Below are 56026 nucleotides of genomic sequence, written 5' to 3' on the forward strand. Positions count from 1 at the left end.
CCTGGTGCGACGCAGCGTGGACATCCTGTGCGCGGAACTGCCCTATGTGACGCTATTGCTGCGCGTGCGAGGCAACACCGACGTCGAGCGGCGCGCCCTCGCCCGTCGCCGCGAATTCGATTCTTTCGTCACCGGGCTCGTGGTCGCCGCCGCCGAGGAAGGCGACCTGCGTCCCGGTGTCGACCCGGCGCTGGCGTCGAAGCTGGTGTTCGGCACGGTCAACTCGCTCATCGAGTGGTACCGCCCGCGCACCGGTGGATCGGTCGAGGAATTGGCCGACGCGGTCGTGGCGCTGACCTTCGACGGGTTGCGTCGCACGTAGCCGGACAAGTCTTGACATCTCGGCGTTCGACGGCGATGGTAATTACCGACCGAACGTACGGTGAGATGGAGGCGTTGTGAGCAGACTTCTGGAAAGCTATGCCCAGGGAGCGTGGTATTCCGCGACCGACGAGGGAACGCCGCTGCTGAGCGCCGTCGACGGCAGCGAGATCGCCCGGGTGTCCTCCAGCGGTCTCGACGTTGCCGGCATGGTCGACTACGCCAGAACTGTCGGCGGCCCGGCCCTCGCCGCCTTGACGTTCCACGAGCGCGCGGCGCTGCTGAAACAGTTGGGCCTGACGCTGATGGCCGGCAAGGAGGAGTTCTATCAACTCTCCCGGCATACCGGAGCCACCGTCCGTGATTCCGGCGTCGACATCGACGGTGGATTCGGCACCGTGCTGAGCTACGCGAGCAAGGCTCGACGCGAGCTGCCCAACGACACTGTCTATCTCGACGGTGCGATCGAACAGCTCGGCAAGAAGGGTACCTTCCTCGGTCAGCACATCTACACCTCGCGGCGCGGTGTCGCCGTGCAGATCAACGCCTTCAACTTCCCCGTCTGGGGATTCCTGGAGAAGCTGGCACCCGCGTTCATCGCCGGCGTGCCGTCGATCATCAAGCCCGCCAGCCAAACTGCGTACCTCACCGAGCTGGTGTTCCGCCGGATCATCGAGTCGGGACTCCTGCCCGAGGGATCGGTACAGCTGCTGTGCGGTAGTGCCCGCGGCGTCCTCGATCACCTCGGCGGCCAGGACTCCGTCGCTTTCACCGGAAGTGCCGATACCGCAGCGACTCTGCGCTCGCACCCCAAGGTCGTCGGCGAGGGATTGCACTTCACGGCCGAGGCCGACTCTCTGAACGCGTCCATTCTGGCTTCCGATGTTGCGCAGGGCGATCCGGAGTTCGATCTGTTCGTCAAGGGCGTCTTTGTCGAGATGACATCCAAGGCGGGACAGAAGTGCACGGCCATCAGGCGCGTGTTGGTCCCGCAGGACTCGGTCGAGCCCGTCATCGAGGCGCTGAAGGCAAAGCTGGAGAAGGTCGTCGTCGGTGATCCGGCAGACGAGGGCGTCACCATGGGTGCGCTGGCGAGCATCGAACAACGCGACGAGGTACTCAAATCCATTCGTGGACTGACCAAGTCCGCTTCGGTGGTCTTCGGCGATCCGGAGACGGTGGATCAGCGAGCCGGCGCATTCATGGCACCGGTGCTGCTGAAGGCCGGAGACAAGACCGCGACCGAACCACACGACATCGAGGCCTTCGGGCCCGTCTCTACCGTCATCGGCTACGACAGCACCACAGACCTCCTCGATCTCGTCGCCCGCGGCAAGGGCTCGCTGGTTGCCTCTGTCGTGACCAAGGATTCGGCCATCGCACGCGAACTCGTACTCGGGTGCGCTCCGTACCACGGGCGCATCCTTGTGTTGAACGCCGAGGATGCGAAGGAATCGACCGGCCACGGATCGCCGCTGCCAGTTCTGGTGCACGGCGGACCCGGACGGGCCGGCGGCGGCGAAGAACTCGGCGGTATCCGCGGCGTACTGCATCACATGCAGCGCACAGCAATTCAAGGAACCCCGGATGTGCTGACTGCGGTGGGCAACAAGTGGGTGGCCGGTTCTGCGCGCATCACCGGCGATGTGCATCCGTTCCGCAAGAACCTGGGCGAGCTGAAGCTCGGCGACACCATCGTCGGTGGACCCCGGCAGGTCACCCGAGCAGACATCGATCACTTTGCCGAGTTCACCGGTGACACCTTCTACGCACACACTGATCCCGAAGCGGCAGCGGCCAACCCACTGTTCGGCGGTATCGTCGCGCACGGCTACCTGGTGGTGTCGTTGGCAGCCGGGCTGTTCGTCGATCCGGCACCGGGCCCCGTACTTGCGAACTTCGGCGTCGACAGCCTTCGTTTTCTCACGCCCGTCAAGGCCGAGGATTCACTGACTGTCACGTTGACGGCCAAGCTGATCACACCGCGCCAGAGTGCCGACTACGGCGAGGTACGTTGGGATGCAGTGGTTGTGAACCAGAACGACGAACCGGTCGCCACCTACGACGTGCTGACCCTGGTTGCGAAGCCCGAGGACGCAGCATGAGTATTCGCGTTGCCGTCTGTTACGGAATGCCCGAGGACCCTGCCGCATTCGATCGGCACTACGCCGACGTGCACGTGCCCCTCGCTCGCGCCGTTCCCGGCCTGGTCGACTTCACCTGGGGCACGCTCGACTCACTCGACGATTCACCGCCGCCCTACTATGCGATCGCCAGCCTGTACTTCGCGGACGAGGCGTCGCTGAAGGCCGGACTGTCCTCGCCCGAGATGAAGGCGGCAGGCAAGGATCTGCGCAACTTCGCGACCGGTGGGGCCGTGATGTTCACTCAGAACGAGCGATCGGTGTTGCAGCCGTGAATGATTCGATGATCGCCCGGGAGATGTTCGAGGTCGACGCCGCGTCCCGCAAGCTCGGCATCGAACTGATCGAATTGTCACCTGGGCACGCGAGAATGTCGATGGCCGTCACCGAGGACATGGTCAACGGCTATGCCATCACCCACGGCGGCTACGTCTTTCTGTTGGCGGACACGACGTTCGCGATGGCCTGCAATTCACACGAGGACTCGGCCGTCGCGGCACGATGCGACATCCGCTATCTCCGTCCGACGAAGGCCGGTGACGTCCTGGTCGCCGACGCCGTCGAGCGTGCAAGGTTCGGCCGCAACGGCCTGTACGACGTGTCGGTCACGTGCCGAGACGAGCTGATCGCCGAATTCCGAGGTGACAGTCGCACCGTAGCCCGGTAACGGCACCGCACATGGAAGTACTGTGAATCGGTGAGCACTGCGGATCTCTCGGCGCTGGCGGACGCAACCGCCACCGCGGTGGGCGGCGCTGTGTCGGTGATGGATCCACTCGGCTTCGTCATCGCCTACTCGTCCGTACCGGGCCAGCCGATCGACGACGTCCGTCGAGACGGGATCCTCGGGAAGCAGGTTCCGGCCGAGTACATGGTGCATCACCTCGACCCCGACTTCCGGCAGAGCTCGACGGTGCACGTGGTCGACGTTCCCGGAGTGCTCCCCCGACTCGCGGTGGCCGTCTCGGTGGACGGGGAGTACCTCGGCTCTATCTGGAGTATTGGTACTGGGGTTTCCCTACGTCCCCCCGACACCGGCGTGGTGGCGGCCATGACGCGTGCGGCAGCAGCCGCGGTGCCCCTACTGCTGGCCCGGCGTCATCCGGCCGGTGCCGACAATCCGAGGGTGCGTGCGCTCCTGACCGACCCAGAGACCGTCACACCGCCCGGCAGCCTCTACGTCGTGCTGGCAGGGAGGGGCGAGTTTGCGCAATCGGAGGCTCAGCTGGTGCAGTTGGCCGATCTGTTGGAGCTGACGTTCGGCACTGCGTCGGATTCGGGCTGTGTCATCGAGGATCACACCGTTTGGCTGGTCACGGCGGCCGAGGACGAACGCGGTGTCGCCGTTGCGGCCGAGGATGTTCGACGCAAGGCGGAGGCCGCGTTCGGTGTATCGGTCACCTTTGCGATCGGCGGTCCGGACTCCCGGCCCACAGTGGCACGCCGACATGCGCAGTGGGTACTCGACGCAGTCGGGGACGGTGTGACGACGACCTTTCGGCAGAGTCGGGTGTCGGTCACTCTACGTAGAGCGGCTGATGCACTGTATGACATCCCGTTGGCCATACCGGCCGTCGAGAAGATGCTCGCCTGCGACGCCGCGGAAGGTACCGAGTACTCCGCGACGGTGTTGGCGCTGTTGGCGCACGAGTCCAATGTTGCCGCCGCGTCGGCATCGTTGTATTTGCACCCCAACACCTTTCGCTATCGACTGCGGCGTACCAAGGAGCTGTTCGGTCTCGATCTCGACGACGCGGACACCCGACTGCTGGTGTGGATGGCGCTCCGGCTCACGTCCGGGCGGTGAGCACCTTTCCTGGGTTGAGCAGGTAGTGCGGGTCGAGCAATTCCTTGATGCCGCGCTGCAGTTCTGCTGCAACCGAATCGAGTTCGGTCTCGAGTAGGTCTCGCTTGAGCAGCCCGACTCCGTGCTCGCCCGTGATGGTTCCGCCGAGCGAGAGGGCGAATGCGGCGATCTCGTCGAACGCGCGGTGAGCGTCCGTCAACGACTGTGGGTCCGTCGGGTTCACGATGACCGTGGGATGGATGTTTCCGTCCCCCGCGTGGCCGACGACGCCGATGACGATCCCGATGCGCTCGGCGATGCGTCCGACCTCGTCGATCATCGCGGCGAGGTGCGAAATCGGAACGGACACATCGTCGACCAACGGAGAACCGAGACGCTCGAGTGCCGGGTACGCCAGTCGACGTGCTTGAACGAGTTGCTCCGACTCGACCTCGTCCTCGGCGACGGCCACGTCCACTGCGCCGGATTCGGTGCACAGTGCGGCGATGGCCTCGAGCTCCTGCACGGCACCGTCGCCGATGTCGGACTGCGCAATCAGCACGGCCGCGGCATCGGTACCGAAGTCCATCCGGGCGTAGGCGTCGATCGCGGCGATGGTGGTGCGGTCCAACAGCTCGAACAGGCTAGGGGTGATACCGGCGGCACGAATCCGCGTCACCGCCTCTCCGGCAGCGACGGTCGAGGGGAAGGTCGCGGCCATCGTCAGTGGTGCGGCAGCCGGAAAGTCGAGGCCGACGGTGGCCTCGGTGATGATGCCGAGTGTGCCCTCGGAGCCGACGAACAGATCGGAGAGGGACAGCCCGGCCACGCCCTTGACGGTGCGTCGGCCGACGAACGTCGCCCGGCCATCGGCGAGTACCACACGCAGACCGCGGACGAATCGTGCTGTGACGCCGTACTTCACGCAGCACAGGCCGCCGGCGTTGGTAGCGATGTTGCCGCCGATCGTCGACGCCTCCCAGCTGGACGGGTCGGGCAGGTACGTCAAACCTTGCTGCAGGGCAGCATCTTTGAGTTCCTTGTTCGTCACGCCGGGTTGCACGACGGCGGTGCGGTTGACGACGTCGAGCTCGATGATGTTGTTCATGCGGCGGGTGTTGAGGGCAATGGCTCCGACGCTGGTGTTCGCGGCTCCGGCCAAGCCGGTCAACGCTCCCTGCGGGACAACGGGAATGCGGTGCGCCGACGCAATGCTCATGATCGCCTGGACGTCCGATTCCGTGGTCGGCAGCACCGCGGCCAGCGGAAGCGCGGATTCGCACAGAGCGGCTGCGTCGTGACGGTAGCTCTCGAGGATATCGGGGTCGGTGATCACCGCGTCGGAACCCAGCGCACGCATCAGTTCGTCGATGATCGGAGAGCGCTGAACGAGAGTCGACGTCGGTGCAGACATGAGTTCGAGTATGACCTTCCGTCACTTCGGATGTCTGCGTCGTTTCGAACGAACCCGAGGGCTCGGATCGGTAGTTTCCGACGAACTGCGTCCACCGCCTTGTTATGTCCGCTACCACCTTGACAAACTGTGGTGGCGCCGGTCACAGTAATTACCGACCGAATGGACGGTGAGTTTCATCCGCTTCTGCGGTTGCAGGAATCACCGACCTTCACCCATCACAACCCCGCCCCACATCACTCCGAACTGCCGCTCGATGCCCGAGTGCCGGAGCCCGAACGAAACGAGACAAGTCGATGTCAACCCAGGTCGAGACGCCCACCGGGGTGTCGCGTGAGCATCGCCGCGCCGCCATGGCCAGCATGGTCGGCACCACCGTCGAGTGGTACGACTTCTTCATCTACGCGCAGGCGGCGTCGCTGATCTTCGCGCAACTGTTCTTCGCGCCCATGGGCTCGTCCGGACAGCTCGTCGCCTATGTCACGATCGGCATCAGCTTCATCTTCCGTCCACTCGGGGCCATCGTCGCCGGCTACTTCGGTGACAAGATCGGCCGCAAGAAAGTCCTCATCGCGACCCTGACATTGATGGGTGCGGCCACCGTGGGCATGGGACTGCTCCCCACCTACGCGACCATCGGCATCTGGGCCCCGATCATTCTGATCGTGCTGCGCATCCTGCAGGGATTCTCCACCGGTGGCGAATGGGGCGGCGCGGCACTGATGGCCGTCGAGCATGCACCGAAGGGCAAGCGCGGAATCTACGGCGCGGCAACCCAGATGGGCGTTCCGCTCGGCATGCTCATCGCAGTGGGGACGTTGGCGCTGTGCACCGGCCTGCTCAGTGAAGAGCAGTTCGAGGCCTGGGGCTGGCGCATCCCGTTCCTGATCAGCTTCGTGCTCATCCTCGTCGGCTTCTACATCCGACGTCGTGTCGAGGAGACTCCAGTGTTCAAGGAGCTCGCAGAACGCAAGGAGCGCAACCACACTCCGGTTCGCGCGCTGTGGCGCACCAACAAGAAGCAGGTCATGCTGGCCGCGCTGTCGTTCATCGGCACCAACGGCAACGGCTACATCATCGTCGGTGGCTTCATCGTCGCGTACTCGACGAGGGAACACGGACTGGCTCGCGTGGATGTGTTGGTGGCGAGCTTGTTCGCAGCCATCGTCTGGGGAGTGTTCACTCTGCTCGGCGCGCATCTGTCCGATCGCTACGCCCGGACCACGATCATGAACGTCGGAAACGCGGCAATGGTGTTGTGCGCCATCCCGTTCTTCCTGCTCGTCGACACCGGTGAATTGCACTGGATCTACGTGGCCCTCGGGCTCTTTGCCGTCGGACTCGGCCTCTCCTACGGACCGCAGCCGGCCCTGTACGCCGAGATGTTCCCCGCAGCAGTCCGATTCAGTGGAGCGTCCATCGGATATGCCATCGGAACCGTGCTCGGTGGAGCATTCGTCCCGACCATCTCCGAGGCACTGTTCAACGGAACCGGCACCTCGATGTCGATCTCGATCTACCTGATGATCCTGGCCGCGATCTCCTTCGTTGCGACCTCGCGCATCAAGAACCGTAAAGACGAGGATCTGAACGTCTGACGTCGCATTGACGAAGGCCCCGAGACCGATGCGGTTTCGGGGCCTTCTTTGTTTACTGGGCGGTCCACCGTGGTGCAGAACTGCTCTGATGCGATTCCTGATGAAGTAGCGACGTCGAATAATCGAGACAGCGGGACTTCGTGTCAGCTGTCGATGGTTGCGCCGACGTAACTCGCCCCGGTACTTTGAAGTTCTTGCCGCCCCATCGAGGTGGGGCTGGAAGTGAGCCACAGAATCACTCGCCGGATGACGAGGTCTGTGGCTTGCGTCGTTTCAGGGTCATAGGTGGTGGATTTCGACAGCATCGCTGATCTTGTCCAGATAGCTGCTGTTTCCCACGCGGTCTTGTACCACCGCTCCGCACACGGTGTCGGCCACCCAGAGCGCAGGTTCGATTCGACCGACGCTGTGATGCAGACGTAGACCTGAGGTAACCACTTTTTGTGCGCGGAACTTCTGAAGTAGATCGAGATCACTTCGGTCCTGGTTTCCTCCCGATTCCAGCGTAACGCGGGTTGCGGCGCTCGGGACTGCTTCCATGCCAGTGCACCTTGGGCTCGGTCACGAGGCGGACCTGTTCCATGGTGTTGCGCCATTCCGGCACATCACTTTCGTCGCACAGGGCCGCCGCCATCAGATAGGTGTGAGGATCTCGGCCGGGCTGAGACCCGCTCTCGTCACCCCACGCAGTCTGCATGGGCGGCGAGTTCACGGACCGGCACCGACCGAATCCTCACCTCGAAAAGGCCATGGCCCTGGGACCTGCCGTTCCCGCTCAGCTATGCGCGTGCAACGGCCGTCCCGACAGTGCCATCATCGCTTCACCGAGTGCCTCGTTCTGCGTGGGGTGCGCGTGCACGAAGGTCCCGACCTCCGACGGCAGTGCCTCCCACGCGACCGCGAGTTGCGCCTCACCGATCAGTTCGCCCACGCGGTCACCGACGATGTGGACGCCGACAACCGGGCCGTCGTCGCGTGCGCGAATCACCTTGACTCCGCCTGCGGTGGACAGAATGCGGCTTTTGCCATTGCCGCCGAGGTCGTAGACCACCGACGTCACGGTTCCGTACTTCTCCTCCGCGGCCTTCTCGGTGAGACCGACCGACGCAACCTCGGGATGCGAATAGGTCACGCGCGGAACGAGATCGCCGTCTATCCGTGCGGGTGCGAGACCGGCGATGTGTTCGGCAACGAACATGCCGTGCTGAAAACCGCGATGAGCCAGCTGATACCCCGCCACGATGTCGCCGACGGCATAGACACGGTCTGCGGTGGTGAGCAGGTTGTCGTCCACAGTGACGAAGCTACGTTCGGTGGCGATGCTCTGCTCGGCCAGACCCAAGCCGTCGGTGCGCGGTCCGCGACCGACGGATACGAGGACGAGATCGGCCGAAAGAGTATCCCCGGATGACAGGGCCACCGAAACGTCGTCGGAAGATTCGGTGACGGTCTCGACCTTGGTGCCGGTACGAATGTCGATGCCGCGTTTGCGCAATGCCTTGGTCAGCTGCTTCGAGGACCACCCGTCTTCACCGGGAACGATGCGATCGAGTGCCTCGACGACGGTGACCTTGGCACCGAAAGAGGCCCAGATGCTGGCGAACTCGATACCGATGACCCCGCCGCCCAGTACGACGACAGATTCCGGAACTCGATCGAGTGCCAACGCACCGTCGCTGGTGAGAACACGAGGTCCAAGTTCGATACCCGGGATGGTGCGTGAGTACGACCCGGTGGCGAGAACCAGCGAGGCACCGGTGATGCGTCGACCGTCCACCTCGACGGTGCGAGGACCGACCACCCGGCCACGGCCGGAGACGATCTCGATGCCCGGACGCTTCAGCAGACCTTGCAGCCCTGAGTAGAGCCCGGCGACGACACTTCGCTGGTAATCCAGAGCCATAGGCATATCCACACCGGTCAACGAAGCAGTGACGCCGACATGCGCCGCACCGCGCACCGCGTCGGCAACCTCGGCCGTGTGCAGCAGAGCCTTGGTGGGGATGCACCCGCGATGTAGGCAGGTGCCACCGAGCTTGTCCTCCTCGACCAATGCGACCGTCAGGCCGAGTTGCTCGGCGCGCAGGGCGCAGGAGTACCCACCGGATCCGCCACCGAGGATGAGAACGTCCACGTCGCTCATCGAACGGATCCCAGTGCCACGACGGGGTTCTCGACAAAATCGGCAACAGTGCGCAGAAACCCGCCGGCCACTCCGCCGTCGCACACGCGGTGGTCGAAAGCCAATGACAGCTGCGCTACCTTGCGCACGGCCAATTGGCCGTCGACCACCCACGGGCGGTCGATGATGCGTCCGATACCCAGGATCGCGGCCTCGGGATGATTGATGATCGCAGCCGAGCCGTCGACCCCGAACACCCCGTAGTTGTTGAGGGTGAACGTTCCCCCGCTCAGCCGGGCTGCGGGCAGGGCACCGGTTCGCGCCAGCTCGGTCAACTCGGCCAACCGCTCGGACAGTTCCTTCAGATCGGCCTTGTCCGCCTGCGGCACAACAGGAACCATCAGTCCACGGTCGGTCTGCGCGGCGATGCCGAGTCCGACGTTCTCGTAGCGCAGGATCTCGCCCGCGGCAGTATCGACCGTGCTGTTCAGCTCGGGGAACTTGGCCAACGCGATCATGGTGAGTTTGGCGAGGACCGCCAGCAGCGTGACCTTGACGCCGTCGATGGAGGCATCGAGGTCGCGACGGGCCTGCAGCAAAGCCGTCGCGTCGACGTCGACCCAGACGGTGGCCTCGGGAATCTCCGAGCGACTGCGAGAGAGTTTTTCTGCGATGGTCTTACGGATGCCGGTGATGGGGATCCGCGTAACGCCGTCGGTAGTGGGAACGCTGGTGGAGAGTGCCCGTTCCACGTCCGCACGGGTGATGACTCCGTGGCCGCCGGCTGTCTCGATGCTCGCCAGATCGAGCCGGCCCTGCAGTGCCATGCTCCGAACGATGGGGGAGAGCACCTTAGGTGCAGTGGTGCGGCTCTGTTCGCTGGTCGCTCCGCCGGCTGCGCTCCTGTGTGCCCCCTGGGGCACTTTTTCATGCCACTGCGGCGGAGCCGCACTCCGCTTCCGTCGTCCGGTAGGGCCGTGTCCGGTTCCGTAGCCGATGAGTACGTTCCCCGAGCCGGCGCGTTCTTCCTCGCGGTATCGCTCATGGGCAGCGGGAACGTCGGCGACGGCGCCGCCGGTGATGCTGATCAGGGGAGCACCGACGGCGAGTGACGTGCCCTCGGCCGCATGCAGTTCGCCGACAACACCCTCGAACGGGCAGGGCACCTCGACGGAGGCTTTCGCTGTCTCGACCTCCACGACAACTTGATCGATGGTGACGGTGTCGCCGGGTTTGACCTTCCACTCGACGATCTCGGCCTCGGTCAGTCCTTCACCGAGATCAGGGAGCAGGAACACCTGCATGCTCATACCGTGACCGCCTTGCTGAGGTCGGGAGCATCGTTCCACTGCAGTCGGTCCATGGCGTCGAGAACGCGGTCGGCGGACGGCAGGTGTAAGTGCTCGAGTTTCGGTGCCGGGTAGGGAATGTCGAGTCCGGTCACTCGGAGTACCGGAGCGTGCAGGTGATGGAAGCAACGCTCGGATACCCGCGAGGCGATCTCCGCGGCGACACCGGAGAAGCCCTGCGCCTCCTGAATCACGATGCAGCGTCCGGTCTTTCGTACCGAGACCGCGACAGTCTCGTCGTCGAACGGATTGATCGACCGCAGATCGACCACCTCGACGCTCCGGCCGTCCTCGGCCGCGAACTCAGCGGCCTGCATAGCCACCGACACGGTGGGGCCGTAGGCGAGAAGCGTGACGTCGGTACCGGCACGGCGCACGACGGCGGTGCCGATCGGCTCGGTCTTGGTCAGGTCGATGTCGTCCTTCGAAAAGTACAGCCGCTTCGGTTCGAGGAAGATCACCGGATCGGGATCGGCGATGGCGTCACGCATCAGCGAGTACGCGTCGGCGACGGTGGACGGGGAGACGACTTTCAGGCCCGGGGTGTGCGCGTAGTAGGCCTCGGACGAGTCGCAGTGATGTTCGACGCCGCCGATACCTCCCGCGAACGGGATGCGGATGACCATCGGCGCGGTGAGTGATCCGCGAGTTCTGTTGCGCAGCTTGGCAACATGGGACACGATCTGCTCGAAAGCCGGGTAGGCAAAGGCGTCGAACTGCATCTCGACGACGGGCTTGTAGCCCGACATCGCCATGCCGATCGCGAATCCGACGATGCCGGACTCCGCGAGCGGGGTGTCGAAGCAACGATCGTCACCGAAGTCTCGGGTCAGTCCGTCGGTGACACGAAAGACGCCGCCGAGCGTGCCGACATCCTCGCCGAACACGACGACCTTCTCGTCCTCGGTCAACGCGTCGCGCAGGGCGGCGTTGAGGGCTCCGGCCATGGTCATCGTGGTCATGACAGTTCTCCTGCTGCGATCTCGGCGGCGACCTGATTTCGCTGTTCGATCAGGCCGGGGGTGGGGGAGGAGTAGACGAACCGGAACAGATCCTCGGGGTCGACGTCCTGCTCGACGTTCATGCCCGCGCGAAGTGCCGCGGCATCCGCGTCGGCGGATACCGTCATCTGCTCGCGCAGGTCGTCGGTGAGCAGACCCTGGGCTTCCAGGTAGGAATCGAGGCGCGAGAGCGGATCTCGGGCCAGCCACCCTTCCACCTCGTCTGCCTTGCGGTAGCGCGTGGCGTCGTCGGCATTGGTGTGGGCGTCCATGCGGTAGGTGTGCGCCTCGACGACCACCGGTCCCTTGCCTGCTCGGACGTACTTCACGGCCTCGTCCATCACGGCCATCATCGCGATCGGGTCGTTGCCGTCGACCTGCTCGCTGCCGATGCCGTAGCCGACACCCTTGTGCGACAACGACGGAGCTGCAGTCTGACGCGCGAGGGGAACGCTGATGGCGAATCCGTTGTTCTGGACCAGGAAAATCACAGGTGCGCGGAACACCGCGGCAAAGTTCAGGGCCTCGTGGAAGTCGCCCTCACTGGTTGCTCCGTCACCGCAGAACGCGAGGGCGATGGTGTCTCGTCCCTGCTTGGCCTCGGCGTAGGCGAAACCGGTCGCGTGCAGCAATTGTGTTGCCAGAGGAGTGCATTGGGGAGCGACCTTGTAGGCGGTGGGATCGTAGCCGCAGTGCCAGTACCCGGCGAGCATGCCGAGCAGCTCCACCTGGTCGACGCCTCGCGCCGCGAGAGCCATCGAGTCACGGTACGTCGGGAACATCCAGTCCTGTTCACCCAGGCAGAGGGCTGCGGCGATCTGGCAGGCTTCCTGGCCGCGGGAGGACGGGTAGACCGCAAGCCGACCCTGTTTGGTCAATGCCGTTGCCTGCTGGTCGAATCGGCGGCCGTGCACCATCGAGCGGTACATCTCGAGCAGGCGCTCGTTCGACGGGTGTGCGTAGCGGGCGGCACTGTCCACGCCCGTCCCATCGGGTGCGAGGTACTGCACGGGACGGTCGGCAGGCATGAACTGTTGGTAGGACGTTGCCGGAACCTTCTCGACGGTCGTCATGGGGCATTCTCCTGAGATCGGCTTGTACGGTGATTCTGGCCGAATCGGTGAGGAAGAAGTCCAATGGTCGTAGGATTGCAGACATATTGCCGACATTTCAGGTACGAACTGACTATCTGTCGGATCGGCGTAGCGAACCACCAGGTAGGAGCGGACGAATGGACGACGTCTCGAGACGTGTGGAATTGGACGACACGGATCGTCGCATCCTCGCCGAGCTGACTGCCGACGGGCGGGTCTCGATGCGGGTGCTGGCCGATCGATTGAATCTCTCTCGGGCACATACCTATACACGGGTGGACAGGCTCAAGGATGCGGGTGTCATCGAACGGTTCACCGTGCAGGTGGATCACGGGGCGTCCGGGCTAGGGACCTCGGCGTTCATCGCGTTGTCGATCCGTCAGGATTCGTGGCGCAGTGTGTCCGAGGGGTTGCGGTCGATGGAATTCGTCGACCACTTCAGTTTGCTCGGAGGGGATTTCGACGTGCTGGTACTCATCAGGACTCCCGACAACGAGAGCCTGCGGCAAGTCGTGCTGGAGGGCCTGCAATCGCTCGACGGCGTCCGGGCGACGCGCACGTGGTTGATCTTCGACGAGGACCGAGGTGGTCTGGGACGAACTGCGCCGCCCACCGAACGCTGACAGTGGGCGGCGTCGTTCGGGGTACGGGTCAGAAGTTGCCGCGAGCGTCCTGCTCACGTTCGATGGCCTCGAACAGTGCCTTGAAGTTGCCGATGCCGAAGCCGAGCGAGCCGTGGCGTTCGATCATCTCGAAGAACACCGTCGGGCGATCGACCAGCGGCTTGGTGAAGATCTGCAGTAGGTACCCGTCCTCGTCTCGGTCGACGAGAATTCCGCGCTTCTGCAACTCTTCGATCGGCACTCGGACCTTACCGATACGGGCTCGCAGTGCGGGATCCTCGTAGTACGAATCGGGGGTGGCGAGGAATTCGACGCCCGCCGCGCGGAGGGCATCGACCGAGGACAGAATGTCGTTGGTGGCGAGCGCCAGATGCTGTGCGCCGGGGCCGCGGTAGAAATCCAGGTACTCGTCGATCTGTGAGCGCTTCTTGGCGATGGCCGGCTCGTTCAGCGGGAACTTCACCCGATGGTTGCCGTTGGAGACGACCTTGCTCATCAACGCCGAATAATCGGTGGCGATATCGGCCCCGACGAACTCGGCCATGTTCGTGAAGCCCATGACGCGGTGGTAGAAGTCCACCCACTCGTCCATCTTTCCGAGCTCGACATTGCCGACCACGTGATCGAGAGCCTGGAAAATGCGCTTGGGAGCGCCTTCCGGTCGCTGCAACGTCGACGTGCGTGGCACATAGCCGGGGAGGTAGGTGCCGGTATAGCGGGAGCGGTCCACCAACGTGTGCCGGGTGTCGCCGTAGGTCGCGATGGCCGCGGTGCGGACTGTGCCGTGCTCGTCGGAGATGTCGGTCGGCTCTTGCAGTACTCGCGCGCCCTGGGCCCGCGCATGTTCGATGCATCGATCCACATCCGGCACGGCCAGCGCGATGTCGACGACGCCGTCGCCGTGGCGGGTGTGGTGGGCGACCAGATCGCTGTCGGGATCGACGGCTCCCTTGATGACGAAACGCACTGCGCCGGACTTGAGCACGTACGCGTGGTGGTCACGTTGGCCCGTTGTCGGGCCGGAGTAGGCAACGAGCTCCATGCCGAACGCGGACTGGAAGAAGTGCGCGGTCTGCGTCGCGTTGCCGACGACCCACACGATGGCGTCCCAACCGCTGACCGGAAAGGGATCTTTCTTGTCGTCGTACTCGACCAGGCCGACGAGCTGTCGAAGCTGATCTGCATCGAGATCGGCCAATCTTTCGTCGTCGTTGAGAATGCTGTCGAGGCTCATGAAGGCTCCCTGGTTGGTGTGATGGCTCGGGCGCGGCGACGAGGGGATCGGCCGCCTTCGGTTCGAGCTGAGCGAACTGTCCTGATGACCCAAACATCGCCGGTAAGAGGTGTCAATCGACCGACCTTGTGCTATCTGAGCTGTACAGATGGGTCAGGAGAATGCGCGGCTTGCTATACAATTCGTACAGAAAATGGGAGGTGCGCGATGGAATCCACATTGGACGAGTTGGACCGGGCGATGCTCGCTGCGCTGCATGACAATTCGAGGATCGGCGTGCTCGAGCTGTCGCGGACGCTCGGTGTTGCGCGTGCGACTGTGTCGGCCCGTCTGCAGCGACTGGAGGACACCGGTGTCATCAGGGGGTATCAGCCTCGAATCGGCTTGGCTGCAGCAGGTTACGGCGTTCAGGCGTTCGTGACGTTGGAGATCGCCCAGGGCGCTCTCGGTGACGTCGTCGCTGTTCTGGAGCAAATACCCGGGGTGTTGGAAGCATTCGCTACGACCGGTGCCGGCGACGTCCTGTGCCGGGTCGCGGCCGCCTCGCACGACGATCTGCAGCGAACTCTGATCGTGCTCAACCAGTCTCGTACGATCGCACGGTCCACCAGTGTGGTCGTGCTCTCGGAACTGGTCGAGTTTCGAGCGATGCCGTTGCTGAACACTGCCGAGCCCGAGAGAACGCCGAAGGCCCCTGCCTATCGACGAACGCGCGACTGAGCACGTCCGCGTCGAGGCAGGGGCCGAAGAGGCTCTCGAATCAGGTCATCGAAGGCCCGACCACCGTCAGCAACCATACGGTCGGAGGAGCGAGGAGAACGACGAGTCCGCAGTAACCCAACATCTTTCGCTGGAATCGGGCTTTGTCGTCCACTCGTGCCTCGGCCAGGACCATCACGCCGTTGGTGGAGAACGGGCTCACGTCCACCACCGTCGCCGAGAATGCAATGGCGGCAACGAATCCGATGGCTCCCAGTTCGCCGGCGGCGAGCATGGGTGCAGCGAGTGGGAGGGCGATACCGATGGTGCCGATCGACGATCCGAACGCCGAGATGATTGCCACCGCGTAGCACAGGATGAGTGCCGTCAGCAGTGGTGATCCCAGGGCGGAGGCGGCGTCGCCGAGGAATCCGAGCGTACCGTTCTGGGTCATGACCGCCATGTACGTCTGAACACCGCAGACCAGAACCACGGCGGGCCAGGCGATGTTGTCGACCACCTTCGGATGAGTCTTCGGTGCCAGCAGCAACAACACGACCGACACGCAGATCGCGCTGACGCCGATGTCGACGCCCAAGGTCACGGACAGCAGAACCAGGGCGGCAATACCGAGAAGCGTGAGTACGCGCACTCGAGTCAGGGGAACGGCTTGATCGGGAACCGTTGTGACCGAGGCTGCTTCGATCGGATCGGCTTCGACTTGCACGGCGGTTCCGCCACCGCTGCCCTCGGGCAACCCGGTGTTGCCCGGACGCGGTCCTGACGGCACCGGCAGCCCGCCCTCCTGGTCGCGGAGATCCTGGACATCGAACGCACGCGTGCGGTCTTTGATCAGGTCGCGGCCGAGAACGAGGAAGAGAACCAGTGCGATCAGCGTGTTGAGAACGAACGGGATGAGGAACAGCGCGAGCGGATGTGAGCCCACACCGGTGGAGTCCATCAAGCCGTTGACGAAAGCGCCGTAGAGGTTGATCGGGGAGAAGCAGCAGGCGAGCGCGCCATGGCTGACGACCATGCCCATCAGGAAGGGATTGATGTTGTTGCGCTTGGCCAGCGGCATCGCGATCGGTGCCAGCATGCCGACGGCGAGCACGGATCCGAGGGCCATCAGCAGGCCGGACAGCAGGAACATCATCCACAGGATGGCCCAGCGCCGTCCGCCCACGAGTCGGAGGGATCGGTCGATCACGACGTCGATGGTTCCGTTGGCTTTGGCGATGGCGAACAACAAGGTGATGCCACCGACGATGATGAAGGTGCTACCTGGGAATGCGTCGATGATGTCTTCGATAGGTATGCCGGATATCGCGCCACCGATGAGGAAGGCGCCGGCGAAGGCCAGTAGGCCCATGTTGATGGGGGTGATCGTCGCGACCGTGAAGATTGCGATGAGGGCGATGATCGAGATTGCGTAGACCATGGCTGGCCTTTCGGACGGAGGATGAGGTTGTGCCGCAGGGAAGCGGCGATGCGCGGGCCGGGGCCCGCCTGATCAGAGAGCGGAAGCAGAAGTGGGGAGAGGAAGAGCGCGATCGACCACTGAACGAGCGAGATCGGCAGCGGCGGCCAGAGCGGCAGTGTCGATACCGGTGTCGATTCCGGCGCGATGGAACCTGTCGACGAGCTGCTCGGTGGCCAGGTTTCCGTGCGCGCCCGGGGCGAAGGGGCAACCGCCGTACCCTGCGAGCGCGCTGTCGAAGTACTCGATCTCGAGGTCGAGCACTGCACGAACCGCTGTCTCGAGGGCCTGATCGTGAGCGTTGTGTAGGTGCAGGCTGATCGTCAACTCGGGCAATGCCTTTCGGACGGCGTCGGCTCCGGCCAGTACCTGGTCGGTGGTCGCGATGCCGAGGGTATCCGCGAGACCGAGGCTCGATACGCCGATGTCGGCCATGCGCGTGCAGACCTCGACGAGCCGTGCGGGCGTGATGATGCCGTCGAACGGGCACACGAAAGCGGTACTGACTCCGCCGATGAACGTCCGATCCGGATGCGCCGCGACTGCACGGTGCAGATCCTGCAGAGCGTCCTCGGACGACCGTCCGGCATTCGCGCGGCTGTGGCCCTCACTGGCGGAGGTGACGACCTGGATGACATCGATGTCGGTCTCGGCGGCCCGGTGCACTCCCCGTCCGTTCAATGTCAATGCGGTGTAACGGATATCGGATCGGCGCGGTGCACGCGAGACGACCTCTTCGGCGTCGGCCATCTGCGGCACTCGGGTGGGAGAAACGAACGAGGCGATCTCGACGGTCGTGATGCCCGACGCGAGGGTGGCGTCGAGTACGGCGAGTTTGTCCTCCGTGGGGACGATGCACTTCTCGTCCTGCAATCCGTCGCGGAGATAGACGTCGGTGATGTGTACGCGAGGCATGTCAGATCACCTTCCTGGCGCGGAGATCGTCGAGCTGCTCCTCGGTGAGTCCGAGCATGCGGCCGAGGACATCGTCCGTGTGCTCGCCCAGGTCCGGTCCGGCCCACCTCACGGCGGTCGCTTCGTTGCCGAATCGCGGAACCACTCCGGGAAAGCGCACTTCCTCGGTACTGCCCTGTTCCACAGAGACTTTCAGAGGTTGGACCATCCCGCGTGAGACGAAGTGTTCGTCGTCGGCGATCTGAGCTGCGTCGAACACTTCTCCGACGGGAATGCCCGCGGCACCGAGTTCGTCGACGACAACAGCTGTCGGCCTTACCGACGTCCAGTCGGAAATGGCTCCGTCGAGTTCGGCCTCGCGCGCAAATCGTTTGTCGCCGTTCGCCAGTTCCGGGTCGGCGGCCAGGTCTGCTCGGCCCACCGCGGTCATGAGCCGTCCGAACACGCTGCTCGAGTTTCCGGCGATCATGACGCTGCCGTCCTGGGACGGATAGATGCCGCTGGGGACCACGCCGGGGAGATTGCCCGCTGTGCGCTGGCGAACCGTGCCGTATGCGTCGTAGTCCGGGACCAGCGATTCCATGGCCATGAACACCGCCTCGTAGAGTGCGACGTCGGCAACCTTGGGCCGGGAATGATCCCCGCTTCGTTCGCGAGCCAGGAGCATCACGAGAGCGCCGACGGCACCGTGCAATCCGGCCAGTACGTCGCCGATGGGTGCTGCGGGCCGAACGGGCTCGCGATCCGCGTGACCGGTGACATGGCGCAATCCGCCGAATGCTTCTGCAACCCCGCCGAATCCGGCCCGGTCTCGATGCGGGCCCGTTTGGCCGTAGCCCGAGATACGGACCATGACCACGTCGGGATTGGCTTCCTGTAGTCGGTCGGGTCCCAGGCCCCACCGCTCGAGGGTGCCGGGCCGGAAGTTCTCCACGACGACATCGGCGGTCTCGACCAACTTCAGCGCGAGATCGCGGCCTTCGTCGGTACGCAGATCGAGAGTCACCGAATGCTTGTTGCGAGCAATGGTTCGAAACATCATGGAGGTGTCTCCGCGGCTTCGACGCCAGCCGCGGAGTTCGTCGCCGACGCCGGGGCGTTCGATCTTGATGATGTCGGCACCGAAGTCGGCGAAAAGGCGACTCGCGAAGGGTGCAGCGATGAAATTGCCCAGCTCGATCACACGGATTCCGTGCAAAGGGCCGTTCTCAGTGGTGATGGACACCGGTGGTCACTCCCTGCAGTACGTAGTAAGTCAGAGTGAAGATGGCCGATTATCATTATTTGATAAAGGCATTATCTTCTGATAGGAATGACCATAGTGTGCTGGATCACGTATGACAACCACTGTGATGTGGATTTCTCAGATATTCGTGCCGCTGGAAGGAAACAGGAGATCATGACCGACAAGAACCCAGGGTCGATGCTGCTCGCGCTCGAGTGCGGATCTCCTACCGTCGACGCATCCGCGTGGGTCGCCCCCACTGCGACGCTCGTCGGACGAGTGAATCTCGGGCCGGACAGCAGTGTCTGGTACCAGGCCGTTCTACGGGCCGACTCGGAGGAGATCACGATCGGCGGTGGGGCCAACATTCAGGATGGTGTTGTTGCACATGTGGATCCGGGCTTCCCGCTTGCGATCGGACGCAACGTGAGTGTGGGACACAATGCCGTCTTGCACGGTTGCACCGTCGGCGACGGAACCTTGGTCGGCATGGCTGCCGTCATCATGAACGGAGCAGTGGTGGGAGAGGACTGTCTCGTTGCCGCAGGTGCACTGGTGACGGAAGGTGCACAGATCCCACCGAGATCATTGGTCGCCGGTGTCCCTGCCAAGGTTCGGCGGGAACTGACCGACGAGGAGGTGGAGCACTGCACAGCCAACGCGCTCACCTACCGCGATCTGGCCGGCGTCCATCGTGGCGCTCGGCCCTGCTGACAGCGTCACGGACCGGTCCGACACCTATGCTGCGTAAGCAGTGTCGGCCATGTAGCCGATGCTGTACGGGAATCGAAAACGGAGGTCGACAGCAGTGACGGACGGTAGCGCCGACACCACTACCGGGGTGCTGGCCCGGGCCGCGGCGATTCTCAATGCCGTCGAGGCATGTCCGCGAACCACCGGTGACCTCGCCAAGATACTGGGCCTGTCTGCATCGACGGTCTATCGACTGGTCGGCGAGATGGTGCGGTACTCGATGCTCCGCCGGGACAACGACGGTCTTCTGCATCCCGGTGATCGCTTCGGCACCTCCACTCTCAGCGGGCTCGCGGTACCGATTCTCAGGCGCCTGCGGCAAGAGACCGGAGAATCCGCCCAGCTGTGGGTACTGCGGGGATCGCATCGGTTGTGTTTGGTCTCCGAGGATTCCCAGCACGAACTCCGCGCGTCGTTGCCTGTAGGAGCGCTACTTCCGCTCGGAGCGGGGTCGGCCGGTCACGTGTTGGCCGGCGATCTCGACGCCGACTCCGAGAGCCGCGCACTCGGGTGGTGGGAATCTGTATCAGAGCGAACACCGGGACTGACCTCGGTGAGCGCCCCGGTCCGCCGAGACGACCGCATCGTGGCAGCAGTCTGCGTCGCGGGTCCGATCGAGCGTGTGTCGACCTCGGCCGGCGTGTTGTGGGGGCAGGCCGTGCGCGACGCAGCACTCGAAATCGAGCAGTCCCTCATCGTGCAGTCCGACTGGTAGCTGTCGTTCAGGCCGGCTTGATACGACCCCGAACATCACCGAAGCCGATGCGAGATCCGTTGGGTCCTGGGGCACTCGCGGCGATGACAACCTCGTCACCGTCCTCGAGGAAGGTTCGGGTCTCCGTTCCGAGGGTCACGGGTTCTGCTCCACCCCAGGTCAATTCGATGAACGCGCCGCGCTGATTCTTCTCCGGTCCCGAGATGGTGCCCGAGGCGAACAAATCGCCGGTTCGCGATGTCGCACCGTTGACGGTCTCGTGCGCGAGCATCTGAGCCGGCGACCAGTACATTGCACTGTAGGGCGGGTGCGAGACGACATGCCCGTTCCACACGACGGTCAGGTCGATATCGAGAGCCCAGGAACGAGATTCGCGGAGGTACTCGAGCGGCTCGGGGTCCTGAACCGGCGTCGAGGTTCGTGCCTGCTCCAGCGCGAGCAGGGGTACCACCCACGGCGAGATGGACGTCGCGAAGCTCTTGCCGAGATTCGGCCCGAGTGGCACGTACTCCCAGGCCTGGATGTCGCGCGCCGACCAGTCGTTGACGATGACGGCTCCGAACACATGGTCCGAGAACCGATCCGGCGATATTGGCCCGTCGGACGGAACGCCGACGACGAAGCCCATCTCGGCCTCGATGTCCAGTCGCCGACTCGGACCGAAGGTGGGCGACGCCTCGTCGGGTGCCTTGCGTTGGCCGCGAGGCCTGGTGATGTCGGTGCCGGAGACGACGACCGTGCCGGCCCGACCGTGGTACGCCACGGGCAGGTGCTTCCAATTCGGTAGCAGCGGTTCGGCATCGGGGCGAAAGAGCCGGCCGAGGTTGGCTGCGTGATGCTCGGAGGCATAGAAGTCCACGTAGTCGGCCAGCTCGAACGGAAGGTGCATCGTCACGTCGGAAACGGGCACGATTGCTTCCGCGGGGGTCGTGCCGCCGGCGAGCATGTCGGTGACCGACGAGCGGACCTCCACCCACCGACTGCGTCCGCGGGCCATGAACGCGTTCAGGCTCGCCGAAGAAAATTCTGGATCACCCAGAGCTGCGGATAGATCGATCACGTTGTCGCCGTAGCGGACTCCGACACGGGCGTTCGTGCCCGGAGTGCTGAACATGCCGTAGGGGAGGTTGTCGATTCCGAACTCGGAATCGGCGGGAATGTCGATGTGCGTCATGCGCGGCGCTCCTAGGTCACAGAGGTGGGACGAGTCCGAGTCGGATGAGATCGTCCAGGGGTTCACGAATGCTGCAGGTGCCGAAGGAGGCAAAGGCGCGCTGGCCCTCGATCCCGGCGACGAGCCCGGCGAGGACGTCTGCGTCTCGAATCGCCAGTATCTTCTCGAGCTCGCCGACGCGAGCGCCGCTGTGCGCTGCTTCGGCCGCAAGAATCACGTTGAGGAAGCCGTGCTGCTCGAAACCGTTGTGCGGATCGGTGTTACGCGCGGCATGGTGCAGACCGGCGGTGGCCTTGAAATGGACCTCGCGCTGTGCCGCCTGGTAGATCGACGCGGCGAGCTCGTGTTCGTCTGGGTACTGGTCGGCCGTGACGCCACCGGTCCGGAACTTGGCGCGATACCCGAACTCGTCGACGGCGTCGAAGATGTCGTCTTTTCGGGAGTCCCGGGGAATCTCGACATAGATGTCCATGTCCTGAGTGATGTTGCGGAGCACATCGATGTCGGTGCCTCGGGGGACTGCGACTTCGATGGACACGACCGTCACGCCCGCCGTGCGGTCGGCGGCGCGTAGGCCTGCCTCCACACTGCGCGGCCCGGCAGGTGCGGTCAACGCCACCTCCATCCGAGCACCCAGGTCCAGCTCGCCCACACGGTCCATCGGGACGACCAACGGGCCGACGAGGTCTGCGAACGCACTGGCCCGGTGCTCGAGATGTTGTGCCACAGCAACATCGAGCGGCGCATTGCCGGGAGGGAAAGCGGCGGCGTCGTCGCACAGGCGACGGAAGAACGGAGGGATCATCGGTTCGGCCCCCGGCCTGCCCACGTCCACGCATAGCCGGTGTCCTCGCACGCGAGCGCACCCTCGCCGAGTTCGAGGGGGCGGAACGTATCGACCATGACGGCCAGTTCGTCGAAGAACTCGGCACCGATGCTGCGTTCGTAGGCACCGGGTTGCGGCCCGTGAGCGTGACCGCCCGGATGTACCGAGATCGAGCCTTGCCCGATGCCCGAGCCCTTGCGGGCTTCGTAGTCGCCGCCGACGTAGAACATGATCTCGTCGGAGTCGACGTTGGAGTGGTAGTACGGCACCGGAATTGCCAACGGGTGGTAATCGACCTTGCGTGGCACGAAATTGCAGATCACGAAATTGGCCCCCTCGAATGCCTGATGCGCAGGCGGTGGTTGATGCACCCGGCCGGTGATCGGTTCGTAGTCCGAGATGTTGAACGTGTACGGATACAGGCAACCGTCCCATCCCACCACGTCGAACGGGTGGTTGGGGTAGACGTATCGGGTTCCGACGATGCCCGTCGAACCACGATGTTTGACAAGCACTTCGACGTCGCTGCTGTCGGCCAGTAGAGGCTCGGTGGGGCCGCGCAGATCGCGTTCGCAGTAGGGGGCGTTCTCGAGCAGCTGGCCGAACTTCGACAGAAAGCGCTTGGGCGGTGCAATGTGACTGTTGGCCTCGATGGCGTAGGCGCGCAGGGTGCCGTCGGGAATCCAGCGGTGCGTCGTGGCACGCGGAATGAGCACGTAGTCGCCTTGCCGCGCCTCGAGGGTTCCGAACACGGTTTCGAGGGTGGCTGAACCGGATTCGATGTAGACCATCTCGTCGCCGATCGAATTGCGATACAGCGGTGAGATTTTCGATGCGACGACGTAGGAGAGTCGGACGTCGGCGTTGCCGAGGACGAGCCGGCGACCGGTGACGACGTCGGTGTCGGCGACGACGGATTCCGGAAACAGCTCGTGCAACTTCAAGTGCCGCGGCATCAGTGGGTGATTCGGGGTCGTTGTCTGGTCGGGCAGATCCCAGACCGTGGCGTCGACGATGGCCGACGGAATGTGGCGGTGATAGAGCAGAGACGAGTCCGAGGAGAAGCCCTCCTCGCCCATCAGCTCCTCGAAGTAGAGGTTGCCGTCGGGAGTTCGGTGCTGGGTGTGCCGCTTCGGCGGTACCGATCCGAGCTGCCGGTAGTAGGCCACGTCATCGCTCCTGTGTTGTGTTCACCGCTTGTAGTAAACACATTAACTATTTTAACGTGATCTACGCAACCCTCAGTTGCGTCCCCGGACGTCGAATTGGCTGCGGTGGGTGATGAGTTTGGTCAACAGCATCACCAGGATCCGCTGCTCGGGTTCGGTGAGCGCGCTGGCCCACGCGTTCTCCCGTTCGTTCTGTTCGGCGAACGCCTCGACCATCTCGTCGTGCCCCTGGGCGGTGAGGGCGAGGCGCACCGAACGCCCGTCCTTCTCGTCGGGAGTACTGGCGAGCAGTCCGCCGGCGATGAGGGTCTTGGACAGGTTGGATACGGCCGCGCGGCTCATACCCGTCAGCTCGGCCGCCCGCTTGGGCTCGATCGGGCCCGACAACCACGTGACGAACATCAGCCGGAACGACGACCACGACCAGCCTCGCGGGCGATGAACCGTCGCTTCGAGGTCGTAGGTGACGATGTTCGATGCCCGGTTCAGGGTCAGTAGTACCTCGGTGGCCAGCTGATGCTCGAACCCGTAGTCCCGGGCCAGCGTGGTGTTGGCGGTCTCGATGAACGACCAGAAATCGGGCTCGGGTGAATCGGTCACAGATTCACTGTAGCCATGAACTCATCTGATCAACACCTTTATTACTTCCGCACGCGCGATTCGTGTCTCATCCCGCAGGGGCCATGATGGACCCATGAGCTCGAAGAACCTGTTCGGTGGCCCACGGACCCTGCTGATCGTGGCAGCAGTGGTCATCGTGATCGCACTCGTCGCTGCCGCCGCAACGCTGATCGTCCGTGCCGTCCTCGGACCGCCCGAGGGCGAGAACAAGTTCGAGATTCAGGGCTACTCCGTCGTGCAGGTGGATCCCCAGGTCAACGACCTCGCGCTCGCCACACGCTAGCCGACTCCGCACCGACCCGCGGGTCGTGAGTCTGCTGAAAATTGCGGCCACCGCGCGCGAAAGTCTGCAGTGTCGCCGCGGGAACCTCGCGCTCGGGAACGGGTTCGCTCGTCCACTCGCAGTCCCGCACGAAGATCATGTTCGACGCCACCGCGTCGGCGCTGCGATCCTCACGTAGAGGACCGGAAATTCGCCCGAGAAAGAACTCGCCATGCTCGGTGCGCGTCCAGACGAAAGATCCGTCCGGAACCTGCTCGAAGCGCTCGACGCGTCGTAGCGAGCGTTCGTCGTCGGCCGCCATTCCACACAGTCCGTAGGTGAGGGCGCGCTCGACGCCGTCCGGCATCGGTGCGCGATAGACGGCATTCGGCATGCACTCGAGCTTAGGACCCGAGGGGTTTACATACCATTCGGTCTGTTGCACGATGATCTCGGACGTCGGACGAATTCAACGAAATGGGGGGCATCGTGTTTTCGAGAAAAGTAGTCACTCGCCTCGTGGCGGCACCGTTGGCAGCGGGAGCCTTGACTCTGGGGACGGCAGGAATCGCTGCGGCCGCGACCACGACCGAATTACGCCCAGTGCAGACATTCGTGTTCTTCCAACACGGCATCAGCTTCGGGTCGGGACCGGTCGAGGCCACGGCAACGACGGGTGCGGAGGCGGGGAAAGTCACGGTGACGACCGTGAGCAACATTTCTGGCGCGGGAGACATGGGCTCGTCCGCGGCAAGTATGGTGCCGGTTCCGGTGACCGTGGTGTGGACGAACATCGACAACGGTCGATCTGGTTCGGCGGGTGGAATATCGACCGAGCCGCTCACTCTCGACACCGGAGCCGGTCGCGTCGATCTGACAATCACCACCGACACTCCCAACCTGCCCGGCGGTGGTCGCGTCGTCGTGGAGTAGCCATGCCTTCGGCGTGGACGCTGGGTGTAGCGGTAGCAACCTCGCGGACGTGGTGGACCGCATCATCGATACGGTGCGTCGACGCCTCACGGCACTGACGTGAGTGTCCACAATTCGCTCCCACAAACGGGAAAAGGCTTCCAGGCACGAATAGTGGACGCTGAGGTCACCGGCGATCGAGGTCTACCCGCGAGGTGGCGTTGTCATGAATCGACTCGAGTGGTAACTTGAAGCTTCAAGTTAAACACTCGAAGGACCCGCCATGACATCTGTGATCAACCCGCCCGTCGCGGGAGCAGCGTTCGACGCATTTCTCGCCGATACCGCACCCGCGAGCCGGTCACAGCAGATGTGGACCCCGAGCGACGGGCCGATGCCCGCCCTGTACATCAGCCACGGCGCACCGCCGGTCTTCGACGACGCCCTCTGGATGAACGAACTCTTCACGTGGTCGCAGTCGATGCCCAAGCCGAAGGCGATCCTCATCGTCAGCGCGCACTGGGAGGAGGCCCCGCTGAGCCTGTCCGCATCGGCGGCTGCGACCCCGCTGGTCTACGACTTCGGCGGATTCGCCCAGCGCTACTTCTCGATGGAATACCGCACACCCGACGCCGAGGCCTTGGCCGCTCGCGTTGCCGCGGCAATCCCGCCGTCGGAAAATCTGCACCGACACACCTCTCGCGGACTCGACCACGGTGCCTGGGTTCCCCTGAAGGTGATGTACCCGTACGCCGACGTCCCCGTTCTCCAGTTGAGCTTGCCGACGCATGCTCCCGACCGGCTGATGGCCATCGGCGCAGCGCTCAAAGAATTGCGCGCGGAGGGTGTGCTGGTCATCGGTTCCGGATTCATGACGCACGGACTGCCGTTCCTCTCGCGCGAGAACTTCGTCACCAACACCGTGCCGACGTGGTCGGAGGACTTCGATCTCTGGGCGGCCGACGCGTTGTCACGCGGTGACGTCGCAACGTTGGCGGACTTCCGCAGCGCCGCACCGGGTATGCCGTATGCCCACCCCACCGTCGAACATTTCACGCCTTTGTTCGTCACGCTCGGTGCCGCCGAGAACCCGGAAGCTCCGGTGACCACAGCCATCACCGGCTTTCAATTCGGCTTGGCGAAGCGGTCGTTCGCCGTCGCGTAAAGCTCGAGGTCATACAGTGGACCGATGACAGATGCCACCGGTCCACTCGCAGGGCTTGTCGTCGCGGATTTCTCTCGCGTACTCGCAGGCCCGTACGCGACGATGATGCTCGGCGACATGGGGGCCGAGGTCATCAAGATCGAAAGGCCCGGGATCGGTGACGACACCCGATCGTGGGGACCACCGTACGACTCTGCCGGTACGGCAACGTATTTCAATTCGGTCAATCGCAACAAGACGTCGAGGTTCATCGACCTGCAATCCGAGGGCGGCGTAGCCGAGGCGCAGGAGATCGTTTCGGGCGCAGACATTCTGATCGAGAACTTCCGAGCGGGCGCGATGGACCGCCTCGGCCTGGGGTATTCGACGTTGTCGCAGCGTAATCGCGGTCTGATCTACTGCTCGATCACCGGCTTCGGTACCGGTGGAGGCTCCGCGTTGCCCGGATACGATCTGGTGGTGCAGGCCGTCGGCGGTCTGATGAGCGTCACCGGCCCCGATTCCTCGACGCCCACCAAAGTGGGAGTGGCGATGGTCGACATCGTCACCGGACTGCACGCACTCAGCGGAATCCTTGCGGCGCTGCATCATCGATCGAACACCGGCGCGGGTCAGCAGGTGCATACCTCACTGATGGCGTCGGTCCTGTCCGCGTTGAGCAACCAGTCCTCGGCTTATCTCGGGGCAGGCGTCGTACCGCGGCCGATGGGCAACAAGCACCCGTCGCTCGTACCGTACGAGGTGTTCGAGACCGCCGACCGTCCGCTCGCGTTGGCAGTGGGCAACGACCGGCAATTCTCGGCGCTTGCGGAGGTGCTGGCTATGCCGAAACTGGCTGCAGACGAGCGCTTCTCGTCCAACTCGGCGCGCGTCGAACATCGAGATCAGCTGGTCGACATCCTGAACTCGGCTTTGCGGTCGCGTACAGCCGACGAATGGTACCGAGAACTGATGGCCCGCAACGTCCCCGCGGGGCCGGTCAATTCGATCGACGAGGCCTTCGCTTTTGCCGAGTCGCTCGGGCTCGAACCGCGCGTCCAGGTTCCGGGAGCAGCGGCCGACGGCGTCCGCAATCCTCTGGACTTCTCGGCCACCCCGGTGAACTACCGCCTGCCACCGCCGGCCGGGACCTAGTTCAACGCCCACTTAACCGACACGGACACGCTGACGGTCTGCTGTCCCGGCTCGATGGGCACTGCCGTGTCGAACGAAGTGGCGGACTCGCCGAACGACCTCGGCTGCTCCTGGCCGGTGATCGACTCCGTGATCGACAGAACGTCCCCGAGTTCTCCGCCTGCGAGTGACGCGTACTGCTCGGCGCGATCGCGGGCGTCGGCGAATGCCCTGGACCGGGCATCGGCGATCAGCTCGGAATTGTCGTCGATCTTGAAGGAGACTCCGGAGATGCGGGTCGCGTTTCCGCCGGCCGACGTGGCGTCGCCCAGCACTGCGGACGCCTTCGACAGGTCGCGCACCGTCACCTGCAGGGTATTGGTGGCCTGATATCCGGAAATCGCCGAGGTGCCGCCCGGCAGTGCGCCGGAGTACTGCGGATCGATCGACACCTGCTGAGTCTGTATGTCCTCGCGAGCGACACCGGCCGCGACAACCGCGTCCGTGACGTCACTCACGGCCGCATTCGCCTGTTCGATGGCGGCGGTGACGTCCTCGGCCGTGGCCTGAACGCCGATCTGGGTCGTCAACATGTCCGGCGCACCTTGCACTTCTCCCACGCCGTTGACATTCACTCCCGGAGGTCCATCGGCAGACGAGGTCGCTGGACTGCTGCAGCCCGCGGTCAACGCTACGGCCAGCGTCAGGGCCGATAAGCACGATCCGAACATCCATCGATTTCGACTCATCGCCGTAGTGTCCACCATGACAGGCGAATTGGAAAGACTCAGGGCTTGCGATACTCGGCGTCGAACGTCACGGTGACCTCGTCGACCACCTTCATGGCTCCGAACATCTGCGAATACGGTGTGATCTTGTAATCCGATTGACGCACAGCAGTTTCCGAAACGAGATGCCACCGATCTCCGAGGTCGGTGACGTTCACATCCACGGTGACCTCCCTCGAAACGCCGTGGATCTCCGCAATGCCGGTCAGTCGAAATCCGGTGTCGACGGCGGTGATATCGGTCGATCGGAATGTGATCGACGGGTATCGGCCGGCGTCGAAGCTCTTGAGCGCGTTGGCTTTCGCCACTATCTTCTCCGGTCCGATCAAGGGCGTCAGTCCACCCTCGCCGTGGATCACATCGATCGATCCCACCTCGGCGTCCAGGGCGACCGCGGTGGGTGCGTTCCCGGACCACTCGACGGTGGCGGTCCAGGAGGTCACCGCAATCGTGAGGCGATGCCCCATCTTGGATGCTTTTCCGGTGACATCCGTCCGGACAGCCAACTGCCCGCCGTGCGATGCGTCGAGCGTCCAGGTCTCGGTACTCATACCCCGACTGTATCGGTCCTGCAGAACCGATGAAGGGACGCGGCGCAGGTGATTAGGGTGGAGCTATGTTCTCCAATTCCCCTCGAACATTCGTCGCCGACGCCCTCCGCGGTTTCGTCGCCGCCACCGACGACGTCACGTGGCATGCCGATCCCGGATTTCTGACCCGCCGCTACCGCATCTCCGACGGTCAGGTTGCCCTGCTGTCCGGTGGGGGATCGGGCCACGAGCCGCTGCACGCCGGCTTCATCGGACGCGGCATGCTCACCGGCGCGTGCCCGGGCCTGATCTTCACCTCACCCAACGCGCTCCAGGTACACGAGGCATCGAAGGCCGTGGACTCCGGCGGCGGAGTGCTGCACATCGTGAAGAACTACACCGGCGACGTGATGAACTTCAAGATCGCCCGAGAGCTGTTGCAGGAAGACGGTATTGCGGCCGACGTCGTTCTCGTCGACGACGACGTGGCCAGTGAGAGCGAGGACGGTCCAGGTCGACGCGGCACCGCAGCAACCATCGTCGTCGAAAAGGTGTGCGGCGCAGCAGCAGAACGCGGCGACAGCCTGCAGGCGGTGGTCGCGCTGGGGCGTCGAACCGCGGAGAACGCACGCAGCATGGCGGTTGCACTGAACCCGCCCACCTTGCCGGGAGCAGACGAACCGTCCTTCGAATTGCCCAAGGAAGAGATCGAACTCGGCATCGGTATTCACGGAGAACGCGGCACCGACCGTGTGTCCCAGCTGCCCGCTCAGGAAATCGTTCAGAAGCTGACCGAGCCCATCGCGGATTCGCTCGGATTGAAGTCGGGCGAAACGGTGATCGCGATCGTCAACGGGCTCGGGGCAACGCATCCGCTCGAACTGCATCTGCTGTTCGGTGAGCTCTCGGAATACCTGCACGGCAAAGGGATCGAGATCTCTCGCTCACTGGTCGGGAGTTTCGTCACCGCGCTGAACATGGGCGGAGCCTCGATCACCCTGGTGCGCGCCGACGACGAGATGCTCGAACTCTGGGACGCACCCACCGACGCACCCGGCTGGCCCAACGCATCGAGCCGTGGCGCGAAACCGGTGGCCGAACGCGGCGCATTCGGACCGACCTTTACGCCGTCCGACAGCGGCGACCGATCGGCGTTCGTCTCGGAGTGGATCGGGTCGTGGGCGCAGCGGGTACTCGACGAGGAACCGGCCCTGACCGAGCTGGACCGCAAGGCAGGCGACGGCGATTTCGGAACCAACATGGTGGCCGCCCTCGAACAGCTCGATCTGGACGCTGTGAAGGAAAGCTACTCGGCAGCCACGGTATTCGAAGCGGTGAGCGAGGCCTACCTCGGCCACGCCGGCGGTACGTCCGGAGCGCTGTTCGGCATCTGGTTCCGCCAGTTCTATCGGACGATGCTGGAATCCGAGCCGGATCTCGCGGCTATCGGACAGGCCGCCAGGGCAGGACTCGACAGCATCACCGAACTCGGCGGCGCACGGGTGGGCGACAAGACGATGGTCGACGCCATCGCCCCCGCCGTCGACGCGCTCGAGAAAGACGGCGGCACCCTGCAGGACGCCGCCGACGCCGCTAAAACCGGAGCCGAATCGACGAAGGACATCACCGCCAACCGTGGCCGCGCCAGCTACGTCGGTGAGGCCGCGCGAGGCGTCGTCGACCCTGGTGCCCTGGTCATGGCCTGGTTCTTCGAGGCAGCGGCGAGCGCGTCTAGCTCAGAGAACTGAGAAACACCGCCGCGATCGCTTCGAGGCCGGCCTGATCGTCGGCGTCGAAGCGGTCGGGAACAGGGCTGTCCAGATCGAACACACCGATCAGGGTCTCGCCCTGATACAGGGGTACGACGACCTCGGAACGGGTGTTGGCATCGCACGCGATGTGGCCCGGGAAGGCGTGGACGTCGGCCACTCGCTGTGTCTCACGGGTCGTCGCGGCAGCGCCGCACACTCCTTTGTCCAGAGCAATGCGCACGCATGCAGGCTGACCCTGAAACGGCCCGACGACCAGTTCGGTGCCGTCGTACAGGTAGAAGCCGACCCAATTGACCTCGGGCAGAGCGTGATACACCAGCGCGGAGAGATTGGCTGCGTTGGCGACGAGGTTCGATTCCTCGAACATCAGGCCGCGTGCCTGTTCGGTGAGCTGCTGGTACTGCTCGACCTTGGATCCGTTCAATTCGGTCGCGGTGAAAGACATGCGCCGAGTTTAAGCGCACACCCCAGCACCACCAGATACGCCGACATCCCGCCCACCTGAATCCGCTGAGCGACGCCGAGCCCGTGGTCGCCGGGCAGATTGTCGGCGATCAACAGCCATGCCGTCGCCAGGGTCGTGACTGCCAGCACCGCGACACCGAGCGTCCGAAGCAGGGGATAGACCTCGTACCGAAACGCAGCCAGCGTGAACGCGACCATGACCGTGAAGATGGCGAACACCGCGATTGTGCTGGTGAGAGCGTGAAGATGATGGAGTTGCGGGAAGAGCCCGCTGGGTTCGATCGGGCAACTCGGATCGTCGGCCGCGACACACTCGAGGGGGAGTTTCGCGTCGGCGATGGTTGCGATACCGAAGATGCCCGACGCCACCCAGCCGGTGACGACGAGCCGTCGACGCGGGGTTGCCAGGAAGCCGAGGACCGCGGCGAGAATCATCAGCGAACCCGTGACGACGTCTGCGGTGGAGAAGAATTCGCGGTACGGCTGATCGCGGGCGTCGAGTTCGCTGAGGAACGATGTGGTGGGGTCGAGTCCGGTGTCGAGGAAGAATTCGGCCACCCACGCGGAATACAGCAGTCCGGCGAGGACCAAGCAGATCGCCACTACGACACGGCGGATATCCACGCCTTCGGTTCTCGAACGCACCGACCAAGGCTAGCCAGTCAGTACATCGGCAGTTGCCACCGCCAGTGCGACCGCGGAGTCGCAGTGGTCGGTCAGGACGGTCAGGGTGGGAACCGTGCGGGCATAGCGCGCGGCGGTGTCGTCTTCCTCGGGCATGCCGAGCACGGGGTTGGCCAGCACGATGTCGGCGAAGCACGCCGAATCGGAACCGCGTGTTTCGACGGTGTAGCCGCCCTGCTGGATGGGCTCGCGGTCCGTCGAACGCAGGTCGCCGTCGACGTAGCCGAGCGAGACGTCGAGCATCGCCAAGTTGTCCTCGAATGTTGCCGAGGACGCCGTGAAGTGGCAACGGTACGGATCGGACGCAGGGTTCCAGCGGTCGACCGTCCAGGTTGCGGGCAAGTGTTCCAGGACGGCGCACGGGTCTTTCATGGCAAGCGGAAGGTTGTACTTGGAATCGGCACGCAGTGGTGGATCGTCCAGCAGCGAGAGCGCGGTCTCGGTGACGGATGTCGCTGTAGTACACGCGTCCCCCACACTGCGGGACACCTCGATCGCGGCGAAACTACGACCTGATTCGGTGAGGTAACCGTCCATGGCCCCCGCGGTGGCACCGTCGAACTCGTCGCGAAGCGGGAAGCTGATGCGGCACGACCCGTGCGACGCGTTCTCGCGATACACCTGTTCGCCGCCGATCGTGATCTGCTCGGTGCCCTTGTCGTCGGAACTCGGCAGATATCCGTTCAGATCGACGGAGATGGAGTCGGTGGCGCTCGATCCCGCGGGATTCAGGGTGGCCGAGCACGTGCTCAATTCGCCGTCGGGCCGCAGCTGCACCACTGTGCCGAGGGCGGCGAGATCGTTCTGGGTGAGAAAGCCGCAAGGATCGAGACTGCGCACGAATTCTGCCGAATCGGCCAGATATCGGTCTGCCTCCGACATCTCGAACCCGTACCGGCTCTGCGGCGACGAACTGCCTGCGGGAAAAGCGTTGCCGAGCAACACCACCGCGCATCCGCTCGTCGATACCGACATCGCCAGCGCCACCGCCGCGAGCAACCAATTTTTACGCACCGTTTCCCCCGAACTCGATTCGACCGATCATGGGGTTGGACGCGCGGGGGCTCGAGATGGTTTCAAGCGGGAGTGGAGCCTGCGGAATGACCCGAATTATTCAGCGGAAAGTTCGTCGACCACTCGGTCGGCGGCGACGGTGGGATCCTCGTGTTCCCAGATTCGCACCACGCGCCAGCCCTCGTCGATCAATCGTCTGTCCGTGTCGCGATCGCGGGCGACGTTGGCGGCCAGTTTGTCGGCCCACCACTGCGCGTTGTTTCGGGGCGCGGTCGCGTGAATCGGGCAGCTGTGCCAGAAGCAGCCGTCGACGTAGACCGCGACCTTGCGCCTGGGAAAGACCAGATCTGCTCGACGCCTCATGCCCTTCAACGGAGCGCGATCGACGAAATATCGCAGGCCTCGCCGGTGCAGTGCCCGCCGCAGCGCCACCTCGGGCTTGGTGTCGCGTCGCTTCTGCTTGCTCAGTCTCGCACTGGTTTTCGCGTCGGTGACGGGGCGGTCTGCGCTCACACCGGAACCCGCTCGGCGTACCCGCCCATGCGCTCGAGGTGGGCGTCGAGATCGTCGAGGAAACCGTCGGCGAAGCGCAGGTTGCCGGCCCGTGCGCGCTTGAGGAATCCCGCGGTGGCCCGCGCCGACAGCAGCTTGGAGTCGTCCAGAAAGTCGATGAGGTCCTCGTAGGGTTCGTGCACCGGCATGGTCGACACGGCGACCTTGAACGACGTTCGATCGCGTCCCCAGGCGGCGGTCGGCCAGGCCTGGCCGGGAAGTAGAGCTACATCACCCGACGCGTCGTACGGCTTCGGATCGTCGAGTGCCCGCGTGGCCCACGACGCCATCCGCACACTGACGGCATTGCCGACGAGCTTCCAACGATGCCCGCTGCGCACGCCGGGTTGCTGGACGGCAGGCAGCGTCCAGTCGGGATCGAACCCCTGCAGACGTTCGGCCCCGATGATGCCGGGCGTGACGATCTCCCCGGACGGCAGACGAACCGCCGGGGGACTGGCGATGCCAAGGGACGATCCACCCTTGAGCGTCGGGACCGCATTGACCGCCCAGCCCAGACCGCGAATGCCCTCGGTCCAGTAGAAGCCGCACGGTTGGGTGCTCGGATCGCCGTCGGGCAACGGGCCGGCATCCTGGGAGAACAGCACCTCGCGCGGATCGTCGGTGCGCGAGGCCAGCATCACCACCCGCTGGCGACGCTGCGGCAATCCGAACGCTCTGGCATCGACGACGCGGTAGGCCCACATGTAACCGAGGTCTTCGAGCGCGTCGGTGATGTGTCGCATGGCAGCCCCGCGGCCGAGTTGCAGCATGAACGGCACGTTCTCCATCAGCAGCCATCGCGGACCCCGCCGCCGCGTGACGAGCCGAAACACCTCGTCCACCAGGCCGGAACGGGCACCGGTGATGCCCGCAGTGCGTCCGGCCTGGGACAGGTCCTGACAAGGAAAGCCCGCTGCCACCAGTTCGGTGTCGCCGGGCAGGCTGCGGAGAGTGGTGACGTCCGTGTGCAGCGGTGTCTCGGGCATACGCGCTCGAAGTACGGCCCCGGCTCCGAGATCGATCTCGCACAGCAACTGCGTCGACCAGCCCGCCTCGGCCAACCCCAGCTCGAGCCCGCCGATCCCCGCGAACAACCCGACCATCGACCGTGCGCTCACGTGTGCCCTTCCCTCGCCCGACGGCCCTACGTTACTCGAGAGTCGATTCGCTTGACCTCGACCTTGCTCGAGGTTTCACACTGGAATGCGCTGGCCCAAAAATCGGTTGGAAACTGAGCCTGTGCAATGAAATCATTCGAGCACAGCAATAAGGAGAAGAACTGTGTCTACGGGTGTGCTCGATCCCGAAACCGGAACGGTTGATCAGCCATACCCGAACCCAGTGCGGACGACCAGTTCACTGCGCCGTTTCGCGCCGTTTCTGCTGCCGTACAAGTGGTTCTACATCGCCTCGATCGTGGTCTCGCTGATCGCGACCATGACCGGTCTGGTGATTCCGCTGGTGATGCAGCGCGTCATCGACGGCCCCATCACCGATCGCAATTTCTCGGCAGTCTGGTGGCCCGCCGCTTTCGTCCTGTTGCTCGGCACCATCGATGCACTCGGTATCTGGGTTCGTCGTTACCTGGTGTCGCGGCCGTCGAGCCAGTTCGAGATATCAGCGCGGGCAACGGTATTCGACAAGCTTCAGCGGTTGTCGGTCTCGGCTCACGAGAGCTGGGAATCGGGTCAGCTGCTCTCGCGTGCCATCGCAGACCTCGGTTCGCTGCGCCGGTTCATGGCGTTCATCGGCCCGTTCATCATCATCAACGCGGTGACACTGGTCGTGGGCATCGGCGTACTGCTCGTCCAGTCCTGGCAATTGGGACTGATCATGCTGGTGACGTCGATACCGCTGGTGATCGCCTGCACCAGGTTCGAGACGCTGTATCGCGTCGTGGCCCGTGACGCTCAGGATCAGGCCGGCGATGTCACGACGACGGTCGAGGAGTCCATCCAGGGTATTCGCGTCCTCAAGGCGTTCGGTCGAAGTGCCCACTTGGGCAAGCAGTTTCTTCGTCAAGCGCGCACGTTGCGTGGCACCGAACTGAAGAAGGTGCGCTACCTGGCGATCATCTGGGGTGTGATCGTCGGATTGCAGCCCATCACCATCGGCGCGATCCTGGCGGTGGGTACGTACTCGATCGTGCAGGGCACGATGACGGTCGGCACGCTCGTCGCAGCCATTGCGATCGTCACCTTCCTGCTGTGGCCTATCGAATCGTTCGGCTACCTGCTGGCAGAGCTGAACAACGCGCGCACGGCAGCGGATCGGTACTGGGAAATCATGGACACTCCCGAAACCGTCACCGATCCGGACAATCCCGTCGATCTACCCGAAAAGATCCGTGGGCGCGTGCAATTCGATCGCGTCGGATTCACCTTTCCCGACGCGTCCTCGCCGCTTCTCACCGACGTCAGCTTCGTCGTCGAGCCGGGGGAGACGGTCGCGCTGGTCGGCAACACCGGCAGCGGCAAGACCGCACTGACCAATCTCGTCCCCCGACTGTTCGACGCCACCGAGGGCACCATCACGATCGACGGTATCGACGTGGCCTCGATGCGGTTGGCTGACCTGCGCTCGATCGTCACGGTGGCATTCGAGGATCCGGTGCTGTTCTCTGCCAGTGCGCGCGAGAACATCGCACTCGGTTCACCCGACGCGTCCGATGCCGAGGTTGCCGAGGCGTTGGAGATCGCGCACGCAACGGATTTCGTCGAGCAGTTGCCGTGGGGTCTGGCCACTCGCATCGGTGAGCAGGGCATGAGTCTGTCCGGTGGGCAGCGGCAGCGGCTCGCACTGGCGCGGGCGGTGCTGGGCAAGCCGCGGGTGCTGGTGCTCGACGACCCGTTGTCCGCGCTCGACGTGGACACCGAAGCGAAAGTGCAGAAGGAACTGCGACGCGTGTTGGCGCATTCGACGACGGTGCTGGTGGCACACCGGCCGTCGACCGCTGCATTGGCCGACCGCGTGCTTTATCTCGAGAACGGAAGAATTGTGGAGCAGGGAACACACGAGGGACTGCTGGCATCGTCGCCGCGGTACCGCGAGGTGATGGGGTCGGTTCATGGCTGAGCAAACCGCAGCTGCGGATTGGCGCGGCGTCGGCGGTGAGGAATCGGAGGTCGACGCAACCGGAAACCTGGTGTTGGCAGGGCGTTCTCGCCGGTTGCTCGTCTCGTTGGTGCGCCCGTACAAGAAGCAGGCCCTGCTGTCCTTCCTGATCATTCTGGTCGACAACATCACCTACGTTGCCGGTCCGCTGTTCATCGCCTACGCGCTGGACAACGGCGTCGGCGCTGCGGGACAGGGCGATTGGGGTCCGCTGATGTGGGCGGTCGGCGGCTACACCGGCTTCGGTCTGCTCGGGATGCTCACCACGTACGCGTTTCTCACCGTCTCCGGTCGGCTGAGCCAGAACATCCTGTACGACCTGCGCGGACGGGTGTTCGACCATGCCCAGAAGCTGAGTCTGTCGTTCCACGAGAAGTACACCTCGGGACGGTTGATCTCGCGACTGACCAGCGATGTCGAATCTCTGCAGACACTGCTCGAGAGCGCGCTCAACGATGCGTTGACGGCCATCCTGTCGATGGTGTCGATTGCGATCATTCTGGTGTATCTCGACGTTCCGATGGCGATGATCGTATTGGCCGGCTTCGTTCCGCTGGTGCTCGTCACCCGGTGGTCGCAGCGGCGACAACGCCAGGGATACCGTCGCACACGGGTGGCGATCGCGCGCGTGGTGGTGCACTTCGTCGAGTCGATGGGCGGCATACGCGCGGTGCAGGTGTTCCGGCGCGAGGGCCGCAACGACGCCATTCTGAGCACCGAGGACTCGGAGTACCGGGACGCCACCACCGCAGCGCTACGCGGCATGGCCAGCTACACCGGCATCGTGCGCTGGATCGGCAACGTCACGCTCGCCATCATCCTGGTCTTCGGCAGTTGGCGAGTGATCAACGGCCACATGGACATCGGTGTGCTCGCGGCGTACGTGCTGTATCTGCGCCGGTTCTACGGGCCGCTCGACGAGTTGGCGATGGTCTTCAACGCCTACCAATCCGCCGCAGCTGCGCTGGAGAAGATCTCCGGTGTGCTCGAGGAAGAACCGTCGGTGACGGCACCGAAGAACCCGGTGGAGATCGGAACGGCCAAGGGCGACATCACGTTCGACGACGTGCACTTCTCCTACGGCCCCGAACGCGTCGTGCTGCCGGAATTCTCGCTGCACGTACCCGCCGGACAGGTGGTCGCGATGGTCGGAGCCACCGGAGCGGGCAAGTCGACACTGGCAAAGCTGTTGGCGCGCTTCTACGATCCGACGGCCGGAGCCGTCCGACTCGACGGCATCGACATGCGGCAGATCGGCGACGAGGACCTGCGTCGCAACGTCGTGATGGTGACGCAGGAATCGTTCCTCTTCTCCGGTTCGGTGGCAGACAACATCCGACTCGGACGCCCCACCGCGACCAATGCGGAGGTACGGGCAGCGGCCGACGCCGTCGGACTGACGGAGTTCATCGCGTCGCTACCGGAGGGAATCGACACCGACGTACGCAAGCGCGGTGGTCGATTGTCCTCGGGCCAAAGGCAATTGGTGGCTTTTGCGCGAGTGTTCCTCGCCGCCCCGTCGGTGATCGTGCTGGACGAGGCGACGTCGAGTCTGGACATTCCGAGCGAGCGACTGGTGCAGCGCGCGCTCGAGACGATCCTGCAGGGACGAACGGCGCTGATCATCGCGCACCGCCTGTCGACGGTGGCCATCGCCGATCGTGTGCTCGTCATGGCCGACGGAAACATCGTGGAGGACGGAACCCCCGAGGACCTGATCGCAGGAGAGGGCCGCTTCGCGCACCTGCACGAGGCGTGGGAAGACTCGCTGGTCTAGGTCCAGGGGGTTATCGGCGGCTTGACCCACATGATCTTCTCGTCCGCGTGCTGGGGCGTCGCACCGTCGTGACCGGGGTGCTCTGCCGCCCATGCCGATTTGCGGTCGAGCAGCTCGGCCACGATGGTCCACGTTTCCATCGTGCTCGGAGGATGCAGATCGGCGGCGCGAGCCAATTTTCGGCGGACTGCGTCGGTGAGGTCGAGTAGTTCGGCACCGGTGATGCCTCGGTCCCACACGTAACGCGCGAGGGCCGTCGCCTTGTCCTGTCGACTCTTCGCGGCCTGTTCGGAATGCGCGAAATCGAACTGACCGCCGCCGGTGTTCTCTGTCGTCACGGGCACAACCTTAATGAACTGCGAGAAAAGGCACGTCCGCTTGATCTTCTGGGGGCCTCGTCGCCTACCGTAGGTGGGTGATCACTCAAGCATCGGGTGCCGAGCATGCCTCCGTCCCCGCGTCCGATTCCATCGACGCGAAAACCTGGCCCTCGATCCTGACGTGGCGAGCCCACGATGTTCCCCGCATGGAGTCCGTGCGAGTACAGCTCTCCGGCAATCGCATCAAGGCTGCCGGACGCATCATCGGCGCTGCGTGCAGCGATCACCCCGCCTTCAGCGCGTCCTACGACCTGGTGACCGACGAATACGGCGTCACCAAGCGACTGTCGGTGCGCACCTCGCTCGCCTCCGGTGATCGGCAGGCGTCCGTCAGCCGCGACGACGAGGGCTACTGGATGGTGGAGAACAGCACCAGCCATCAGCGCTCGACCTACAGCGGTGCACTCGACGTCGACATGGTGCTCAGCCCGTTCTTCAACACTCTGCCGATCCGTCGATTCGGTCTGCACACCCAGGTCCAGGACCTCGAGGTGCCCACGGTGTACGTCAATGTGCTGGACCTCAGCATTCAGGAAGCAACGCTCACCTACAGCAGTGGCTCCGAGGGCATCCATGTCATCTCGCCGGTCTCCACGTCTTCCGTCACGGTCGACGCCGACGGATTCGTCCTCGATTACCCGGGGCTCGCCGAACGGATCTGACGCACGACGCCACCGCGCCGACCCGCGTCCTGCAGTCTTTCTCGCCAGCCCGGTTCTCCCGGGGTGATGTCGTCGATGTCGAAGCGTCGATGCTGTTCGTACTGCAGGCGCGCGGCGTTTCCGGCGTCGACCAGTGTTTTCGTCGAGTTCTCGTCCAGTTCGTCGCGCGCTGCGGTGAGCGCATGCAGTGCCTCGTCGAGCGCGGTTCGTAGAGCGGCCGCGTTGCCCTCGGTCATCGCGCGGACGAGATTCGGCGACGACGACGCCACCCGCGTCCCGTCACGGAACGAGCCTGCAGCCAGGCCCAACGCCAACGGCCCTCCTGCCGCTCCCACGATCGCAAGCGCCTCGGCCAGCAGGTGCGGTAGATGAGAAATTCTGGCGACGGCGCGATCGTGCTCGACGCTCTCGGCCGGCACCACCACCGAACCGCAATCCAGAGCGAGCCGGGCCACCCGCGTCCACACGTCGGCGTCGACTCCCGGGTCGGTGGCCACCACCCACACCGCGTCGACGAACAACGTGGGATCGGTGGCCGACCAGCCGGACTGGTTGGTACCTGCCATCGGGTGCCCGCCGACGTAGCGGGCCAGCAGTCCGCGAGCCGCTACTGCCGAGGCCACCTCGGCTTTGACGCTGACCACATCGGTGAGCGGGGCGGCCGGCGCGTGCTCGGCGATTGCCGCCAGAACCGAGTCCACGGCAGGCATCGGAACGGCGATGACGAGCAACGCGTCCTGTGTTGCGGCCCTGCTCAGCGCGGCTTTCAGGTCGGTACCGACGTCGTAGCCGTCGGCGATAGCACCGGCGATCGCGTCGGCCGATCGGTTCCACCCCCACACCGGACGACCCGCATCGTGAGCCGCGCGCAGGATCGACCCGCCGATCAATCCGAGACCCAGAACGCACACCGAGGAAGAAGTCACCGGATCAGATTGGCACAGGTGGGTGACGTCGACGGGAGGTGGACTTCGAATACAGGCCCCTACCGGACTACCGTTGCGCGCATGGCCGCACAGCGCGCGAACAACAACCGCGCATCCGCACCGGAATACGACGACCTCGAGGGATTCGGCGTTGCTGTTGTCCGAGAGGAAGGCAAGTGGACCGTCACGCCGCTGTCCGACGACGCACTGACCAGTCTGTCGGCGGCAGAGACCGAACTGCGTGAACTGCGCAGCTCGGGAGCTGTGTTCGGACTGCTCGACGTGGACGAGGAATTCTTCGTCATCCTGCGTCCAGCACCGAACGGCACCCGACTCCTACTGTCCGACGCGGTCGCCGCAGTGGACTACGAAATCGCCGCGGACGTTCTCGATGCGTTGAACATCGAGATCCCCGACGTCGACCCCGATGAACTCGACGACATCGAGCCCTACGAAGAGGGCGACCTCGCCCTGTTGGCGGACCTCGGACTGCCCGAGGCCGTGCTCGGCATCATCGTCGCCGAGACCGACGACTATCCGGACGAGCAACTGCAGTCCATCGCCGAACGACTGGGTTTCGAAAGCGAGTTCGCCGCAGCGGTGGACAAGCTTCGGCGGTAACCGATGCCGATGTCCGACGCGGACATGATCCGAGCAGCGCTGTCGGCTGCGGGCGAGGCATCGGATGCCGACGTCCCCGTCGGAGCCGTCGTGTTCGACGCCACCGGACGTGAGATAGCCCGGGCCTGCAATGCGCGGGAGGCGTCGGGCGACCCCACCGGACACGCAGAAGTGATCGCGTTGCGTCGAGCAGCGGCCGTCCACGGTGACGGCTGGCGACTCGAAGGCTGCACCCTGGCTGTCACGTTGGAACCCTGCACGATGTGCGCCGGGGCGCTGGTCCTCGCCCGCGTCGGAGCGGTGGTGTTCGGAGCATGGGAGCCGAAGACCGGAGCTGTCGGTTCGCTCTGGGACGTCGTGCGCGATCGCCGACTCACCCATCGGCCACAGGTCCGCGGCGGAGTATTGGAAGCCGAATGCGCCGACGTGTTGACCCGATTCTTCGCCCGTCAGAGATAACGATCTCGTCACATGGTGGCCTGCATGTCCGATTTTGTGGAGGGTAGAGGGCAGAGCGCAACGCTGCGCTCCGAACTTGCGAAGGAGACACTCATGGGACTCGGCGACAAGATCTCGAACAAGACCGAAGACCTCGGCGGCAAGGCGAAAGAAGCCGCAGGTTCGGCCACCGGAGACAAGGACCTCGAAGCAGAGGGCAAGGGCGACCAGACCTCGGCCGCATTCAAAGACGGTGCCGAGAAAGTCAAGGACGCAGCCTCGAACATCAAGGACAAGCTCACCGGTAACTAGATTTGCGCGCTGAGCAGGCGATTTAGCCTCAGGCCGTCATTCCGGTACAGTCTTCTGCGGTGGCGTGTCCGAGCGGCCTAAGGAGCACGCCTCGAAAGCGTGTGAGGGTTCACCCCCTCCGAGGGTTCAAATCCCTCCGCCACCGCCAAAACTCCCCACCTGTTCACGCAGGTGGGGAGTTTTTTGTGCGCTGGGCCGGGGTTTGCCGCAAATGCGCGCGCATTCGTCAGACGCGTTCGGATTCGCTATCGATCCGGGGTCTATTTCGCGCGCACCTGGCGAACGCGCGCGCGTTTGCGGGATCACGGGGGTGGGGTGCGGCGGGGGTGAGCTGGGCGGAGGGGTTAGGGGGTGAGCGAGGGCGACGGTGCGGCTCTGGCGGCCTAATCTGCGCAGATGCGTGCGCATTCGTCGGACGCGTTCGGATTCGCTATCGATCCGGGGTCTATTTCGCGCGCACCTGGCGAAGGCGCGCGCATTTGCGGGATCACCGGGGCGGGGCGGGGGACGAGGCCTGGGACGGGGCAGAACCTAACCCCACGCGACTCAGACGCTCAGCATTGCCCCGCACCGGCGGAGTCGAGTCCGCGCAGAATCTGCTCCTGATCACTGGGCGGCACGGTGTTCCAACTCGGCGCGGTGGTCATTTCGGTGCGCAGACCCTCGACCGACTTCGCGCGATCGGAGATTCCGGTTTGTTCGAGTGCATCGATCGACGGCAGAAATTGGGTGCAGGTCTGCTGGTACAGCGCTTCTCCGGTGACGCCCGAGGTTGGGGCATCGGGTTCAGCGGCAGGCGGAGCCTCGGGGATCGGAGTGTCGGCAGGAGCGGGTGCCGGTGCATCGAGCGTGGTGCTGGCGGGGACTGTCGTGGAAGCCGCGGCGGACGTCGTCGTGCTGGCAGCGGCGGAAGTGGTCGACGCCTCCTCGGTCGACGCGTCGTTGCCACATCCGGCCACCGAGACGGCCACGATCAGCCCGAGCAATCCGGTCGCGATTTTTCCGTTCATCGCAACTGTGTACCACCCCGGCAGAACCACCGACGTCAAAGCAGGGTCTGCGCACGTCCGGTAATGGTGCTCAGCGCCGTCGACCAGGCGCGATTCTTCGGGTCGAGGAACGCTCCGTGTCCGGCTCCGGGCAGAACGACCAGCTCGGGGTCGGTGCTGCCGGCCTTCACGGCAGCGTCGACGTAGACGCGGCTCTGGTTCACCGAGACGGTTTGATCGGCGTCGCCGTGCAGCGCGGTCAGGGGGACGTCGAGGGGAAGGTATTCGATGGGGGAGGCGATCTCGTAGCGCCCCGGCACCTCGTTCGGCATGCCGCCGAGGAATGCGGGCACAAATTTGTCGCCGCCGATGTCGGCCGCTCTCTTCATGTCGAAGACGCCGGCCATGATGGTGGCGCTGCGGGGCTTGATCTTCGGTTCGGCCCCCGGCGCGTCGACGGGCATGAGGTGTCGAGCGGCCACCCATGCGGCCAGCTGTCCACCGGCCGAATGTCCGGCGACGTGGACGCGATCGAGATCGAGTCGCCCGTCGGCTGCGTCCTGTACGACGGTTGCCAGTGCCTCGGTGGCGTCGTCGACGTCGGAGAGGGTGTTGGCCCAGTTGTTCGGGCCACGTCGGTATTCGACGTTCCACACGGCGATGCCCTCGTCGGCGATGGCCGTCGACATCTGTTGGAAGTACGACAGGTCGAGGTCTTCCTGCCACCCGCCGCCGTGAATCATCACCACCACCGGGAGCGAGCTGGCGTTGTTGTCCGGGAGGTAGAGGTCGCCGATGTTGTCCGAGTCGTACCCGTATTTCAGTCGGACGGGATCCCCGGCCGGGCCCGATACCGGTTGCAGCGCAGCCGAATACGTTTCGGCGGTGCTCGGTGAGGAGTCGGTGTCGGCCGAACTGCAGCCGACCAACGCGACAGTCAGCAGACCGGAGAGGAAATGGCGACGATTCACGCGCGCTGCGCCGTCCACTCGAGCAGTTCGGCGAGCGGCCAGGTGTTGATCACGCGCTCGGCGGGGACGCCGCGCGCTTCGGCACGGATGCAGCCGTAGCCCTGCCAGTCGAGCTGTCCGGGTGCGTGCGCGTCGGTGTCGATGGAGAACAGGCAGTCGCGCTCGAGGGCGATGTCGATCAGTCGCTCCGGAGGATCCTGGCGCTCGGGCCTGGCGTTGATCTCCACTGCCGTGCCGAACTGGCGACAGCCCTCGAACACCACGGGAGCGTCGAACGTCGATTCGGGCCGGGTGCCGCGGCCACCCTCGACGAGCCGTCCGGTGCAGTGACCGAGGACGTCGACATGCGGGTTGGCGATGGCGGTGACCATGCGCTTGGTCATGGTCTTGGAGTCGGCACGCAGGTTGGAGTGCACGCTCGCCACGACGACGTCCAGCTCGGCGAGCAGGCCTTCGTCCTGGTCGAGTGATCCGTCGTCGAGAATGTCCACTTCGATTCCGGTGAGGATGCGGAACGGTGCGAGCCGCTCGTTCAGCTCGGCGATGACGTCGAGCTGTGCGCGCAGGCGCTCGGCGGTGAGGCCGTTGGCGACCTTGAGGCGCGGGGAATGATCGGTGAGAGCGCAGTATTCGTGGCCGAGCCGCGCGGCGGTGCGCATCATTTCTTCGATGGGGCTGCCGCCGTCGGACCAGTTGGAGTGGGTGTGCAGATCGCCCTTCAATGCGCTGCGAAGTTCGTTGTCGCCGATCGGTTCTGCCGCATCTCGCTGCTCACGGAGATAGTCCGGGACGTCCTGGGTGAGCGCCTGGCGAATGATCAGCGAGGTCTTGGCTCCGATACCGGCGAGCGAGGACCAGCTGTCGGCCTTCTCGTGCTCGGATCGCTGTGTGGGCGTGAGGGATTCGACGACATCGGCGGCCCTACGGTAGGCCTTGACGCGGTGGGTGTCCGAACGTGAGCGCTCGAGCCAGTACCCGATCTCTCGAAGTGCGTCCACCGGATCCATGCGTTCCATTGTGCCTGGCGGTACCGACACGCGTTCACTGGGTAAACGGACAAAACTCTCAGGGAGTTACCAGGTCGCTCACTCCCCATAGGCTTGAAGCTGCAACTACCATCGGCAGTCATGACCAAGAAATGGTGGATCGTCGGAGTGGTTGTTGTCGTCGTGGCGGCGCTCGGGCTGTACTTCGGCCCCAAGATCTACGCATCGCTCCAGGAAGACGACGCACCGGCAGCATCGGTGTCCACCTCGGGCGCGCAGGCCGCCAGCACCGAGAGCATCGATGGACGGTGGATCGTCACCCCAGGTGACGCTGCCAACGCCACCGCCGCGGGCTATACCGTCGACGAACTGCTCAACGGGTCCGATGTCACTGTGGTCGGGTCGACGACCGAGGTCTCGGGCAACGTCGTCATCGCCGACGACACCCTCACCGAGGGACAGGTGGTCGTGATGACCAACTCGATCACCACCGACAGCGATCGTCGTGACAGCCAGTTCCGCGGCAACATCTTCGAGACCGCCGCCTACCCGACGGCGACGTTCGACATCGACTCGCCGATCGACCTGTCCTCGCTGCCCAAGGACGGCACCACCCAAACCGTCACCGCCGAGGGCACATTGACGCTCAAGGACCAGACGCGTCCGGTCTCGGTGCAGATGGAGGTGCTGCAGTCCGGTGACACGCTCATCGCGTCGGGCGCAATTCCGACCACGTGGGCCGATTACGGCATCGAACCGCCGTCGCTCGGCTTCGTCACCGTGGAGGGCTCGGGAACCGTCGACTTCCTGATCAATCTGAGTCAGCAGTAGCGCGTTCTCTCGCGGCCGCAGGCGTCCATCCCGGCGGCCCGACGAGATATCCGACGCGTTCCTTCCATGACCGCGATGCCGCGACATCCCGTGCGATGTTGCGGTATTCGTGTGTCTGGAGGGTCCAGATGTTGAACGTGTCGATGGGCTTGGTGAGGCCGTAGTTGGGGCGCTCGACTTCCTCGGCGTAGGTGCCGAACAGTCGGTCCCAGACGATGAGGATGCCGCCGTAATTCTTGTCGAGATACTGAGGATCGCGGCCGTGATGGACGCGATGATGCGAGGGCGTGTTGAAGACGAACTCGAACGGACGCGGCAGTCGGTCGATGCGCTCGGTGTGGACCCAGAATTGGTAGACGAGGTTGATCGAGAAGCCGACGAACACCATCCATGGCGGCATTCCCAGCAGCGGGAGCGGTAGCCACATGATGACCTCGCCGCTGTTGTTCCATTTCTGTCGCAGCGCAGCCGCGAAGTTGAAGTACTCGCTCGAATGATGAGCCTGATGCGTTGCCCAGATCAGTCGGGTGCGATGCGCGATGCGGTGATAGCCGTAGAACAGCAGGTCGACGCCCAGGATCAGGATCACCCACGTGTACCAGGCGTCGGCCGGGAGATGCCACGGCGCAACGTAGACGTAGATGGCGGTGTAGCCGACGAGGGCGAGCGCCTTCCACGCCGTGGTGGTCGCGATCGAGACCAGGCCCATGCTCAGGCTGGCGCGCGCATCCCTGGCGGAGTAGCTGCCGCGAGAGCCGTCTTCTAGCTTCGCGGCGGCAATCCACTCGATGGCCAGCAGCAGCGCGAACGCGGGAATGGCCAGCGCGACGGGGTCGCGCAGCGGTTCGGGCAGTGCATTCCACGCCGAACCGATCCAGTCGCTCATCGAACCTCCCGCGTGACAGTAAGAGGTTGAGTGTAACGCTGCCTGCCCTACTTTCCTACGGCTCGTACCGTGGAGGGCGCACGCATCGGTCGAGGGAGCGGAGTCGGACATGTTTCAGAAAATCGCGTCCACGGTCGGGCAGGTGGGCGAGTCCGTGTTGAGTGTCGTCGGCATTCGGGTCGGTACCGAGGAACCGCCGCACACGAGTCGGCGACTGACCGATGCGGTGGAGATCCGTCGTTACTCACCACGCATCGCGGCGCAGACCACGGTCGATGCCGATGAGGACGAGGCACGCCAGGAAGGTTTCCGTCGCCTGGCCCGGTACATATTCGGTGGAAACGGGGGCAAGCAGAAGGTTGCCATGACCGCTCCCGTCAGTCAGTCGCCCGCAGACTCGAAGAAGATTGCGATGACTGCCCCCGTGTCGAGCACGCCCGGCAACGACGGCTGGGTCGTCCGGTTCTTCATGCCGGCCGAGTGGACGATGGACACGCTGCCCACGCCCAACGACGACCGGGTGACGTTGACGGAGGTCCCGGCGGAGACGGTGGCCGTGCTGCGTTTCAGCGGAGGTCGCAGCCGGGACGACGTCGAACCGCAGATGGCCGCGTTGGTCGAAGCGCTGCGTGCACACGACATCGAGATGCTCGGTGAGCCGATGACCTGGTTCTACGATCCTCCGTGGACCTTGCCGCCGCTGCGTCGCAACGAGGTGGTCGTGGCGATACCGGACGGTTCCTGACGCTTCGGGGCATTCCGGCAACTGCTCGCTAATTCCCTATTGCAATGGTAGGAATTGAGCGTGCACATCACGGCCAAGGCGGACTACGCAGTTCGGACGCTCGTCGAACTCGCGGCGGTCGGTGGGCAGCGACCCGCGAAGGCCGAGGCGCTGGCCCTGGCGCAGGGAATTCCGCACAAGTTTCTCGAATCGGTGCTCTCCGATCTGCGTCGAGCAGATCTGGTGTGCAGTAGACGGGGACCCGACGGCGGCTACTGGCTGGCGCGGGAGGCGTCGGACATTTCTGTTGCCGACGTGATGAGGGCCGTGGAGGGCCCGCTGGCGTCGGTGCGCGGTCAGCGGCCCGAGGATGCGGAGTACTCCGGTCCGGCCGAGCCGCTCACCCGGGTGTGGCTTGCCGTACGCGCCAATCTGCGGGCGGTGCTCGAGGCGGTCTCGCTGGCGGACATCGTCGAGAACGACTTGCCGGACTTCGTGGGGGAACTCATCAGCGAGCCGACTGCGTGGGCTCGTCGATGACGTGAGTCACATCCGAACTTCGGTGTGGCGCGATCGACAAAATTGCACATCACTGCAAACTTGCAGAACAGTGCAAGTTCCGTAGGTTGGTAGTCGTGACTTCTCCGACGGGCCTTCGTGATCTGAAGAAGGCTGCAACCCGCGACGCACTCGGCGTGGCCGCCGTGCGTCTGGGCAAGGAGCACGGCATCGACGCGGTCACCGCCGACGCCATCGCGCACGAAGCGGGAGTCTCCACCCGTACGTTCCACAACTACTTCTCCAACAAGGAAGAAGCAGTTCTCCATCACATCGAGGTGTCTGCCCTCGAATGGTTCGAGCTCCTGCGCGCCAGGCCGGCGACCGAACCGATCTGGGACTCGTTGCGGCACATCGCAATCGACCTCGTCGCGGACCCCGGCCGGGATCTGGACGACACCTTTGCGGCAGCGCGGCTGATCGAAGCCAACCCCGCCCTGATGGCCCGCAAGCTCGAGATGCACCAATCGCTTACCCGCAAACTCGGCGAAGCCATCGCCGAGCGAACCGGCACCGATATCGACACCGATCTCTACCCCAACCTGCTCCAGATGGCCGTCGGTGGTGCCGTCACTGCAGCGCTGAACATCTGGGTCACCGACTCCGCAGGCGCATCGACGCCGAGGGCGCTCATCGAGGACGCCTTCGACCAACTCCGCGCGGGCCTACCCGAACCCCACTCGTCCGAACACAACCGAGGAGCTTGACAGTGGCCACCTATCTCTACCGAATCGGAAGATTCGCGTACCGACGCAAGGGCATGGTCCTCGGACTGTGGCTGGCGATTCTGGTTCTCGCCGGGGTGGGCGCAGCGACGCTGTCCGGCCCGACGGTCAACTCGTTCTCCATCCCGGGTACGCCCGCCCAGGCCGCACTGGACCTGCAGGAGGAGCGCTTCGGCAACGCCGAGGATCCGCTCACCGCGGTCAGTGCCGAGTACGTGTTCCAGGCACCCGACGGGCAGACGCTGGACACCCCGCAGTACACCTCGGCCATCGATGCCAGCATCGCCGAAATCGAGAAGATCGACGCGGCCAAGCCTGCGGAAGGCGCTCCGGCACTGGCCAATCCGGTCGCAGCCAACCAGTCGATCATCGAGCGGTACACCGAAGCGGCAACGGAGGCAGGCACCCCGGCCGATCAGGTGGCCGCCGACGCCGCTGCCACGTCACCGCTGAGCCCCAACGGCAACGTCGGCACGGTCACCGTGCCGATCAACGTCGAACTGGCCGACGTCACCGATGAGATCCGCACCCAGCTCGACGAGGCCGCGCAGCCCGCCCGTGACGCAGGCCTGACGGTTCTGCTCGGCGGCACCGTCGCGCAGGAGAACGTCTCGCCCGGTGGAACCTCCGAACTCGTCGGTCTCGCCGTCGCCGCCGTTGTGCTGCTCATCATGTTCGGCTCCGCCGCAGCCGCCAGCCTGCCGCTCATCACGGCCATCGTCGGCATTGGCATCTCGAGTCTGGCGATCACCACGGCGTCCGGTTTTGCTGACCTGTCGTCGTTCACGCCGGTTCTGGCCATCATGATCGGCTTGGCCGTCGCCATCGACTACTCGCTCTTCATTCTCGCCCGCTATCGACACGAGTTGACGCTCACCGACGACCGCGAGGAAGCCGTCGGACGGTCCGTGGGAACCGCAGGCTCGGCCGTCGTATTCGCCGGCGCGACCGTACTCATCGCCCTCGTCGCGCTGCGCGTCGTCGGCATTCCGTTCCTGTCCCAGATGGGTGCGGCAGCCGGATTCGCGGTGTTCATCGCGGTCCTGATCGCACTGACGTTCCTGCCGGCCATGCTCGGTCTCTACAAGGGCAAAGCCTTCGCGGGCAAGGTCAAGTTCGTCAACACCACCGATCCCGAGGACCCGAACGCCAAGGCCACCAACGGACTGCGTTGGGCGCGGTTCCTGGTCAAGAGGCCCGCGCTGGGTCTCATCGGCGGCATAGTGCTGCTCGGTGTCATCGCAGGCCCGACCACAGGACTGTCGTTGGCACTGCCGTCCACCGCCACCGCCGACCCGTCGACGCCCGCACGTCAGGCCTACGACATCGTCGACGAGGGCTTCGGGCCGGGACGCAACGGACCGTTGCTCGTCATCGCCGACGCATCCGGCGTTGCCGAGGCCGACCGGACTGCCTCGTTCGGCAAGGTCGTCGAGACCATCACCGGTCAGTCCGACGTCACCAACGCGCAGATCATCGCCGTCAACCCGGCCGGTGACACCGCTCAGATCCTCGTCACCCCGTCCTCCTCGCCCAACAGCGAGCAGACCAAGGACCTGGTGGCCAATATCCGCAATGCCGAACCGGGCGTGCAGGCCAGCGACGGCGTCTCGTACGGCGTCACCGGTCAGACGGCGCTCGAACTCGACGTCTCCGAACGACTGCAGGACGCGTTGATTCCGTACCTGGCAGTGGTGGTCGGCCTGGCGTTCGTGCTGCTGATGCTCGTGTTCCGCTCGATCCTGGTGCCGTTGACCGCGACCCTCGGCTTCCTGCTCAGCGTGCTCGCGACGTTCGGTGCCACGGTGTTCATCTTCCAAGAGGGCGGGCTCGGCCTGATCTCCAACCCGCAGCCGATCGTCAGCTTCATGCCGATCTTCCTCATCGGCGTCGTGTTCGGCCTGGCGATGGATTACCAGGTGTTCCTCGTCTCGCGGATGCGTGAGGAGTTCGTCCACGGAGCCGCCGCCAAGGATGCCGTCGTCAACGGTTTCAAGTACGGCGCTCGCGTGGTCACCTCGGCCGCAGTCATCATGATCTCGGTGTTCGCCGCGTTCATCGCCGAGCCGGACTCGTTCATCAAGTCCATCGGATTCGCTCTTGCCGCAGCCGTGTTCTTCGACGCCTTCGTCGTGCGCATGGTGCTGATTCCGTCGGTGATGGCGCTGATGGGCGACAAGGCCTGGTGGCTGCCGAAGTGGCTGGACAAGATCCTGCCCAACGTCGACATCGAAGGTGCCAAGCTGAAGACGGCCCCGGAGAAGCGCGCGTAGTACTCGCGTCGCAGCTGAGAGGCCGAAGATTACCCGTAATACTCGAACGGAGAGACTGTTATCCATGTGTACGAGTAATCTTCGGTCATCATGCTGATCCCCCTGCTGCGCACGTATCTGGCTCCGTACAAGATGCCGATCGTCGCGTTGATTCTGCTGCAACTCGTGGCCACGCTGGCTGCCCTGTTCCTGCCCAGTCTCAACGCCGACATCATCGACAAGGGCGTCACCACCGGCGACACCGGCTACATCCTCTCGGCCGGCGGAGTCATGTTGCTGGTCTCGGCAGTACAGATCATCAGCTCGGTGGCCGCGGTGTTCATCGGTGCGCGCGCGGCCATGGGTGTCGGACGCGACCTGCGCGGTGCCATCCTGCATCGCGTCGGCACGTTCTCCGCCCGTGAGGTCGGCCAGTTCGGAGCGCCGTCGCTGATCACCCGCAACACCAACGATGTTCAGCAGGTGCAGCTGGTGATCGTCATGGGGTTCACCATCGTGGTGATGGCACCGATCATGTGCGTCGGCGGCATCGTGATGTCGCTGCGCGAGGATCTCGGGTTGTCGTGGATCCTGATGATCGCGGTGCCGGGGCTCGCGATCTCCATGGGCCTGATCATCGTCAAGATGGTCCCGGCGTTCCGCTCGATGCAGAAGCGCATCGACGCCGTCAATCGTGTCCTGCGCGAGCAGATCACCGGAATTCGCGTGGTGCGAGCCTTCGTTCGCGAGGATTTCGAGATCGACCGTTTCGGGTCGGCCAACGCCGCACTCACCGATACCGCCCTGCGCGTCGGACGGCTCATGGCATTGATGTTCCCGACGGTCATGCTCATCAGCAACGTCACCAGCGTTGCCGTCATCTGGTTCGGCGGCCATGCGATCGACGACGGCACGATGCAGATCGGCTCTCTCACAGCACTTCTGAGCTACATCATGCTCATTCTCATGTCGGTGATGATGGCCTCCTTCATCGCGATGATGGTTCCCCGCGCGTCGGTGTGTGCCGACCGCATCAGCGAGGTACTGGCCACCGAATCCTCGGTCGTGTTGCCGGACAAGCCCAAGACTTTCGCGTCCTCGCCGGGAACGGTCGAGCTCGTGAACGCCGAATTCTCATTCCCCGGTGCCGAATATCCGGTGTTGTGCGGAGTGAACCTGCGTGCGGAGGCCGGCAAGGTCACCGCCATCATCGGCGGCACCGGCTCGGGAAAGTCCACCCTCGTCAACCTGATTCCGCGACTCATCGACGTCACCGGCGGTGAGGTACGCGTCGGCGGAGTCGACATCCGCGAGCTCGATCTGGATCTGCTGCGCTCCGAGATAGGCCTGATCCCGCAGAAGCCGTACCTGTTCTCGGGCACCATCGCGAGCAACCTGCGCTACGGCAAATCCGACGCCACCGACGAGGAACTGTGGGAGGCACTCGAGATCGCCCAGGGAGCCGACTTCGTTCGGGCCATGCCGGAGGGATTGGACACTCCCGTCGCGCAGGGCGGTACGACGGTCTCCGGCGGTCAGCGGCAACGCCTCGCCATCGCCCGCGCGCTGGTGCGCAAACCCAGCATCTATCTGTTCGACGACTCGTTCTCCGCACTCGACCTCACCACCGACGCCAATCTGCGCGGGGCTCTGAAGGCAGTGACGAGAGATGCCTGCATGATCGTTGTCGCGCAGCGCGTCTCGACCATCATCGACGCCGATCAGATACTCGTACTCGACGACGGAAAGCCGGTAGGTGTGGGTACCCACGACCAATTGATGGCCGATTGCCCCACCTACGCCGAGATCGTCGACTCGCAGCACGCAGTGGGTGCACTGTGACCGCGCAGGTGGAGAAGACGGAAGAGGAGGAGATCGCCCCCGTCTCCAAGACTGTGAAGCCGGGAACCAAGGCCCGCAACTTCAAGGGTTCGTTCAAGCGTCTGGTGGGCCTGCTCGCTCCCGAGCGACTGCTCCTGTCGGTAATGCTGGCATTCGGTATCGCCAGCACCGTGCTGACCGTCGCGGCACCCAGCGTCCTCGGACACGCGACGGACCTCATCTTCAACGGCGTCGTCGGTCGCGAGCTCGATCCGGGTCTGACCCGAGATCAAGCCATCGACCAGCTCCGGGCGGAGGGAAACGACTCCGTCGCCGATCTGGTGTCCGGGACGAACCTGACCCCAGGAGCCGGAATCGACTTCGGTGCAGTGGGAACCGTGCTGTTGTGGGTCCTGGTTCTGTATGTGCTCTCTGCGGTGCTGGCCTGGGCGCAGGGATACATCCTCAACATCGCGCTGCAGCGTCGAATCCTGTTGCTGCGCGGCAGCGTCGAAGCGAAGGTGCATCGACTGCCGCTCAAGTACTTCGACAACCACGCTCGCGGCGAGACACTGAGCCGCGTCACCAACGACATCGACAACGTCTCCACGAGCCTGCAGCAGACGCTCAGTCAGTTGATCACCGGCATTCTCACCGTGTTGGGCATCCTCGGCGTCATGATCTGGATCTCGCCGTTGCTGGCTCTCGTTGCGGTGCTGACCATTCCGGCGTCGTTCGCGGTGACCGCCGTCATCGCCAAGCGTTCACAACCGCACTTCGTCGCGCAGTGGAAGCACACCGGCAAGCTCAACGCGCAGATCGAAGAGACGTACACTGGCCACGAGATCGTCAAGGCCTTCGGTCGTCAGGCCGAGGTGGAACGCGAGTTCGGCGAGCGCAACGAGAAGTTGTTCCAGTCGAGCTTCCGGGCGCAGTTCATCTCCGGCATGATCATGCCCGTCATCATGTTCCTCGGGAACATCAACTACGTGGTCATCGCCGTGGTCGGCGGGCTGCGGGTCGCGTCGGGCACACTCACGCTCGGTGAGGTGCAGGCGTTCATCCAGTACTCGCGTCAGTTCACGCAACCGCTCACGCAGGTGGGTTCGATGGTGAACCTGGTGCAGTCGGGTGTCGCGTCGGCCGAGCGCATCTTCGAAGTCCTCGACGCCGAGGAAGAAGACGCCGACCCGGCCGATGCGGTGCGGCCCACCGAGCGCCGAGGACGCGTCGAATTCGAGGACGTCTCGTTCGGTTACTCTCCCGACCGCCCGCTCATCGAGAACCTCTCGTTGGTGGCCGATCCCGGGCATCTGGTCGCGATCGTCGGACCGACCGGCGCGGGCAAGACCACCCTGGTGAACCTCATCATGCGGTTCTACGAGATCGATTCCGGCCGAATCACCCTCGACGGCGTCGACACCCGCAAGATGACCCGCGAGGAACTACGCGCTCGCACCGGAATGGTGCTGCAGGACACCTGGTTGTTCGGCGGAACCATTCGCGACAACATCGCCTACGGCGACCCGAGTGCCAGCGAGGAGGAAATCCTCGAGGCCGCGCGAGTGAGCTACGTCGACCGCTTCGTCCACTCGTTGCCCGACGGCTACGACACGATCATCGACGAGGAAGGCAACAACGTCAGCGCCGGTGAGAAGCAGCTCATCACCATCGCCCGCGCTTTCCTGGCCAAGCCGCTGATCCTCATCCTCGACGAGGCCACCAGCTCCGTCGACACCCGTACCGAACTGCTGGTGCAGAAGGCCACCGCGAAGCTGCGCACCGATCGCACCAGCTTCGTTATCGCGCACCGGCTTTCGACCATCCGCGACGCGGACACCATCGTGGTGATGGAGAACGGCAGCATCGTCGAGCAGGGCAATCACGAGGAACTGCTCGCGGCCAAGGGCGCCTACTTCCGCCTGAATGCGGCTGGCGCCGCAGTGGCAGGAATAGGTGCCGCCGAGGGCACTTAACCGCACCACTGCCGCGCAGCGGCATACTGACGCGGTGAGTTCCTCCAGTTTCGGCTTCGATATCGGCACCCGGCTCGACGGTGAGCTGGGCCGCACCGGCACCATCCACACCCCGCACGGCGACATCGCCACCCCCGCGTTCATCGCGGTGGGAACCAAGGCGACCGTCAAAGCGGTGCTGCCGGAGGCGATGAAGGAGCTCGGCGCGCAGGCGGTGCTCGCCAACGCCTACCACCTGTATCTGCAGCCGGGCTCGGACATCGTCGACGAGGCGGGTGGGCTGGGCAAGTTCATGAACTGGGACGGGCCGACGTTCACCGACAGCGGCGGATTTCAGGTGATGTCGCTCGGCGTCGGGTTCAAGAAGGTCATCTCGATGGACGCCACGCGCGTGCAGTCCGACGACGTCATCGCCGAGGGCAAGGAACGCCTCGCGCACGTCGACGACGACGGGGTGACGTTCAAGTCTCACCTCGACGGCTCCAAGCACCGATTCACCCCCGAGGTGTCGATGCAGATTCAACATCGCCTCGGAGCAGACATCATGTTCGCGTTCGACGAGCTGACCACGCTGATGAATACCCGCGGCTACCAGGAGAAGTCGGTCGACCGCACCCAGGCGTGGGCGAAGCGATGCGTCCTCGAGCACGAGCGACTGACCGTCGAGCGCGCCGACAAGCCGTATCAAGCGCTGTTCGGGGTGGTGCAGGGCGCGCAGTACGAGGATCTACGACGCAAGGCCGCACACGATCTCGAGACCATCACCGGAGAGACAGGGCGCGGCTTCGACGGCTACGGCATCGGCGGTGCACTCGAGAAGCAGAACCTGGGCACCATCACCCGGTGGGTGAACGAGGAACTGCCCGAACACAAGCCGCGGCACATGCTCGGCATCAGCGAGCCGGACGACTTCTTCACCGCCATCGAGAACGGTGCCGACACGTTCGACTGCGTCAATCCGTCACGCGTGGCCCGCAATGCGGCGATCTACGTGCCGACGGGACGCTTCAACATCAACACCGCCAAGCATCGACGCGACTTCACCCCGATCGACGAGAACTGCGACTGCTACACCTGCGCGCACTACACCCGCGCGTACATTCATCACCTGTTCAAGGCCAAGGAGATGCTCGCCTCGACGCTGTGCACCATCCACAACGAGCGCTTCACGGTCAAGCTGGTCGACGACATTCGCGCCTCCATCGATCAGGGACGCTTCGCGGAATTCAAGACGGAGTTCCTGGGTCGCTTCTATGCGTCGAAGACTGCGTGAGCTGATCTTCGAGCTCCGAAATGCGCTGTAGCAGTTCCTGTTCCCGCTCGCCTGCCTTGCGCTGGTAGACCTCGGACAGCTCCGCGAGGTAGGCCGCGTCGTACCGAGGGATGATGCTGCGAGTGCAGTTCCAATCGAATGCCTCGACGTCGATGACGACGCTACGTTCGCACGTGGCGGCGACGGTCATGTCGCCGATCTTTCTCAATCGTTCCAGTAGCTCGGGGTCGTCGGCCGCTTCGACGGTACGTGCCCGTCCGTAGAGCTTGAGGCGTTGACGC

At 64.4% G+C, this 56026-nt stretch carries 58 protein-coding genes and 1 tRNA gene (2 of these 59 only partly in view); 30 read left to right on the forward strand and 29 right to left on the reverse strand.

Features of this window, described 5'->3' with window-relative positions:
* The 5 genes from R3P95_RS17535 to R3P95_RS17555 all read left to right on the forward strand — a co-directional run.
* A protein-coding gene (locus tag R3P95_RS17535) for a TetR/AcrR family transcriptional regulator (RefSeq protein ID WP_032380646.1) crosses the window boundary here: on the forward strand, positions 1-322 show its 3' portion. 290 nt of this gene lie to the left of the window's left edge; only the last 322 of its 612 coding nucleotides appear in the window; its start codon lies beyond the left edge, outside the window; the stop codon is at positions 320-322.
* Positions 323-398: 76 nt separating this feature from the next.
* Entirely contained in the window at positions 399-2426 is a 2028-nt protein-coding gene (gene paaZ, locus R3P95_RS17540) for a phenylacetic acid degradation bifunctional protein PaaZ (RefSeq protein ID WP_317548998.1), read from the forward strand.
* Positions 2423-2740, forward strand: coding sequence for an EthD family reductase (locus R3P95_RS17545; RefSeq protein WP_149407186.1), 318 nt, complete (start codon positions 2423-2425; stop codon positions 2738-2740). The genes paaZ and R3P95_RS17545 overlap by 4 nt, the downstream gene beginning before the upstream one ends.
* Before the next feature lie 23 nt (positions 2741-2763).
* Positions 2764-3132 carry a hydroxyphenylacetyl-CoA thioesterase PaaI gene (gene paaI, locus R3P95_RS17550; RefSeq protein ID WP_188078777.1) on the forward strand — a complete coding sequence of 123 codons (369 nt, stop codon included), beginning with the start codon at positions 2764-2766 and terminating at the stop codon, positions 3130-3132.
* A 30-nt stretch (positions 3133-3162) separates the two neighbouring features.
* Positions 3163-4272: a PucR family transcriptional regulator gene (locus R3P95_RS17555; RefSeq protein ID WP_317548999.1), complete on the forward strand. Its 1110-nt coding sequence runs from the start codon at positions 3163-3165 to the stop codon at positions 4270-4272.
* Here R3P95_RS17555 and R3P95_RS17560 read toward each other — a convergent pair.
* Positions 4256-5665: an FAD-binding oxidoreductase gene (locus R3P95_RS17560; RefSeq protein ID WP_317549000.1), complete on the reverse strand. Its 1410-nt coding sequence runs from the start codon at positions 5663-5665 to the stop codon at positions 4256-4258. The genes R3P95_RS17555 and R3P95_RS17560 overlap by 17 nt on opposite strands.
* A gap of 296 nt (positions 5666-5961) precedes the next feature.
* Between R3P95_RS17560 and R3P95_RS17565 the strand changes: the two genes are divergently transcribed.
* Positions 5962-7263, forward strand: coding sequence for an MFS transporter (locus R3P95_RS17565; RefSeq protein WP_149407189.1), 1302 nt, complete (start codon positions 5962-5964; stop codon positions 7261-7263).
* Positions 7264-7542: 279 nt separating this feature from the next.
* On the opposite strand, the gene R3P95_RS17570 is transcribed toward R3P95_RS17565, so the two are convergent.
* The 5 genes from R3P95_RS17570 to pdhA form a co-directional block, all read right to left on the reverse strand.
* The gene (locus R3P95_RS17570; protein ID WP_316630317.1) at positions 7543-7803 is read right to left on the reverse strand and encodes a hypothetical protein; all 261 of its coding nucleotides are present in this window, start codon (positions 7801-7803) and stop codon (positions 7543-7545) included.
* Between the two features lie 235 nt (positions 7804-8038).
* Positions 8039-9406, reverse strand: a complete 1368-nt coding sequence (gene lpdA, locus R3P95_RS17575) for a dihydrolipoyl dehydrogenase (protein WP_317549001.1) — start codon at positions 9404-9406, stop codon at positions 8039-8041.
* A complete protein-coding gene (locus tag R3P95_RS17580) occupies positions 9403-10695 on the reverse strand; it encodes a dihydrolipoamide acetyltransferase family protein (protein WP_317549002.1) in 1293 nt (430 codons plus the stop codon). Before R3P95_RS17580 ends, lpdA begins: the two co-directional genes overlap by 4 nt.
* Positions 10692-11696 carry an alpha-ketoacid dehydrogenase subunit beta gene (locus R3P95_RS17585; protein ID WP_317549003.1) on the reverse strand — a complete coding sequence of 335 codons (1005 nt, stop codon included), beginning with the start codon at positions 11694-11696 and terminating at the stop codon, positions 10692-10694. Before R3P95_RS17585 ends, R3P95_RS17580 begins: the two co-directional genes overlap by 4 nt.
* Positions 11693-12808 carry a pyruvate dehydrogenase (acetyl-transferring) E1 component subunit alpha gene (pdhA, locus tag R3P95_RS17590; protein WP_032388016.1) on the reverse strand — a complete coding sequence of 372 codons (1116 nt, stop codon included), beginning with the start codon at positions 12806-12808 and terminating at the stop codon, positions 11693-11695. Before pdhA ends, R3P95_RS17585 begins: the two co-directional genes overlap by 4 nt.
* A 158-nt stretch (positions 12809-12966) precedes the next feature.
* On the opposite strand from pdhA, the gene R3P95_RS17595 reads away from it, so the two are divergent.
* On the forward strand, positions 12967-13452 hold the full coding sequence (locus R3P95_RS17595) for an Lrp/AsnC family transcriptional regulator (RefSeq protein WP_032368670.1): 486 nt from the start codon (positions 12967-12969) through the stop codon (positions 13450-13452).
* A gap of 28 nt (positions 13453-13480) precedes the next feature.
* Here the strand turns inward: R3P95_RS17595 and hppD are convergent, their stop codons facing one another.
* Positions 13481-14686 carry a 4-hydroxyphenylpyruvate dioxygenase gene (hppD, locus tag R3P95_RS17600; RefSeq protein WP_317549004.1) on the reverse strand — a complete coding sequence of 402 codons (1206 nt, stop codon included), beginning with the start codon at positions 14684-14686 and terminating at the stop codon, positions 13481-13483.
* Positions 14687-14893: 207 nt separating this feature from the next.
* Between hppD and R3P95_RS17605 the strand changes: the two genes are divergently transcribed.
* On the forward strand, positions 14894-15406 hold the full coding sequence (locus R3P95_RS17605; RefSeq protein ID WP_094687568.1) for an Lrp/AsnC family transcriptional regulator: 513 nt from the start codon (positions 14894-14896) through the stop codon (positions 15404-15406).
* Positions 15407-15446: 40 nt separating this feature from the next.
* Here the strand turns inward: R3P95_RS17605 and R3P95_RS17610 are convergent, their stop codons facing one another.
* The 3 genes from R3P95_RS17610 to R3P95_RS17620 form a co-directional block, all read right to left on the reverse strand.
* Positions 15447-16826 carry an SLC13 family permease gene (locus tag R3P95_RS17610; protein WP_094668638.1) on the reverse strand — a complete coding sequence of 460 codons (1380 nt, stop codon included), beginning with the start codon at positions 16824-16826 and terminating at the stop codon, positions 15447-15449.
* Positions 16827-16898: 72 nt separating this feature from the next.
* On the reverse strand, positions 16899-17780 hold the full coding sequence (locus R3P95_RS17615) for a hydroxymethylglutaryl-CoA lyase (protein WP_317549005.1): 882 nt from the start codon (positions 17778-17780) through the stop codon (positions 16899-16901).
* 1 nt (position 17781) lies between these two features.
* Positions 17782-19005: a CaiB/BaiF CoA transferase family protein gene (locus R3P95_RS17620; RefSeq protein ID WP_317549006.1), complete on the reverse strand. Its 1224-nt coding sequence runs from the start codon at positions 19003-19005 to the stop codon at positions 17782-17784.
* Between the two features lie 174 nt (positions 19006-19179).
* On the opposite strand from R3P95_RS17620, the gene R3P95_RS17625 reads away from it, so the two are divergent.
* Both R3P95_RS17625 and R3P95_RS17630 read left to right on the forward strand, forming a co-directional pair.
* Positions 19180-19719 carry a gamma carbonic anhydrase family protein gene (locus R3P95_RS17625; protein WP_317549007.1) on the forward strand — a complete coding sequence of 180 codons (540 nt, stop codon included), beginning with the start codon at positions 19180-19182 and terminating at the stop codon, positions 19717-19719.
* A gap of 94 nt (positions 19720-19813) precedes the next feature.
* Entirely contained in the window at positions 19814-20473 is a 660-nt protein-coding gene (locus R3P95_RS17630; protein ID WP_317549008.1) for an IclR family transcriptional regulator, read from the forward strand.
* A 7-nt stretch (positions 20474-20480) separates the two neighbouring features.
* Here the strand turns inward: R3P95_RS17630 and fahA are convergent, their stop codons facing one another.
* From fahA to R3P95_RS17650, 4 genes are all read right to left on the reverse strand, one after another.
* A complete protein-coding gene (gene fahA, locus R3P95_RS17635; protein WP_317549009.1) occupies positions 20481-21647 on the reverse strand; it encodes a fumarylacetoacetase in 1167 nt (388 codons plus the stop codon).
* 16 nt (positions 21648-21663) lie between these two features.
* On the reverse strand, positions 21664-22452 hold the full coding sequence (locus R3P95_RS17640; protein ID WP_317549010.1) for a hypothetical protein: 789 nt from the start codon (positions 22450-22452) through the stop codon (positions 21664-21666).
* Positions 22449-23642 carry a homogentisate 1,2-dioxygenase gene (locus R3P95_RS17645; protein ID WP_317549011.1) on the reverse strand — a complete coding sequence of 398 codons (1194 nt, stop codon included), beginning with the start codon at positions 23640-23642 and terminating at the stop codon, positions 22449-22451. The genes R3P95_RS17640 and R3P95_RS17645 overlap by 4 nt, the downstream gene beginning before the upstream one ends.
* A gap of 72 nt (positions 23643-23714) precedes the next feature.
* Positions 23715-24242: a MarR family winged helix-turn-helix transcriptional regulator gene (locus tag R3P95_RS17650; RefSeq protein ID WP_037187611.1), complete on the reverse strand. Its 528-nt coding sequence runs from the start codon at positions 24240-24242 to the stop codon at positions 23715-23717.
* Between the two features lie 94 nt (positions 24243-24336).
* Between R3P95_RS17650 and R3P95_RS17655 the strand changes: the two genes are divergently transcribed.
* Positions 24337-24546 carry a hypothetical protein gene (locus R3P95_RS17655; protein ID WP_094634107.1) on the forward strand — a complete coding sequence of 70 codons (210 nt, stop codon included), beginning with the start codon at positions 24337-24339 and terminating at the stop codon, positions 24544-24546.
* On the opposite strand, the gene R3P95_RS17660 is transcribed toward R3P95_RS17655, so the two are convergent.
* Positions 24518-24919, reverse strand: coding sequence for a GAF domain-containing protein (locus R3P95_RS17660; protein ID WP_317549012.1), 402 nt, complete (start codon positions 24917-24919; stop codon positions 24518-24520). The two genes, R3P95_RS17655 and R3P95_RS17660, sit on opposite strands and share 29 nt — an antisense overlap.
* A 125-nt stretch (positions 24920-25044) precedes the next feature.
* On the opposite strand from R3P95_RS17660, the gene R3P95_RS17665 reads away from it, so the two are divergent.
* From R3P95_RS17665 to R3P95_RS17675, 3 genes are all read left to right on the forward strand, one after another.
* Entirely contained in the window at positions 25045-25458 is a 414-nt protein-coding gene (locus R3P95_RS17665) for a hypothetical protein (RefSeq protein WP_317549013.1), read from the forward strand.
* Between the two features lie 262 nt (positions 25459-25720).
* Positions 25721-26602, forward strand: coding sequence for a dioxygenase family protein (locus tag R3P95_RS17670; protein WP_317549014.1), 882 nt, complete (start codon positions 25721-25723; stop codon positions 26600-26602).
* Between the two features lie 24 nt (positions 26603-26626).
* Positions 26627-27736, forward strand: coding sequence for a CaiB/BaiF CoA transferase family protein (locus R3P95_RS17675; RefSeq protein ID WP_317549015.1), 1110 nt, complete (start codon positions 26627-26629; stop codon positions 27734-27736).
* On the opposite strand, the gene R3P95_RS17680 is transcribed toward R3P95_RS17675, so the two are convergent.
* Both R3P95_RS17680 and R3P95_RS17685 read right to left on the reverse strand, forming a co-directional pair.
* Positions 27733-28482, reverse strand: a complete 750-nt coding sequence (locus R3P95_RS17680) for an SIMPL domain-containing protein (RefSeq protein WP_316630335.1) — start codon at positions 28480-28482, stop codon at positions 27733-27735. The genes R3P95_RS17675 and R3P95_RS17680 overlap by 4 nt on opposite strands.
* A 20-nt stretch (positions 28483-28502) precedes the next feature.
* The gene (locus R3P95_RS17685; protein WP_317549016.1) at positions 28503-29054 is read right to left on the reverse strand and encodes a YceI family protein; all 552 of its coding nucleotides are present in this window, start codon (positions 29052-29054) and stop codon (positions 28503-28505) included.
* A 65-nt stretch (positions 29055-29119) separates the two neighbouring features.
* On the opposite strand from R3P95_RS17685, the gene dhaL reads away from it, so the two are divergent.
* A complete protein-coding gene (gene dhaL / locus R3P95_RS17690; RefSeq protein ID WP_317549017.1) occupies positions 29120-30781 on the forward strand; it encodes a dihydroxyacetone kinase subunit DhaL in 1662 nt (553 codons plus the stop codon).
* Here dhaL and R3P95_RS17695 read toward each other — a convergent pair.
* The 5 genes from R3P95_RS17695 to R3P95_RS17715 form a co-directional block, all read right to left on the reverse strand.
* On the reverse strand, positions 30765-31250 hold the full coding sequence (locus R3P95_RS17695; RefSeq protein ID WP_317549018.1) for a GAF domain-containing protein: 486 nt from the start codon (positions 31248-31250) through the stop codon (positions 30765-30767). The genes dhaL and R3P95_RS17695 overlap by 17 nt on opposite strands.
* Positions 31226-31915: a DUF998 domain-containing protein gene (locus tag R3P95_RS17700; RefSeq protein ID WP_317549019.1), complete on the reverse strand. Its 690-nt coding sequence runs from the start codon at positions 31913-31915 to the stop codon at positions 31226-31228. The genes R3P95_RS17695 and R3P95_RS17700 overlap by 25 nt, the downstream gene beginning before the upstream one ends.
* Before the next feature lie 9 nt (positions 31916-31924).
* On the reverse strand, positions 31925-32968 hold the full coding sequence (locus R3P95_RS17705) for a hypothetical protein (protein ID WP_149407209.1): 1044 nt from the start codon (positions 32966-32968) through the stop codon (positions 31925-31927).
* A gap of 96 nt (positions 32969-33064) precedes the next feature.
* Entirely contained in the window at positions 33065-33481 is a 417-nt protein-coding gene (locus tag R3P95_RS17710; RefSeq protein WP_149407210.1) for a very short patch repair endonuclease, read from the reverse strand.
* Positions 33478-34626, reverse strand: coding sequence for a DNA cytosine methyltransferase (locus R3P95_RS17715; protein WP_317549081.1), 1149 nt, complete (start codon positions 34624-34626; stop codon positions 33478-33480). Before R3P95_RS17715 ends, R3P95_RS17710 begins: the two co-directional genes overlap by 4 nt.
* Positions 34627-34804: 178 nt before the next feature.
* Here R3P95_RS17715 and R3P95_RS17720 point away from each other — a divergent pair, with 178 nt between their 5' ends.
* Both R3P95_RS17720 and R3P95_RS17725 read left to right on the forward strand, forming a co-directional pair.
* Positions 34805-36598 (forward strand): ABC transporter ATP-binding protein, encoded by a 1794-nt coding sequence (locus R3P95_RS17720; protein WP_149407212.1) that lies wholly within the window; start codon positions 34805-34807, stop codon positions 36596-36598.
* Positions 36591-38414 carry an ABC transporter ATP-binding protein gene (locus R3P95_RS17725; protein ID WP_317549020.1) on the forward strand — a complete coding sequence of 608 codons (1824 nt, stop codon included), beginning with the start codon at positions 36591-36593 and terminating at the stop codon, positions 38412-38414. Before R3P95_RS17720 ends, R3P95_RS17725 begins: the two co-directional genes overlap by 8 nt.
* Here the strand turns inward: R3P95_RS17725 and R3P95_RS17730 are convergent.
* A complete protein-coding gene (locus R3P95_RS17730; RefSeq protein WP_149407214.1) occupies positions 38411-38752 on the reverse strand; it encodes a hypothetical protein in 342 nt (113 codons plus the stop codon). The genes R3P95_RS17725 and R3P95_RS17730 overlap by 4 nt on opposite strands.
* Positions 38753-38940: 188 nt before the next feature.
* Here R3P95_RS17730 and R3P95_RS17735 point away from each other — a divergent pair, with 188 nt between their 5' ends.
* Positions 38941-39456, forward strand: coding sequence for a putative glycolipid-binding domain-containing protein (locus R3P95_RS17735; protein ID WP_068054710.1), 516 nt, complete (start codon positions 38941-38943; stop codon positions 39454-39456).
* On the opposite strand, the gene R3P95_RS17740 is transcribed toward R3P95_RS17735, so the two are convergent.
* On the reverse strand, positions 39429-40400 hold the full coding sequence (locus R3P95_RS17740; protein ID WP_394855436.1) for a prephenate dehydrogenase: 972 nt from the start codon (positions 40398-40400) through the stop codon (positions 39429-39431). The two genes, R3P95_RS17735 and R3P95_RS17740, sit on opposite strands and share 28 nt — an antisense overlap.
* Positions 40401-40463: 63 nt before the next feature.
* On the opposite strand from R3P95_RS17740, the gene R3P95_RS17745 reads away from it, so the two are divergent.
* The 4 genes from R3P95_RS17745 to R3P95_RS17760 all read left to right on the forward strand — a co-directional run bounded on the left by R3P95_RS17745 (position 40464) and on the right by R3P95_RS17760 (position 41901).
* Positions 40464-41003, forward strand: a complete 540-nt coding sequence (locus tag R3P95_RS17745; RefSeq protein WP_068054716.1) for a tRNA adenosine deaminase-associated protein — start codon at positions 40464-40466, stop codon at positions 41001-41003.
* A 9-nt stretch (positions 41004-41012) separates the two neighbouring features.
* Positions 41013-41462 (forward strand): nucleoside deaminase, encoded by a 450-nt coding sequence (locus tag R3P95_RS17750; RefSeq protein WP_394855433.1) that lies wholly within the window; start codon positions 41013-41015, stop codon positions 41460-41462.
* Positions 41463-41555: 93 nt separating this feature from the next.
* Positions 41556-41753 carry a CsbD family protein gene (locus tag R3P95_RS17755; protein WP_032380656.1) on the forward strand — a complete coding sequence of 66 codons (198 nt, stop codon included), beginning with the start codon at positions 41556-41558 and terminating at the stop codon, positions 41751-41753.
* A 58-nt stretch (positions 41754-41811) separates the two neighbouring features.
* Positions 41812-41901, forward strand: a tRNA-Ser gene (locus R3P95_RS17760).
* A 406-nt stretch (positions 41902-42307) separates the two neighbouring features.
* Here the strand turns inward: R3P95_RS17760 and R3P95_RS17765 are convergent.
* Genes R3P95_RS17765 through R3P95_RS17775 form a run of 3 tightly spaced genes read right to left on the reverse strand, consistent with a single transcriptional unit; the run spans position 42308 to position 44720 of the window.
* On the reverse strand, positions 42308-42763 hold the full coding sequence (locus tag R3P95_RS17765; protein ID WP_317549023.1) for a hypothetical protein: 456 nt from the start codon (positions 42761-42763) through the stop codon (positions 42308-42310).
* A 35-nt stretch (positions 42764-42798) separates the two neighbouring features.
* Positions 42799-43713: an alpha/beta hydrolase family protein gene (locus tag R3P95_RS17770; protein ID WP_317549024.1), complete on the reverse strand. Its 915-nt coding sequence runs from the start codon at positions 43711-43713 to the stop codon at positions 42799-42801.
* Positions 43710-44720 (reverse strand): PHP domain-containing protein, encoded by a 1011-nt coding sequence (locus R3P95_RS17775; protein WP_317549025.1) that lies wholly within the window; start codon positions 44718-44720, stop codon positions 43710-43712. Before R3P95_RS17775 ends, R3P95_RS17770 begins: the two co-directional genes overlap by 4 nt.
* A gap of 120 nt (positions 44721-44840) precedes the next feature.
* On the opposite strand from R3P95_RS17775, the gene R3P95_RS17780 reads away from it, so the two are divergent.
* Complete coding sequence (locus R3P95_RS17780) at positions 44841-45530, forward strand: YceI family protein (RefSeq protein WP_300519657.1); 690 nt, start codon at positions 44841-44843, stop codon at positions 45528-45530.
* On the opposite strand, the gene R3P95_RS17785 is transcribed toward R3P95_RS17780, so the two are convergent.
* On the reverse strand, positions 45511-46416 hold the full coding sequence (locus R3P95_RS17785; protein ID WP_317549026.1) for a sterol desaturase family protein: 906 nt from the start codon (positions 46414-46416) through the stop codon (positions 45511-45513). The two genes, R3P95_RS17780 and R3P95_RS17785, sit on opposite strands and share 20 nt — an antisense overlap.
* A gap of 109 nt (positions 46417-46525) precedes the next feature.
* On the opposite strand from R3P95_RS17785, the gene R3P95_RS17790 reads away from it, so the two are divergent.
* The 7 genes from R3P95_RS17790 (at position 46526) to tgt (ending at position 55745) form a co-directional block, all read left to right on the forward strand.
* A complete protein-coding gene (locus R3P95_RS17790) occupies positions 46526-47161 on the forward strand; it encodes an SOUL family heme-binding protein (protein ID WP_317549027.1) in 636 nt (211 codons plus the stop codon).
* A gap of 60 nt (positions 47162-47221) precedes the next feature.
* Complete coding sequence (locus R3P95_RS17795) at positions 47222-47680, forward strand: RrF2 family transcriptional regulator (RefSeq protein ID WP_300519677.1); 459 nt, start codon at positions 47222-47224, stop codon at positions 47678-47680.
* An 86-nt stretch (positions 47681-47766) separates the two neighbouring features.
* Positions 47767-48405: a TetR/AcrR family transcriptional regulator gene (locus R3P95_RS17800; protein WP_317549028.1), complete on the forward strand. Its 639-nt coding sequence runs from the start codon at positions 47767-47769 to the stop codon at positions 48403-48405.
* A gap of 2 nt (positions 48406-48407) precedes the next feature.
* The gene (locus R3P95_RS17805; protein ID WP_317533800.1) at positions 48408-50696 is read left to right on the forward strand and encodes an MMPL family transporter; all 2289 of its coding nucleotides are present in this window, start codon (positions 48408-48410) and stop codon (positions 50694-50696) included.
* 90 nt (positions 50697-50786) lie between these two features.
* Positions 50787-52517, forward strand: a complete 1731-nt coding sequence (locus R3P95_RS17810) for an ABC transporter ATP-binding protein (protein ID WP_317533799.1) — start codon at positions 50787-50789, stop codon at positions 52515-52517.
* Between the two features lie 8 nt (positions 52518-52525).
* Entirely contained in the window at positions 52526-54472 is a 1947-nt protein-coding gene (locus R3P95_RS17815) for an ABC transporter ATP-binding protein (RefSeq protein WP_317549082.1), read from the forward strand.
* 34 nt (positions 54473-54506) lie between these two features.
* Complete coding sequence (gene tgt, locus R3P95_RS17820) at positions 54507-55745, forward strand: tRNA guanosine(34) transglycosylase Tgt (RefSeq protein WP_094668999.1); 1239 nt, start codon at positions 54507-54509, stop codon at positions 55743-55745.
* Here tgt and R3P95_RS17825 read toward each other — a convergent pair.
* A protein-coding gene (locus tag R3P95_RS17825; RefSeq protein WP_394855437.1) for a pyridoxamine 5'-phosphate oxidase family protein crosses the window boundary here: on the reverse strand, positions 55699-56026 show its end. Its footprint extends 329 nt past the window's final position; only the last 328 of its 657 coding nucleotides appear in the window; its start codon lies off the right edge, out of view — the gene reads right to left on this strand; it ends in the stop codon at positions 55699-55701. The genes tgt and R3P95_RS17825 overlap by 47 nt on opposite strands.

The organism is Rhodococcus cercidiphylli, assembly GCF_033042225.1.
Classification (GTDB): domain Bacteria; phylum Actinomycetota; class Actinomycetes; order Mycobacteriales; family Mycobacteriaceae; genus Rhodococcoides.

What these genes read in the sequence shown, in the direction of transcription:
- R3P95_RS17545 (WP_149407186.1), top strand. Translation starts at nt 2,423, where the DNA reads ATGAGTATTCGCGTTGCCGTCTGTTACGGAATGCCCGAGGACCCTGCC.
- paaI (WP_188078777.1), top strand. Translation starts at nt 2,764, where the DNA reads ATGTTCGAGGTCGACGCCGCGTCCCGCAAGCTCGGCATCGAACTGATC.
- R3P95_RS17560 (WP_317549000.1), bottom strand. Translation starts at nt 5,665, where the DNA reads ATGTCTGCACCGACGTCGACTCTCGTTCAGCGCTCTCCGATCATCGAC.
- R3P95_RS17565 (WP_149407189.1), top strand. Translation starts at nt 5,962, where the DNA reads ATGTCAACCCAGGTCGAGACGCCCACCGGGGTGTCGCGTGAGCATCGC.
- R3P95_RS17570 (WP_316630317.1), bottom strand. Translation starts at nt 7,803, where the DNA reads ATGGAAGCAGTCCCGAGCGCCGCAACCCGCGTTACGCTGGAATCGGGA.
- lpdA (WP_317549001.1), bottom strand. Translation starts at nt 9,406, where the DNA reads ATGAGCGACGTGGACGTTCTCATCCTCGGTGGCGGATCCGGTGGGTAC.
- R3P95_RS17580 (WP_317549002.1), bottom strand. Translation starts at nt 10,695, where the DNA reads ATGAGCATGCAGGTGTTCCTGCTCCCTGATCTCGGTGAAGGACTGACC.
- R3P95_RS17585 (WP_317549003.1), bottom strand. Translation starts at nt 11,696, where the DNA reads ATGACCACGATGACCATGGCCGGAGCCCTCAACGCCGCCCTGCGCGAC.
- pdhA (WP_032388016.1), bottom strand. Translation starts at nt 12,808, where the DNA reads ATGACGACCGTCGAGAAGGTTCCGGCAACGTCCTACCAACAGTTCATG.
- R3P95_RS17595 (WP_032368670.1), top strand. Translation starts at nt 12,967, where the DNA reads ATGGACGACGTCTCGAGACGTGTGGAATTGGACGACACGGATCGTCGC.
- hppD (WP_317549004.1), bottom strand. Translation starts at nt 14,686, where the DNA reads ATGAGCCTCGACAGCATTCTCAACGACGACGAAAGATTGGCCGATCTC.
- R3P95_RS17605 (WP_094687568.1), top strand. Translation starts at nt 14,894, where the DNA reads ATGGAATCCACATTGGACGAGTTGGACCGGGCGATGCTCGCTGCGCTG.
- R3P95_RS17610 (WP_094668638.1), bottom strand. Translation starts at nt 16,826, where the DNA reads ATGGTCTACGCAATCTCGATCATCGCCCTCATCGCAATCTTCACGGTC.
- R3P95_RS17615 (WP_317549005.1), bottom strand. Translation starts at nt 17,780, where the DNA reads ATGCCTCGCGTACACATCACCGACGTCTATCTCCGCGACGGATTGCAG.
- R3P95_RS17625 (WP_317549007.1), top strand. Translation starts at nt 19,180, where the DNA reads ATGACCGACAAGAACCCAGGGTCGATGCTGCTCGCGCTCGAGTGCGGA.
- fahA (WP_317549009.1), bottom strand. Translation starts at nt 21,647, where the DNA reads ATGACGCACATCGACATTCCCGCCGATTCCGAGTTCGGAATCGACAAC.
- R3P95_RS17640 (WP_317549010.1), bottom strand. Translation starts at nt 22,452, where the DNA reads ATGATCCCTCCGTTCTTCCGTCGCCTGTGCGACGACGCCGCCGCTTTC.
- R3P95_RS17655 (WP_094634107.1), top strand. Translation starts at nt 24,337, where the DNA reads ATGAGCTCGAAGAACCTGTTCGGTGGCCCACGGACCCTGCTGATCGTG.
- R3P95_RS17660 (WP_317549012.1), bottom strand. Translation starts at nt 24,919, where the DNA reads ATGCCGAATGCCGTCTATCGCGCACCGATGCCGGACGGCGTCGAGCGC.
- R3P95_RS17670 (WP_317549014.1), top strand. Translation starts at nt 25,721, where the DNA reads ATGACATCTGTGATCAACCCGCCCGTCGCGGGAGCAGCGTTCGACGCA.
- R3P95_RS17675 (WP_317549015.1), top strand. Translation starts at nt 26,627, where the DNA reads ATGACAGATGCCACCGGTCCACTCGCAGGGCTTGTCGTCGCGGATTTC.
- R3P95_RS17680 (WP_316630335.1), bottom strand. Translation starts at nt 28,482, where the DNA reads ATGGTGGACACTACGGCGATGAGTCGAAATCGATGGATGTTCGGATCG.
- R3P95_RS17685 (WP_317549016.1), bottom strand. Translation starts at nt 29,054, where the DNA reads ATGAGTACCGAGACCTGGACGCTCGACGCATCGCACGGCGGGCAGTTG.
- dhaL (WP_317549017.1), top strand. Translation starts at nt 29,120, where the DNA reads ATGTTCTCCAATTCCCCTCGAACATTCGTCGCCGACGCCCTCCGCGGT.
- R3P95_RS17695 (WP_317549018.1), bottom strand. Translation starts at nt 31,250, where the DNA reads ATGTCTTTCACCGCGACCGAATTGAACGGATCCAAGGTCGAGCAGTAC.
- R3P95_RS17715 (WP_317549081.1), bottom strand. Translation starts at nt 34,626, where the DNA reads ATGGTCGGGTTGTTCGCGGGGATCGGCGGGCTCGAGCTGGGGTTGGCC.
- R3P95_RS17725 (WP_317549020.1), top strand. Translation starts at nt 36,591, where the DNA reads ATGGCTGAGCAAACCGCAGCTGCGGATTGGCGCGGCGTCGGCGGTGAG.
- R3P95_RS17735 (WP_068054710.1), top strand. Translation starts at nt 38,941, where the DNA reads ATGGAGTCCGTGCGAGTACAGCTCTCCGGCAATCGCATCAAGGCTGCC.
- R3P95_RS17745 (WP_068054716.1), top strand. Translation starts at nt 40,464, where the DNA reads ATGGCCGCACAGCGCGCGAACAACAACCGCGCATCCGCACCGGAATAC.
- R3P95_RS17750 (WP_394855433.1), top strand. Translation starts at nt 41,013, where the DNA reads ATGTCCGACGCGGACATGATCCGAGCAGCGCTGTCGGCTGCGGGCGAG.
- R3P95_RS17755 (WP_032380656.1), top strand. Translation starts at nt 41,556, where the DNA reads ATGGGACTCGGCGACAAGATCTCGAACAAGACCGAAGACCTCGGCGGC.
- R3P95_RS17765 (WP_317549023.1), bottom strand. Translation starts at nt 42,763, where the DNA reads ATGAACGGAAAAATCGCGACCGGATTGCTCGGGCTGATCGTGGCCGTC.
- R3P95_RS17775 (WP_317549025.1), bottom strand. Translation starts at nt 44,720, where the DNA reads ATGGATCCGGTGGACGCACTTCGAGAGATCGGGTACTGGCTCGAGCGC.
- R3P95_RS17780 (WP_300519657.1), top strand. Translation starts at nt 44,841, where the DNA reads ATGACCAAGAAATGGTGGATCGTCGGAGTGGTTGTTGTCGTCGTGGCG.
- R3P95_RS17785 (WP_317549026.1), bottom strand. Translation starts at nt 46,416, where the DNA reads ATGAGCGACTGGATCGGTTCGGCGTGGAATGCACTGCCCGAACCGCTG.
- R3P95_RS17790 (WP_317549027.1), top strand. Translation starts at nt 46,526, where the DNA reads ATGTTTCAGAAAATCGCGTCCACGGTCGGGCAGGTGGGCGAGTCCGTG.
- R3P95_RS17810 (WP_317533799.1), top strand. Translation starts at nt 50,787, where the DNA reads ATGCTGATCCCCCTGCTGCGCACGTATCTGGCTCCGTACAAGATGCCG.